Source organism: Larkinella punicea (genome assembly GCF_003334855.1).
In the GTDB taxonomy this organism is placed as follows: Bacteria; Bacteroidota; Bacteroidia; order Cytophagales; family Spirosomataceae; genus Larkinella; species Larkinella punicea.
Genome location: NZ_QOWE01000007.1, coordinates 173,015 through 230,685, shown reverse-complemented (window position 1 = coordinate 230,685; position 57,671 = coordinate 173,015). Strand labels below are relative to the sequence as shown.

Here is a 57,671-nt window from a genome sequence, read left to right as displayed (position 1 = left end):
TGCCGGAATCGTTTTCAGAAGCGGTATCATCCGACGGGCCGGGAAGGAAGCCAGTACGGCCTGACCGCGGCCGAATACAAGGCCAGTCTGGGCCGTTCGGACACCGAATGGTTGTGGGTAGCCGAAGTGCCGTTTAATTCATACCCGCTGTATTTGTTCAACGAGCTGGCGCTGGAAGCCAAACTTCCGGATGCTCACAGCATCAATTTCTCGTCGTCGCTGGCACCCAACGAATTGCTGGTTCAGTCCAAGAAAGAATACTACTCGGAAAAAGTGAACGGAAAACCGGCCACCAGTACCTTGAAACTTATCTTTTTCGGCCCTGCCAACCACTCCTTTGATGCAACGGGGTATAAGTTCAAATAAGGAATTGAGAGAAATTGATACCTTCTGACTGTCAGATCTGCAAAAAGCCGACACTTGTGTCGGCTTTTTGCATGATAAGGGGTCTTCTGTTGTTGCTCTTACGACAAGGCTGGCAGATCAGGCGTCGGCAGCGGTTTGGTTTGTTCCGGTTTGCTGTCGGTACCAATCTCCTCTTCCACTACTTCGCTGTTGTTCTTGTAAGCCTGGTAGGTCGTTTCTTTCTGGAAAGGACGTTTGCCCAGAATCCGGACGAGGTCTTTCTGGAACAGAATCTCTTTCTCCAGTAGCTCTTTCGCTACGGCTTCCAGACCGGCCCGGTTTTCAGCCAGCAAGGCCTTGGTCCGGACATAAGCCTGGTCGATGATCTTGCGAACTTCGTCGTCGATGGCTTCGGCCGTCGCTTCTGAATACGGTTTGTTGAACTGGTATTCGCTCTGTTTCGAATCGTAAAACGAAACGTTACCAATTTTGTCATTCATTCCGTACATGGTCACCATGCTGTAGGCCAGCTTCGTAATCCGTTCAAGATCACTGAGGGCACCGGTCGAAATCTTCCCGAAGACGTTATCTTCCGCAGCCCGACCACCGAGCGTCATACACATCTCATCGATGAGCTGTTCCGTGCGGTATAGATACTGTTCTCGGGGCAGATACTGCGCGTAACCCAATGCAGCAACGCCACGTGGTACAATCGTGACTTTCACCAGCGGATCGGCGTGTTCCAGAAACCAGCCTGTAACGGCGTGACCCGCTTCGTGGTAGGCAACAATCTCCTTCTCCTCCGGTGCAATGAGTTTGTTTTTCTTCTCTAAACCGCCAATGACGCGATCCATCGCATACTGGAAGTCCTGCATATCGACCGATTCTTTGTTCCGGCGGGCGGCAATCAGCGCAGCTTCGTTACAAACGTTGGCAATATCGGCCCCCGCAAAACCCGGGGTTTGAGCCGCCAGCTCCCGCGGATCGACGTCGGTATCCAGTTTAATGGGCTTCAAGTGGACTTTGAAAATCGCTTCCCGGCCAACAATGTCCGGTTTGTCAATGCTGATTTGGCGGTCGAACCGGCCGGGACGCAGCAGTGCCGAATCCAGTACATCGGGGCGGTTGGTTGCAGCCAGAATAATGATTCCGGAGTCGGTGGCAAAACCGTCCATCTCAACCAGCAGGGAGTTCAGCGTATTTTCGCGCTCGTCGTTCGCACCAGGCATCGAACCCCGTCCACGAGACCGGCCAACGGCGTCAATTTCGTCGATGAAGATAATACAGGGTGCTTTTTCTTTGGCTTGTTTAAACAAGTCACGTACCCGGGCCGCCCCGACACCGACAAACATTTCGACAAAGTCGGAACCCGACAGCGAGAAGAAAGGCACACCGGCTTCACCCGCTACGGCTTTGGCCAGCAGGGTTTTACCTGTACCCGGAGGGCCAACCAGCAACGCACCTTTCGGAATTTTAGCCCCGAGTTTGGTAAACTTGGTAGGGTTTTTCAGGTAATCGACAATCTCCTTGATTTCTTCTTTGGCTTCGTCCAGACCTGCCACGTCGTTAAACGTGATTTTTACCCGGTTTTCAGCGTCGAACAAAGCGGCTTTTGATTTTCCAATGTTGAAAATCTGACCGCCCGGCCCGGCTCCGCCCGACATCCGGCCCAGCAGAAAATACATGGCCAGGATCATGACGATGAAGAAACCCCAGGTTTGCAGAAAACCGCTCCAGTCGCTTCGCTGTTCGATTTTATAGTCGATCTTTTCGTTATCGGGAATACCTTCCTGAATTCGGTCCAGGTCTTTTTTGAACGACTCGGCCGACGATACCCGGAAACTGAAATGAGGTCCGGATTCGGAGTTAAAATACGATTTGTCCTGAAATTGCGTCCGGTATTTTTGTTGCAGTGCCTGTTGAGTCAGGGTAATTTCTACAACCTCATTGTTCACAATGACTACCTTGTCAACTTCCTTATTCTTAACCATCTTTTCAAATCCGCGGATGGTCGTCTCCCGGACGGCACTGCTGCGGTTGAAAAAGGTTATCCCGAGGATCGCTGCAATCAGGATCGCTACAATCCAGCCCTGGAAGTTTGGCCGACGGGGAGTTCTGGGTGAAAGTGGATTTCTATTATTATCAGGCATTTTTGCAACAGAATTACGGCTAAATACACAAAAAAGGAAACACCATTTGATAATGGATTGTTTCTACTGGGTTTGGGATTCGATAAACGGGGAGTAGCCGGGGTAGATGGTCGTATGAGCGGATAAACACTCGTTCTGTTACCTGTTTCCGGTTCAGACCGTTTGGTTCAGGCAAAGGTTTCTTCCACGAGGTGGATTTCAGCGTCACCCCAAAGTTGCTCGAGGTCATAGAACACCCGGCGTTCTTTTTTGAAAACATGAACGACAACATCCACGTAATCGAGCAGAATCCATTCCCGATTCATTTTGCCTTCCTCATGCCAGGGATTGATTTTACTGGCTTTGAATACTTCTTCTTCAACGGAATCGGCGATGGCGTCAATCTGCGTGTCGGACGTTCCGGAGCAGATGACGAAGTAGTCAGAAATGGCATTTTTAACGTCGCGAAGATCCATGACAACAATGTCAACGGCCTTCTTTTCCTGCATCCCCTTCACGACGAGTTTGCACAATTCTTCGGATGATAAGTCCTTCGGTTTATTTATTCTCATGCTACTGGTTTAAATTGCAAAGACCGAAACCAGCGGGTACGTTTACTGTAAACAAGAATTAGTACCATAATTTCGGTATTCATCCAACTAAATGTATTAAAAATTTGTACAAGTTTCGACCCAAAACTCTTTTTATTGGACAAAAAATTAATTATCTGCCAACTTGTCAGTCTACGAACGATGTTGCAGCCGAATTAATCACGTCCGAAACCGCTTTGGATGGAACCGTCGTCATAACCGGCAACCAAACCGCCGGACGAGGGCAGCGCGGGAATCAGTGGGAAGCCCAACCCAACCAAAACCTGACCTTTTCGGTTCTTCTACAGCCCACATTTCTGCAGGCCTCAGAACAGTTCTGGCTGAACATTGCCGTTTCACTGGGAATCAGCGACTGGCTGAGCACCTACGTGGGCGACCGACTGAAAATCAAGTGGCCCAACGATCTCTACGTTCTACAGCGTAAAATTGGTGGAATATTAATTGAAAACACGCTGTATGGCTATACAATTGCGTGGTCGGTGGTTGGAATTGGGTTAAACATCAACCAAACCCGCTTTCAAACGCCAACTGCGACCTCCCTTAGCAATGAAACACCAAACGACCTGGATTTCGTTCTGCCAGAACTGTTTCCGGCTTTACTGGAGTCGCTCGAACGCCGTTATCTGGCCTTACGGGCCGGTCAACGCGATGTATTGAAAACGAATTACCTCCAGCGATTATTCCGCTATCAGGAAGAAAGCATCTTTAAAGCCGATGGCGAACATTTCCGGGGGATCATCGTCGGCGTTGAAGAAACCGGTCGGCTGGCCATTCAGGTGGGTGAAAAGCTTCGGAGTTTTGCTTTTAAGGAAGTGGAGTTTGTGATTGATGGAGATTGAATAAAGAATATCGAACATCGAATAACGAAGTGCAGGGAGCAGGTTAGGTGGTTTTGCGGGAACCCTTGATGAGGGCTGCGATGCCCAGGATGATCACAGCACCCACGAAAGCGGTCAAAACCCGGTCGAGAACACCACCGGCTCCCGTTGCAAAGGTGTTGCCGAAAATCCAGCCACCGACGAAGGCACCGGCAATGCCTAACAGAATCTCGGTGAATAAGGAAAACGAGAAGCGTTTAAAAAGAAGATCGGCCAGCCAACCGGCAATGGCTCCAACCAGAATGGTCATCAATAGTCCCATGGCTTTCAAAGCGTTTAGTTTGTAGGCAATAGAACTCAGGCTGAGTCGGTTTGTTTTACAAACTTCGCCGGAACCAGCGGTTATTCTGCCGGACGGAAACCAATCACCGCCACCATGCGCCCCGTATTGCCCTTTTCAATCCGGTAGGAAAAGAAATCCCGGTTGTGGGTGACCGTCGAATAGGGAGAAACGCCAACCTGGCTGGCCGGAATACCGGCGTTGACCAGTTGAGCCACATTGGCAGCTTTTAAGTCGATCAAAAACTTCTGACGTTCAACATCAAACGCCTTGTGGGCTTCGTCAAATTGTTCGGCGACCTCATCTCCAACCTCAAATGAATCCTGGTCGATGCACGTGCCGACGTAGGCGAAACACGCAGCGGGCTGAGAGCCAAACTGGTCGTTCATGGCCTGAACGGTTTTCTCAACAATTCGGGCCACCGTGCCGCGCCACCCGGCGTGGATAGCCGCCACGGCTTGCTGTCCGGCATCGTAAATCAAGATGGGCGTACAGTCGGCCACCGTAACCGTCAGAAAATGATGAGGCTGGTTGGTTATTAACGCATCGTAACCCTCAAACCGCCCCGCTTGCTGAACAGTCAGAATCCGGTCGCCATGAACCTGGTGCGAAGACGCCACCTGCTCCGGACTAATGCCCAGACTGGAAAAAAAGCGACGGCGGTTTTCCTCAACGTGTTCGGGCAAGTCGGTGGTATTCAAACCGACATTGAGGGAGGAAAAGGGAAAAGGGCTGATGCCGCCGTGGCGGGTGCTTTCGGCGGCAATAACCGATTGAAAAGGCTGAAATACCGCTGGAATTTGATGAAGTGATTCTAACACAATCATTCGACGTATTCGGTTAAAACAAATTCTGCACTATTGATTTTTGGGTTATGAAAATTTTGAAATTACCCGCTGAATTACCCGCATTTATTCTTGCAAACAGGCATAATTCAAAATTAAATCAATTTGTAACTAATTGATAATCTGAATGTTATCTATATTTTTTATCGGTTACCGTTCGATCGTTCATCCAGAAAACAAACCGTTCGTCGGGGCGCATCAACCGCTGGCGTACTATCTGTCGGTTGGTACGACCGGGAGCCGCTATATTTGAATCGTCAAACAGACATAAACAACAACTAAGAACAACTTTAAGCACACCATGAAAACGTTCATTTCTTCCGTACTCGTCGCGCTGGCCGTAAGCGCATCAACCGTAACTTTTGCAAACTCTGACAACGAAAAAGTGGCTGGCACCTACCAGGTGGGCTTGTACCCCTCCGCTCAAAATGCCAAGGTCAACGTAATGGTTGCCAAAGAAAAAGGATCTTCACTGAACGTACAACTGCTGGATGGCAGCGGTGCGGTTCTGGCTACCCAGCAACTGGACAAGAACGAAACGACCACCCGCACCCGGTTTGACCTGAGTCAACTGGAAGACGGAAAATATAAAGTGGTCGTAACGGACGGGACTTCTAAAATTGTGAAAGAAGTTAACCTCCAAACCAAAACACCGGTTCAACCTGAGCGCTCTGTTTCTCTGCGCTGATAATCCGGCATTTCCACACCAAAAAAGAGCCCCAATCGCAGGATGGGGGCTCTTTTTGGTTTATTTCGATTTGCTGTAGGCACTTCGAAAGTATTTCACACTTTCGGCAATTTCGGGGCCGTTGTTTTCCCAGTGGTATTCATATTCGACGGAGATCGGGCCTTTGAACTTTTGGCGTTTGAGTTCCGCAATCACGGCATCCACCTTGCAATCGCCGGTTCCCCAGACCACATCGTGGTATTTGCCGTCGGGTGTATCTTTCTTCACGTCTTTGAAGTGCATGCCCAGAATGTGGCCCTGCAATTTTTTCAGACAATCGACGGGATCCAGACCCGAACGCACCCAGTGGCCGATGTCGGCGCAGGAACCCACGTATTTGCTCGTGCCAATCACCGCCAGAACCGAGTCGGGATGCCAGTAGTGCGACGGTTTGGGGTGGTTGTGGAGGGCCACATTAATTTTATACTCGTCGGCCAGCCGACCAATGTACGGCATCTGCTCCACTTTGGGTTCGGTATTGATGTTCAGAACACCCATGTCTTTGGCAAATTCGAACAGCGATTTCCAATCGGCCTCCGTCGGCGCATTGACTACACCAAAGGCAACAATGGTTAATCCTTTGTCTTTCACCAGTTTTTTAACGGCCTGACGCGTAGCCGCATCCATTTTGTAATCCATTTTGCCTTCGATGCCGCCCCCAATGGTCTGGCCCGGAAAAGCCTCTACGTATTTCAAACCGCAGCTATCGATCTTGCGGATGGCTTCGGCAAAGGTGAACAAACGGAACGAATACGACTGGGAGCCAAGCTTCCAGCCGGCTTTGTCTTCAGGATTGCGTTGAGCAAACGAGGTGAGGGTACTGAGAGCCAGAAAGCCGACTGCCAGCATACAATGTTTCATGCGGTTCATTCGATACGGATTTAGTAGATCGGAGCAAAAGTAAAAAAAAACGGTGGTTGGATGGTTATAGATGGTTAAATGGTTGGATGGTTGGAGATGGTTGGATGGTTGAAAATGGTTGAATGGTTAGAGATGGTTAGAATTTTTGACAAACCATTCAACCATTTTCAACCATCCAACCATCTATTTTACTCATTTTTCCCCATTCCTGTCGTTCGGCTTCACTCCACAGATCGGGATAAAAGATGCGTTTCTGCTCCCGGGGAGGGAGGTACTTCTGCCAGTTCGTACCGCCGGTGGCTTTAATATCGTCGGGATTCTGGTGCAAATACCGCATCGCCGAACGCAGGTGCATGGATTTCCAGCGAACGTTGAGCCGGTGATCGTATTCGCGCAGTTGCTGAATCAGTTCGTCCGTGGGTTCGTTCTGACTTTGCAAGGTAAGAAACCGCTGCCACAGATTGCAGCGACGGTATTCAGTTGCAAGTCGGATCAGCCGGTCGGAATAGTGGCTTTCAAACTGCCGGAGTGTCAGGGTTTTTTGCTGAGTGGCCAGTTCAGTAGCGCCCTGTTTCCAGTACAGAAAAGGGTAGAGGCTTTCCAGCGACAGAGTGGGGGTGAAATCGGTCGGAAAATCACCGGAAAGCAGGTTGACAAAATCCGTGGAAACGATTTCAATTTCCCGAAACTGCACCGATTGAAAACCGCTCGAAGGCAGCAGCGCCATCCGGAATTTCAGAAATTGTTCCTTTTCCATCCCGTCGACCATCACCGAATACGAACGCTCCAGAATGTCAAAATACCGGTTGATGCGCTGCATACGTTCGGTGAAAAACCGGGCGGTCAGGGCAGCATGTTGGGCAATCTGGCTGATTTCGTGCAGAATAAGCTTGAAATACAGTTCCGTACTTTGGTGATAGGTAATGAAAATCAGTTCGTCGGGATACGCCGTTCGCGGATTCTGAAGCGACAACAGCGTTTCCAGATGAATGTAATCCCAATACGTCAGGTAGTCGGCCTGTAGCAAGCCTTCCAGGTGCGAAGCAACATCCTGCCCCATGGCCGCGTATTTTTCAGCAAGTTGGCGGAGTTTGTCGGAGAGATCGGAGGGAAGTGGCTCATTCATGCAGTCTACATCAAAACGCCCTGAAAAACTTCGTCCAGTTTGCTGACGGGTTTGATTTTGATTTTGTAACTGTCAAAATCCAGCCCCTTTATGTTGTATTTCGAAATGAAAATCTGCTTGAAACCCAGTTTTTCGGCTTCCGAAATCCGGGATTCGACGCGGTGAACGGCGCGCACTTCGCCCCCCAGACCCACTTCGGCCGCAAACGCCACCGACGATGGGATGGCAATATCCTCATAACTCGAAACGATGGCGGCACAAACCGACAGATCAATCGCCGGATCTTCCACTTTGAGTCCGCCGGCCACATTCAGAAAAACGTCCTGCTGGCCCAGGCGAAAACCGCCCCGTTTTTCGAGAACCGCCAGCAGCATCTGCAAACGTTTGTTGTCGAAACCGGTGCTGCTCCGTTGGGGTGTTCCGTAGTTGGCGATGCTCACCAGGGCCTGAATTTCAATCAGTAACGGGCGGTTGCCTTCCACCATCGAACCGATGGCAATGCCGCTGAGGGCTTCGTCGCGCTGTGAAATCAGAATTTCGGAGGGATTGGTAACCTGCCGCAGACCCGTTCCCTGCATTTCGTAGATGCCCAGTTCGGAAGTACTGCCAAAGCGGTTTTTGGTCGTCCGCAGAAGTCGGTAGGTCGTATGCCGGTCGCCTTCAAAGGTCAAAACCGTATCCACCATGTGTTCCAGCACTTTGGGGCCGGCCAGCGAACCGTCTTTGGTGATGTGACCCACCAGAAACACCGGTGTGCCGCTTTCCTTGGCGTATTTCATGAATTCGGCGGTGCACTCGCGGACCTGCGAAACACTGCCCGCTCCTGATTCGACCAGCGACGAGTGCATGGTCTGGATGGAGTCGATAATGAGCACTTCGGGCTCAAAGTGTTCGACGGTTCGGAAAATATTCTGCGTGGAGGTTTCGGTCATGATGTAGCAATCGCTGACCGGAACCGGCAGTCGCTCGGCGCGCATTTTGATCTGCTGCTCGCTTTCTTCGCCCGATACGTATAAGACCCGCGTGTCGTTCAAACCGAGCGCGATCTGTAAAAGCAGGGTCGATTTGCCGATGCCCGGTTCGCCACCAATCAGCACCAGCGATCCCGGAACAATACCGCCCCCGAGCACCCGGTTTAGCTCGTCATCGGGCGTCAGCGTCCGCTCCTGTTCTTCGTAGTTGATCGCGTGGATGGCTTTCGGTTTGGCGGCTGTTTTCGGCGCTGCGGACGGTCGCCAGTTGCCGGCCACGGGTTCTTCCTTCGTAATCACCTCTTCCACAAAGGTGTTCCACTCGCCACAAGCCGGGCAGCGACCCAGCCATTTGGGTGCCTGGGTGCCGCAATTCTGACAGAAAAAAGTTGTTTTTGTTTTTGCCATTAAACCTTTGGTTACAATTGCACTTCTAAGCAGGGTGCTGTGACAGAATAGGGGGAAAAAGCCTGTTACGTGTCCTGTTTAAAATTCGCTTCTGCAAAGAACGCGATGCGCTCGTTCAGTAACAATATACTAAAAAAAACTGGTTTGGCATAGCACATTTGCCATCGTTCTCGTTATTCACTCAAACATCTCTTCAAATGAAAAAAATCCTGTTTTTGGGACTGGTTATGATCCTGCCCTCCCTGACGTTTGCCCAATTCAGTATTGGTATCAAGGGCGGGGTAAACCTGTCCCAGTTCACCATGGGCGACTTTGTGACCACGCGCCTGAATGCCAACGGCACCCCCCAGGTGAATGTCAGCGGTCAGGTCATTCGCGATAATTTGAAAGAAAGTTTCGACAGCAAAACCGGCTGGGCTTACGGAATCTATACCCGGTTTGGGAAAAACATTTACATCCAGCCCGAACTGCTGGTGTCGTCAAAAGGCGGCTCATTCGACATTGTTCGCGACATCAACGGCCAGCCGACTACAGAGACGGTTTCGATCAAAACGACCAATTTTGACGTGCCGATTTTGCTGGGCTTAAAAGGCGGTCCGATCCGGGTTGTGGCGGGTCCGATCGTATCGTTCCGCATCAGCGATGATCAGAAATTGCGTGACGCACTGGAAGATTACACGTCGGGCAGTCTGAACAATGCGCTGGCCAAAGCGACATACGGTTATCAGGTTGGGCTTGGCCTGGATCTGGGCCGGTTTGGGATCGACGTCCGGCGGGAAGGTAGCCTGTCCGATGTGGCCTCCGTGAATCTGGGGGGGGATGCCAATTCGGCTCAATTCAGCCAGCGACTGAAATCGTGGCAGGTAACCCTGGCGATGCGGCTTTTCTAAATTCAGTTCTATCAGATTATTTTACGGCGTAGTGGTCTTTTTAGAAGAACCGCTGCGCTTTTTTATTGACTGGTTGGTGGGGGCGGGCTCAATGCTGATGTCGAGGATCATTTCGGGGGCAAAAAACCGGAAGGGGGCAAAAAAACATGCCGTTGTCCCGTCCCGAAGGAGCCGACAACGGCTGTTCTGCTCAACTAACCCAAAATAAACCGTAATATTATTGTCTGTATGGAAAGCAATCAGTTGAATAACGATTGCATGAAACCGTTCAACCGCTGGCTGATTTCCTTCATCCGGCGCCGGGAGATGGCTACTTCCTGGCCATCGGTCAACCGAACGATGCGCTCGGTGGCGAAAACGCTGAACTGAACGTAGGCCAGGTTGATGATGGTCGATTTGTGAATCCGCAGAAACATCGACTGATCGAGCATATGTTCGAACGCTTTCAGGGTTTTGGAAACCAGATACCGCTTTTTGTCGCGCGTCGTGATGAACGTATAATTACCTTCTCCGTGCAGACTAACAATGTCATCCACCGAGATCATGATATTGCGATTCAGGTAAGGCAGCGCAATGCGGGTAGCGTTACGCTGATACATCCGGGGAAACAACGGTTGCAGTGTCGTGGAGGAGGGATATGCGAGCGATTCCATAGCGATTGACGATTAGAGTTTTGTTTATGTTTTTTGTTGTTACTGACATGACAAAACTAGCTCAAATTGCCGTTCACTAAAAAGGAAGGCTTGACATTTAGCGACTTGCCTTCATAGGTAAGTGGTTAATTGTCAAGCCTTTATCTTGTAAAATGGGCGGTTACATTCCGTATATCCCCTTGACCGATTACGTATTTCTACGTAGTGACGGTTTGCGTATACTACACATAACCTGCGGGAATTTAGCGGTCTGAATTACCGTACAATACCCGGTGAAAAATTGCGGATTCGATCCATGAAGTTCTGAGCCCGGCGCCGGGAAATTTTTACCTGTTGTCCGTCATTCAATTCCAGTTCGCCTTCTTTTTTGACGTAGAAACGGCGAACATAACAGAGGTTTACGATACAGGATTTATGAACCCGTACAAACGCTTCGCCATCCAGAAGGTCTTCGTATTCTTTTAAGGTCCGCGATACCAACATGCGGGTACCATCTTTTAGGAAGAAATTCGTGTAATTACCGGAACCCTCCAGACGGACAATTTCTTCGAGTGAGATGGTCCGTTTACGATCGTAAAAAGGAATGAGAAGTTTTTGGGCGACTGAGGGGGTGGACTTTTTTTCCACACTTTTGGGGAATTTTGTGGACACTTGGTCGAAAAGATTTTCCTTCAGGATGGATTCCATAATTGATCGAGTAAGATTGTGTAACAAAGGATTTGTATTGATTTTGAACAGGTTATCTCTGATTGTGCGGTATTTTTAATGATGTACCTCATTCGCCTGTTGTCAATACACCGCCCAACAACCGTACCGCGACATGTGATGAACGGTCAAGATCTATTTTTAACGGTGCCCGGAAAATGGTTATCTTTGCCACAACCCGGATAGAATACAAAGCGCATGCTGGATAAAGTCAAAGAAATTTATCAGGAGATTGAACTCGTTCAAATTCAATCCAAGGATCAGTTGGAACAATTTCGTCTTCGGTATATCGGGCGGAAAGGTGTCGTAACGGATCTGTTTGAGAAACTGAAGCAGGTGCCGCAGGAAGACCGGCGGGCCGTTGGTCAGGAATTAAATTCGCTGAAAGATTTTGCCCAGCAGCGGTTTAAAGAGTTCAGCACATCGCTGGAAAATAGCCAGACCGACGACGTAACCGGCCCCGCCGACCTGAGCCTTCCGGTGGTTCCGAATCAGTATGGTGCGCAGCACCCGCTCATGATTGTACGTCAGCAAATCATCCGCATTTTTGGCCGGATCGGTTTCAGCGTGGCAGATGGCCCCGAGATCGAAACCGACTGGTATAATTTCGGCGCGCTGAATTTTCCGGATAATCACCCGGCCCGCGACATGCAGGACACGTTTTTCGTGGAAAAAAAGAGCAGTGGCGCCCCCGCCGACTTGCTGTTGCGGACGCATACGTCGAACGTACAGATCCGGTTGATGGAACACCAGAAATACAATACGACTTTCCAGCCCATCCGCGCCATCATGCCGGGGCGCGTATATCGAAACGAGGCCATTTCGGCGCGGGCGCACTGCATGTTTCACCAGGTCGAAGGTTTATACGTCGATAAGAACGTCGGATTCAAGGATCTGAAAGATACGCTCTACCATTTTGTGAAGGAGATGTTTGCCAAAGACGTAAAGATTCGGTTCCGGCCTTCGTATTTTCCATTCACCGAACCCAGCGCAGAAATCGACATTTCGTGCCAGATCTGCCACGGAAAAGGCTGCAACATTTGCAAACACAGTGGCTGGGTCGAAATTGCCGGTTCGGGCATGGTCGATCCGAACGTACTTCTGAATTGTGGCATCGATCCGGAAGAATATACCGGGTATGCGTTCGGGATGGGCGTTGAGCGCATTACGCAACTTCGCTACGGGGTGAACGACCTGCGGCTGTATACCGAAAACGATGTCCGGTTTCTCCGGCAGTTTCAGGGGGCCTGAACGGGTGGGAGGATACTGTAAAAGAAAAGAGGGATAAAGGGTTTGACGGTTTCTGACTTCAAATTTCTTTTCTCCTATTTATTACCTCTTTTCTCTTACTTCGATCCTCTCACTTCTTTTTTTTGTCTAAAATGCGAACCGGATTTTCACTTCCCGCTTCTGACTCCTTTTTTTTGTCTAACTTTATCCTTCATATTGTATTCGTCAGCCTCGTGTATGCGGATGTGGTCTTTGTGTTGATGTGTTAGTTCCCATGCAATATCGTCTTTATGAATTTATTAGTCGAACTGAAAGAAAACCTGTCTGATTCGGTTGTTTCCCGGGCGGCCTATTACGTTGATGAAAATCCGGAAAAAACCCGGGTCGCCCTGGAAGGGCTGCTTCATACCGTAGTAGCGGGCCTGATGAAACGGACAACGACCGAAATCGGGGTTAATCAATTATATAATGCCATTCAAAAAGGAAAGTTCGACGCCAATCTCGTCGCTACCTTTCCCGAACTCCTCCGCGATCCCGAACAAATTAACCGGTTGGCCGACCAGGGCAGCAACAGCATCAGCCACCTGCTGCCCGCGATGAAAAGTGCCATTGGGTTGGCCATTTCCGGCTACGCCAACATCAAGAATTCGGCGGCTATCACCCTGCTGGGGCTGGTGACACCCCTGGTGTTGGGAACGCTGAATAAACTGGTGGTGGAAAAAAAGCTGGACGCGGATAGCCTGGCGGCCCTGCTCGCCGATCAGCGCGATCACCTGATTGAATTGACACCCGAACGGCTGCTCGACCGGATTGCCGAAGGATTGAATATCCAGCAACTGCTGGCAGTGGGTGTTACGCCCGCCAAACGAACCGGTCTGACCGAACGTTCTCCCGTTCAGGAGCGTCAGCGGTTTGTGCCCGAACCCGAGGAAGAAGGCAACGGCTCGCTCGTGAAATGGGGTGTTGGGGCGTTGGCACTGCTGGCGCTGGCCGGTGCCGCGTACTACATCTGGAACAACACGCAGTCGTATTCATCGGCCAACGAAGAAGAAGCAACCTCCACCGAATTCGTGGATTCGGCCGCCGTTGCACCGGTCGACTCCGCCAAAATCCGCCCGGCTCTGGCCGTCCGAACCGATTCGACAACCCTGCCCGGTTCCGGAACCGCCACCAGTCCCATTATGACCGCCATGGCGAATTACCTGACCAATCCGCAGGCACCGGCGGGGCGGAGTTTTAGAGTGCCGGCCCTGGATTTCGAACCGGGGACCGATCAGCTAAAACCGGCCGGAATCGCCACCGTCGGCGAATTGTCGACCTTGTTGAAAAACAATCCGGTTGTGCAAATCCGGCTGGTGGGCTATGCCAACGACGCCATTCCGCCGATGGGCAACAAAGCCCTGTCTGTTACGCGGGTGTTGAACATCAAGAACCAACTGATCAAATCGGGCATCAACTACATCCGAATCGATGCCATTGGCCTCGGAACCGGCGTCAAACCGGGTGATTCCACCGCCATCGGCAAACCGCGCCTGAAGCAGATTGATGTGAAGGTGGTTATTAAATAAGCGGAAAATTTTCCAACATCTCCCGTTTCTGATTGTTAGCAAACCAGAGGCTGGTTTCTGACTGAATAGCGTCAGCGATCGGCTGTGCTACGGTTTAACAGTCAGACTGTATGAAAAAAAAATCATTATTAGGGCGTCTGGGAACCGCCGTTCTGGTGGTTGGCAGCATTATCTACACGGCAACCGCCAACCGACCGGCAACATCGGCAACCAAAAGAAAAGACGACGAGGAACCCGGTGCGGTTTTGCCCGAATACCGGCAGGTTTTTGATGCCAACCCGATTATTCCCGATGGATGGACGTTCGGCGTCGTCTGGTCGGCCATCTACGCCGGAACAACCGCCTATGCTGTCCATCAGGCCTTGCCTTCCCAGCTACACAACCGCCGGTACCGGAATGCGGCTCCCTGGCTGGCCATCAGTTATGTTCTGAATGCGGTTTTCGGGCGATTATTTTCCGATCCGCGTATGGAAAGCATGATTGGCTCCGATCTGGTTACCAAAGCCAGTTTGCCGGTGGCCTTAGCCCTCCACCACCAACTCGAAATTGGCAAAACCCAAGTCAAAAGCCCGGAAAAGTACCTGCGAATTCCGTTTAGCCTGTATGCGGGCTGGCTCACCACGGCCTCGGTCGTTGGCACACCGAATCTGTTATTGAACCTAAAAGTCTGGAAACCAAACCCCCGTCGCGATACGCCCGTGTTTATCGGTGTGCTGGGAGCCACCACCGGTGTGGCGTATACTGTCGCCCGGAAGCTCAATGATCCCTGGTATCTGCTGCCCTTTGTGGCGGGATTAGCCGGTATTGCCACGAAACAGTACGGAAAAAATAACGCCATTGCGTTGTCAGCCGCAGCGTTTTCAATGGTTCTCACGGGTGTTCTGGTCAAGTGGTTGCCACGCGGAAAGTTCGAACCCCTGAAACGCAGGATGGAAGACATCGATGTCGTTCGGGAGTCGGAAGTATTGTGGTTAGACGATGAGGATCCAAACGAAGAAGCCGAATCGTATTCGTATACGTCAATTTAGTTTACGGTTTACAGTATTCGGTTTACGGTGGCTGACGCGTGCTTCATGCGTCAGCCACCGTAAACCGAATACTGTAAACTATTCTTTCGGCCACTTCTCCAGAGCCTGAACCTTTGAACCGGCGGTTTTGACGGCTTTTTCGGGGATGAGCAAAACCGTCAGGGCGGTTTTTGAACTGGCGGGAACCTGCACTTCGAAACCGACCCGAATGGTACCGGGGTTGGCTGCGTCGTAGTCGTGGGTTGGCTCAGTCGACCAGGTTTTCAACACCACTTTTGCCGGTTCGCGCACTTCCAGAATCAGTTTTTTTCCGTCTTTGGTCAGTTCGGCCTTGTTCTTTCCGAGCAGTTTAACGTCGGCCGGCGTCAGCATCGTCCAGCGAACGGTCGTTTCGGCAGCCGGGGTTTCGAGTTCATCCCGAACCACGACGTAGGCTTTGTTGACCAGCGCAACTCCGCGTGTGGCTTTGGACAAACCGCCTTTGTAGAGGTCTTTCAGATCCATTACCGCATTCATGAACAGGGGCGTTTTGGAGAGCGATGTGATGGGCGCTTTCTCAAAAACGCGTTGCATTTCGTTGTTGACCGTCAGCGTATTGTGCACGAAGTTATTATAGCGGAACACCTGCCAGCGTTGCGAGTCCTGGGCCCGGTTCCACAAATCCACGCCTTTCGACTCCAGCGATTCGTAATCCTGCATCCCGAAATCCATGGCCCAGCGCACCCCGTCTGCTTCCATGATGAACGAGCCGACATCCATGTGCGCGTGGCTGTTGGAAGGGCTGCCGCCTTTGACACCGACATAGATCGCTGCGGGGTCGCTCCACGACGTCCGCATCATGGCCACCGGATTTTTCCCGTTTCCGCTCCACATCAGTTCTTTGGGCTCGGCCATAGAAGAAATCTTGATACCGCCACTCCAGAGCATGGTGGCAGGCAGCAAACGATCCCTGACCAGCTTTTTCGGGTCGCCGTTCATCAGATTCGTTCGTTCAACCCACAGCAGCGAAGGGTCTTTCAGGCGGTTGGCAAACCAGAACATCGCCGGTTCCAGTCCCCCGCCCAGCCCTGAATCGGAATAATTATAAGCATTCCCGGACGGCCCCGTCATGTTTTGCAGATAAGCTGCCGTTTTTAGAAAACCGGGTTGAGCGACCAACCCGAAATCTTTGCCGAACGCTTTTTCCAATGCGCTGATCAGCATAACGTTAAAGCTCGTTCCGTAGCCCCAGTAGCTGTAGCCTTCGGGATAGGCCCCATCCGGAATGTAGTCGGCCATGGGCAACACCACCGCATCGACAGCCCGGTTGACGATGCTCTTGGCCAGTTCCGGCTGTTCTTCAAAAATAGCAAGCGCGCCATACACCATGCCGGCGTTGCAAACCTGGTTCCAGTTGTTGCTCGATTTGAGCCAGCTATTGTATTTGGGATTCAAGGACGGCTCAATGCCCTTTTTTAAGATCGCGTCTTTGATGCGGGCGCGGGATTGTTCGGACAGACCATAGTACAGCCAATCGTAGCCAATGGCCACCGCCATCGTCATTTCACCGACATCCAGAAAGTGCGACGGATTCCAGTCGCTGAAAGCCGAAATGGCGAGCAATTCTTTTTCGGCCCGTCGCAGGTAATTTTCCTGCTGGGTCATCCGCCAGGCGTAGGAAAGATAAAAAATCCGGCGCAATCCTTCCCGCGATTTACCGAGCAACCGACGGCCAATCTGAATCCGTTCGATGGGGGCTTCGTTTAGTAGCGCGTCACATTCGGCCAGGATGACGGTGTGCATTTTCTCCCAGGTTTTGTCGGACTCAATGGTGCGTTTGATCGGCTCTTCTTCGCCCTTCAGCAGCAGAATCCGCGGGTGATTGGGCAGGGAAGCCTGCGTCCCAATGTGGTCGGTTTGAGCCATTGCTGAGGTGGAGATCAGCAGCAAGACAGCAAGGAAAGCGGTTTTCATGGGCTGGATTCGAATTAGATTTCGTTTGCAATCCAATAAGCGTCAGGTAAGGGCGAGTTTACCCATCCGGATGCCATCCAATCAAAAATTACTTTTTCTAATATAATTTAGTAGCTTTCCAAAGTTTTAAACTTTGTGTAAAAAGTACATATTCACCGAATCTAACAACCCCGGCGATAACCGTCCGAAACCTTCAAGTAAATGGATCTTTTTAACATCAATCGACGTCGTTTTCTGCAGGGCGCCACGGCGTCGCTCGCTCTTTCTACGCTGGGTGCTTATGGGATGGATGTGCTCCATCAGGGAAAAACCTGGCGTGTTGCCCTGATCGGAACCGGCTGGTACGGTAAAAGTGATTTGTTCCGGTTGATTCAGGTCGCTCCCGTGGAAGTCATTGCGCTTTGCGATGTCGACAAAAACCAACTGGCAGCCGCGGGAAAACTGGTCAGCCAGCGGCAGAAATCCGGCAAAACGCCCAAATTATACGGTGATTACCGGAAATTACTGGCTGAAAACGAACTGGATATTGTTCTGGTCGGAACACCGGATCATTGGCACTCGCTACAAATGATCGATGCCGTGAAAGCCGGGGCGCACGTCTACGTGCAAAAACCGATCAGCGTGGATGTCATGGAAGGCGAGGCAATGGTGGCAGCCGCCCGGAAATACAAAAAAGTGGTACAGGTCGGAACGCAGCGCAAAAGCACTCCGCACCTGATCGAAGCCAAGAAGAACATTGTCGATGCCGGCCTGCTCGGTAAAATATCACACGTTGAAATGACCTGCCATCTGCATATGCGGGCCAACGGCAATCCACCGGTGACGGCGGTTCCTGATTTTCTGGATTACGAAATGTGGACGGGACCGGCTCCCCTGCGCCCCTACGACGGGTTGCCCCACATCCGGTGGTGGCGGACCTTCAAAGAATACGGCAACGGCATCATGGGCGATATGTGCATTCACATGTTCGATACCGTTCGCTGGATGTTGAAACTCGGCTGGCCGACCCGCATCAGTTCGCAAGGCGGAATTTATGTGCAGAAAGAAGGAAAATCCAATATCCCCGATACCCAATCGGCGGTTTTTGAATATCCGGAACTGAACTGCGTCTGGTCGCAACGGAGCTGGGGAACGGCCACCAACCCGGATTATCCGTGGTCATTTACGCTATACGGCGAAAAAGGAACCTTGTGGGCCAGCACCATGCAGTACGATTTTATCCCGCAGGAGAAAGGCGGACAAAAAATCCACAAGGACGTTATCTACGAAAAAGAGAAATATCCCGAAGATCTAACCGAAGAACGCATTGAGCTGAATGCTGCCCCGGCCACCCGTCTGCACATGATCGATTTTCTGGCCGCTATCGAAAAAAGCGGACGTCCGGTTGCCGACATCGAAGAAGGACACATTTCGACCGCGAGTTGTATTCTGGCCAACATTTCGATGCAAACCGGTCGCCCCATTGTCTACGATCCAGTGAAACGGGAGGTGGTCGGCGACCGCGAAGCGACGGGGCTGCTGACGCGTCCGTACCGGAAACCGTGGATTCACCCCGATCCTAAAAAAGTATAGATGGATCGACGAACATTCGTACGCATGGGAACGGCCTCGGTTTGCAGTCTGTCTGCATTGACTACGGCCACTTTTGCCCGTTCCTATGCTGCTGCGCCCGACACCAAACCGTCGTGGCTGCTTGAGGTCATTAAAGCCAATGACCAGCAAATCGGCCAGATTCGGGCCCATCGCGACAAGGAATCTGCTAATCCGGCTTTCGGGGGCATAAAAGATGGGGAGGACATTCCGAATCCGCAATCTACCGCCGATTTTGTTCGGCGCAATGCCTGCGCCATTTCCTGTCCGGAATCGACGTTTTACCGTTCGAAAGAACTCCTGGCCGAAACCGGTCAGGCGGTGCAGTATCTGCTGAAAATCCAGCATTCGGACGGAACCATCGACTTGCCCGCGACCAACTTTCATTCCACGCCCGATACCGGTTTTATTGTCAAACGACTTACCACGGCCTATACCTTGTTGAACCGGTCCGGAACGCCGGGGCTGGAGACGGTTTTGCCGTCGCTGAAAGCGTTCCTGCAAAAAGCGGGCGAAGCGTTGACGGTGGGCGGTATTCACACACCGAATCACCGCTGGGTGGTGTCGGCGGCTTTGACCAAACTGAACGCGCTCTGGCCCGATGCCCGCTACGTAAACCGCATCGAGCAATGGCTGGCCGAACACATCGACATGGATGAGGACGGACAGTTTAACGAGCGAAGCACGCTGATTTATTCGCCCCTGACCGACCGTTTGCTGATCACGATTGCTAAGGGAATGAACAAGCCGGAACTGCTCGACTATGTGCGGAGAAACCTGGCGATGACACTTTACTACATTCACCCGAACGGCGAAGTGGTTTCGGATGCGTCGGGTCGGCAGGACAAAGCACTCGTCGGCACGCTGGAAGGTTATTACTACCCGGCCCGGTTTATGGCGTTGCGGGACAAAAACGGTGAACTGGCGGCCTTATGCCGTCAAATCGAGAAAACCGTACTGCTCAAAGGGGTTTATTTTCTGGATTATTACCTGGAAGATCCAACGTTCTGGAGCGAATTGCCCGCCAGCAAACCGATGCCGACCAACTACGTAAAAGCCTTTCCTCATTCGGGTTTGGTTCGCATCCGGCGCGGGAATTGGGACAGCACGATTTTGAAAACCAGCCCGGTTTTTCTGACTTTTTCGAAAGGTGAAGCCGTGTTGCAGGGGCTTCGGGTGTCGGCTTCCTTTTTTGGAAAAGGGCAGTTTCAATCGGAGAAAATCGAGAAGCAGGGCGATAGCTGGGTGTTGAGCCAATCGCTGGAAGGCCCGTATTATCAACCGATTGCCAGGGAAAAAATTGATCCGGCTGGCGATTGGGTAAAAATGCCGCAGGCCAGCCGCCAGAAAACCGAAGTTCAGCACTATGAAGCGAAAGTAACCATTCGGGAAACCGGCAATGGGATGGAAGCGGATATTCAGATTATCGGAACCGAAAATGTCCCGGTTTCGGTCGAGTTGATCTTTCGGTCGGGTGGCACCTTGTCGGGTATTACCAAGCACCCAACCCGACCCAACGCGCATCTTCTGTCGGCCGACTCGGGTTCGTATACTGTTCAGAATGATACGATTACGTTTGGACCGGGCAAGGCGTTGCACAAGGGTGTGGTGCTGCGGGGCGCTCTGCCGCCGATGGATGCTCCCACGGTTTACCTGACTGGTTTCACGCCGTTTCAGCATACCATCAAATTTTCATAAGGGTTTCGCGGTTCCGGCTCTTCCGAAAGTTGTTCCACCCTGTCAATGTTCCTGTCATCCTTCCTTTGTTTGAATTGCTCAAGCAGGGGAAGGATTTTTTTACGGTTTGTACGGGATAAAGCGTCTTAATACCAGACGGATATTAATAGATAAATTGTATTTTATAAAAAAATATAAAATAAGTGTGTCTTAAATTTAATGCTGGAAAAAGTAGAAAAATAAGGGATGTAATGGTATGAAATATGCCAAATTCTGATCGATGCACTTGGTATATAGAAGGAGATAGGTTGCTAAAAAGTGCCCCTTTTTTTTGGTATGCCAAATAAGAAGGGAAGTGATAAAATAATAGATAATTTATTATATGGCAGGTAAAGTCATATGTTTCTGGAAATATGTCATGAGTTACAGAAAATGAAAGTAAAATTAGAACCGAATACTAAAATAATAACGGTTGGAATGTCCCCGGAATGAGACCTGGGAAACTGCTTTGGATAAGCTGGTAATGAGAGGTACAATATTCAGGTTGAATTTGAAATGCCTGCCAAGGCTATAGTCAATGTCCACTATAGAGCACCCATTGCTGCATTTGGGCATTTTTGACTGGTTTGAGGTCTTGTCTGATAATTTTCGGATTAAACTTGAATCAAGTGAAAATGCCCGTACATGAACAAAAAGCATGGATAAAACAGAAGAATAGAAGAATTTCATTGTAAAAAACCGTTAAAATTTATACTTATTCCGGCATGTTATTTGCTAATTGTGTTTAAGGTAATTATCAGACTCTGATACCTATCTTAAACTTCTTCTGGCCTCATGAAAAACTGTACTCTTCCCGTCAGTGTGAATGCACCGTGTACTAGTTGTAGATCGCTATTGATCCGGTTTTCGCACCAGTACCGAATTTAAGCTTCCAGACACATACGGATGACTTTCAGCATATTCCTTATTCTGAAAGTTATCTGTATGCTCCTTTTCCACTGATATACTGAGCTATTTTTCTGCCAGCAGGATCTGTAAGAATCCTGTGATGATAGCCTATTGCTTTTTTTAGACGATTTAAGTCCTTCTCCTTTGCTTGCTTAACTTTCTATTTTACCCTTAAACCGCTCGATCTATGGATGGAAAAAATCAGTCAAAAAAAGTATGATGATTTTTACAGTCAAATCTCAATTCTATGAATGCATTTCGACTTATTAGTGCACTCCTGTGTTTGATTTTATCAGACATAGCGATGGCTTCCTCTAAACCCGGAAAGCCATCAGCCGCCATGGGCTCTCCGGGGTTTTCCATTGCGCATTATAAAAAGGGCGGACCGCCCCCCGTTGCTGATCCAACTTTTGGCGTTGGGGGCTCAGGATTCACTATTCTGGGCAATACGCCGGTTTATATCGACGGACTGACGCTGCAACCCCAGTCGGATCTAACGCTGACCTCAACCACCATTGCGTTGAGTAACACCCCGGTTGCGGCCGCTGGAGGAAACAGCATCGGGCGGGTCTACAGCATAACGCCGGCGCTTTCCTTCAGTGGCACCATCGGCATCTACTACCAGCCGGGCGAATTGAACGGTAATTTGGCCGCTTCGCTGGTGCTGGCGTATGACGAGGGAGGGGGATTTGTGGCTTTTCCGACCAGCACAACGGCAACCAACTACGTGTCGAAGGTGGTGTCCAGTGCTACAACTTTTGCGAAGCTGACCGCACTGACGCCGACCGAACCCCCCAGTGTTACGCTCACCAACAATGGACCATTGAGCTGTTCGGCAACGGTTACCTTGACCGCCAGTACGACTTCGACGGTGGATAGCTACACGTTTACCGGTCCGGGTGGGCTGGTGGCGAGTGTGGGAAATTCGGCCACCGTCACCCAGGGAGGAACGTATACTGTTGTCGTTAGCAACGCCGGAGGCACTGGTTTTGCCACGACCGTTGTCGATCCGGGTGATGGAGCATCGACACCGGTGCTGACGACCAATGTAAACCCCGGGTTTCAGATTATCCAGAATACGCCCGGAGTCGTTCTGAGCATCAGTGGTTGTTCGGGCGGGACCCTGAACTGGAGCGGACCCAACTCGACCACCGGCACCTCAGCCAGTATCAACGTGCCGACAGACGCCGTTGCATCACTGGCGTATTCGGCGACCTGTACCATCGGGTCCTGTGTGAGTTCGCCCGGAACGGCCACGGTGGAGGTCATTGTGCCACTGGCCGGGGGTAGCCTGGACGGTTATATTTACGGAGCCGACTGCGCAACCTTCCGGGGCTGGGCCTGGGACCGAAACAAGCCCAATACCGCCATTTCAGTGGAAATTCTGGATGGTCCCAACGTGATCGCAACACTAGTGGCGGGTGATTTGCGGCAGGATCTGGTTACGGCCGGCAAGGGAAATGGCAGACACGCGTTTAGCTTTCCCATTCCGGATGAGTTGAAAGATGGTCTTTCTCACAGCCTTTCGGCGCGGGTTGCAGGCAGCAGTTTTATCCTGAAAAACTCTCCTAAAGCGCTTATTTGTACGGGAACCAACCCGCCCCCCAACAAGCCGCCGATGCCCCCCAGCCCAACGGTGCTTATCAGTGCCTTGACGGCTCAGGTGGGAGTTCCTTTTTCCGGAACGCTGGTGGCTTTCACCGACCCCGAAGGCGGCACGCTGACCTATGGGCTCAGTGCATTGCCCCCTGGACTGAATTTTGGTGTTGAAAACCGCATTATCAGTGGCACTCCGACCGAAGCCGGGGCCTTCGTGATGACCTATACCGCCACCGATCCGCTGGGAGCCAACAACAGCGTGAGCTTCCCGCTGACGGTGAATCCGACTTCGACGACCGGCGTAACGGGGGATTTTGAAGGATTCCTGGATAAAGTGGAATGTGCCAGCCTGCGGGGTTGGGTATGGGATCGGAAGAAACCGAATACGCCCTTGACCGTCGAATTTTATACGGAAACCAGTCCGGGAAATTTCACGGTCTGGGGAAGTACGGTTGCTAACATTTACCGGGTGGATCTGAAAAATGCCGGTAAAGGCAATGGCGTTCATGCCTACAATTTTGAGGTTCCGGATGCGCTGAAGACGGGCTACAACCTGATTAGCGCGCGGGTGCAGGGCAGTACCTACGTGCTGAAGAACTCCGGTCGATTGCTGCCGCTACCGTGTCCGGCACCGGGGCGATTGTCGGCCGAAACCGCTGGAAGTCTTCAGGTTGTGGTTTTGGGTAACCCGGTTTCGGATCGCTTGGAGGTCGAAGTGCGGGGCGCCGAAGGACAACGCGTAACGTTCGACTTGCTGGACACCCAGGGCCGGAAAGTCATGGAGCGGTTCGTGGAGCGGGCCGGGGCCGTCGAAAGGCAGGCCTTCAGTCTGTCGGACCAGGCTTCGGGGCTGTTGGTCCTGAGGGTTCGTACGGCTGGTCAGAGCCAGATCCTGAAAGTGATCAAGCCGTAACGACTGCCCATTGCCGTTTACCTTATCATTTCTTTTCCCAATCATTAAAAGATGAATTATGAAAAAGCACCTTACACTTGGTTTTATACTTGTATTGTTTCTGACTGCCGTGCGCAGTTTCGGACAGGTCGGTATCGGTGTTTCGACGCCGGATGCCAGCGCTCAACTGGAAGTTAAATCGACCGACAAAGGCGTGTTGCTTAGCCGCGTTGTTTCCACGAGCCTGGTAAGTTCGCCAGCCGAAGGGCTGATTGTTTACCAGACGGGAGGAACCGCCGGTTTGTACATCTACAAAAGCGGAAGCTGGACGCGGCTCGCTACGGAAACTGATGTGTCGTCGGTGACTGGAGCAACGGGCGCGCCGGGGCCGGGCGCCATTATTCCGTATGCTTCGGGACTTCCGATTGATATGACAACCATCGCCGGTGGTTTGGTTGGAACGTCCAGCCTGATTGGTTTTGGTAGTTCCGTTTCGGGTATATCCACTACAGGGGGAACCATTGATCTAACGGGTGCAGCGGGAACTCTTAACAATTTTGCCTTTTCAATTCCCCGTGATGGTACCATAACCTCCATTTCGGCTTATTTTAGCAATACCTTAGCTTTGGCTTTAGTTGGGAGTACGCTCACCATTACGGCTCAACTGTATTCGTCTACAACTCCTGACAATACATTCACCCCGATTCCGGGGGCGGTCGTAACCCTGGCTCCGGCACTGACAGGTATTGTTGCTTTAGGAACCACCAGCAACGGGATTACAACCGGTTTGAGCATCCCTGTAACGGCGAAGACCCGCTTATTGATGGTCTATTCCGCAACGGCCACTGGTATTACGCTGGTCAATATGGTTTCCGGTTACGCCAGTGGAGGAGTTACGATCAATTAAAAAAGTGGCTTAAAAACGCCCCGGCACACAGGACCTTATGCGCGGTGTGCCGGGGCGTTTTTATTGGGTTGGTCAGCGTAATTCCTCCAGAAAAAGATCTTTGAAATGCACCTCTGCTTTGCCACCGCCGTGGATTTGTAAACCGATCAGCCCTTCCTGCGGAATGGTTCGGTCCGGTTCCGTATAGTCTACCGTTTGTTTTCCGTTCAGGTACAGCCGGATCCGGCGGTTTTCGGCCCGGATTTCGTAGTCGTTCCAGTCATTGGGTTTCAGGATTTTCTTAACCAGCATCGAATCCGGCGCAATCAGCGTTTTGTTCCGGCGCGATTCGTCATACAAACTGGCCCAGTAGCCTTTTCCCAGATCGGCCTGATAGCCCGTCATTTCGTAGGCAGGATTGGTGAGTCGTTTGCTGCGAAACTGTACGCCGGTGTTGATGAAACCGTCCGTTCCGAGCAGTTTGAATTTTACCCGCAGAATAAAGTTGGCGTACGGGCGCGTGGTGCATAAAAAATCGTTGTGCGGCACGGTTTCGGTGAGCGAACCACCCACCAGGGCACCGTCCCGGATGCGCCAGGTTTTAAGCGTGTCGCCTTCCCAGCCCCGGAACGTCTTGCCATCGAAAAGCCGGACGGCCTTCTGGGGGGATCGCGCTATGAACCCAGCCACAAGGGCACAACCGATGAGTGTAAAGAAAAGAGAAACTTTCATGGAATCAACAGAGTAAAGGTTTAGAAACACAGATTCAGAAATGTACAGCGAATACCAGCAGGAAGAAATCCGTTTAAAACACCCGGCGTAGCAGGCCAAAGCCATCGGTTGAAGGTGTTTAGCCGTAAACGGATCGTTTTAATGCGGACATTGATTCAGCCCCATTTCTTCTTTGGAAGGCGTTGCGGAGGGAACACCCCCGGTGGGGACGTCCACTTTAGCGACCCAGGCAATGGCATTTAGCACCAGTTTACGAAAATTATCATCGGCCCAGACCCGGTGGTAATGCCCCCCGGTGATTCCGAAACCCCGGCCGCCGTTGGGGCGTTCGCGGCACCAGGCGGTGTGTTGGGGTTGGCCCGCTTCGGCCCGTACCGCCGGATTGTTCTCGTGCGGGCCGTCTTTCCGGTCCAGCGTCGAAGCGGGCGGCACCGTCGTGAGCAGGGGCGTTACACCGTCCAGATTCGGGCGAAACCGCATGTGATAATACCACTCATCGTTGATCGTAAACGGTTTTACGCCCGTCGTAATGGCGTGCTTGGGTAGGCTTTTATAGTCGGCGGTCCAAACCGGGTTCACCGACCAGAACGTTTCGAAATAGCCCCCGATCCAATCCAGAAAATAGGTGCCAGCGGGGCCTTTGGGCACTTCCACGGCGTAGTGAATGCAGGCCAGCCCAACGCCTTTTTTCATCAGGGTATTCACCGATTCCAGGTGTTGGTTGATCAGGTGCCCCTCTCCACCGTCGCCGTAAATGACAATCGCAGCCGCGTTGGTAAACGCCGACGAATCGGAGGGCCAGCCGTCTGAATAAACGACAGCGTCGACAGTGGGCATCGTTGCGTTCAGTCGTTGGGCCAGCAGCAGGCACCCGGCTTTGTGTTCGTGTTCGCCGGCTCCGTGGCTACAGGCACCCGCAATGAACACGATCCGTTTTTTGGCGGGGGCGGAAACGGTTGTCAGACTGTTGGAGGGACGAAGAGAAGCTGGTAAGAAAGGGTCATCCGAAAACAAAACCGACAACAGATTTCCCAGACTGGATGCACTAAAAAATAAAACGATTAAAAAAGCGCGCATAGCATTTTCCGGATGGGTTTATGGACAAAAGGAATATACGTCATTTCCCTACTGAAAACCCGGTTTGATTGGCACAGATTTGGAGGACCGGGCGGATTTCAGGCCTAATACCGCAAACAAACTTTCTTGAACATTGGTCTGGTATTTGCCTGATAAAAGGAACGCAGGTAATCGTTGCCCAAATACGGTTTATAGAACGTGTTCGTATTCCCATCTTTGTCGAATGAAGAAGTCGGTATTGGTAGTTGAAGACCAATCTTCTCAACGAAAACTCATGGTAGATGCCCTGCAACGGGCGGGATATGCTACTTTTCAGGCCGGCGACATTCAGCAGGCTACTCAAATTATGCACCAGCATAAACTGGATGTGGTGGTGGCCGACATGCATTTGCCGTCCGGCGATGGGAGTGATGTGATCCGGGAAGTCCGGAAACTCCCGGCTTCGACCACGGCGGTTGTGGCGGTTTCGATTGATCTGGCGATCCTAAACCAAAATATCACCTCCCTGTTTCCGGCCGATGCCTACCTGTCTAAACCGTTTCATCCCCGGGAACTTCTGAAGATCGTGGAGGAACTGGTGGGCGTTTCACTTTGATTCGCTGGAATCCGAGGTTGATCAATTGTTTCCCTACATCGTCCGAAACCACCCAGTACTGACGTTCGTCGTTGGTAATAACCCAGAGGTTATCTTTCTCAAGACCATTGAGTTGTATCCAGGTTTGGGCCTGTTCCGGATTGTCAAATATAACAAGAGGGGTATCGATGGCTGTGGGTAAGGCTTGCAATACGGTAAATAAGGTATCTTCATTCATAAGGGTGGGCACGGAAAAATCAGAATGGTGATGAAGGTGGGTACGCTATCGAAAAAATTCATAGGACATCCATCCCAGCAAAATCGCTCCAAATCCAAAAGCCAGCGCTGCCAGCAAACGCCTGCGAACTTTATCAGGGGATTTGGAGGAGTTGTGAATTGCCGAGTAGGCGTAATAGCCAGCGATCAAACTGTACAGGAACACTGAAACGCCAATCGGGTAGATGGATTTCATGGGAAAAGAAAACCGTTAAGTGAACGTTGAATAACCAATGGACTAAACTGACGGGTAGGTTATATCAAAAGACATGCCATTCCGGTTCGCATCCGCTTTCGTACCTTTACGGGATTAACCCCTGACCCCATGACTTTTTCCCGTATTTTCGTTCTGCTGCTGCTTGGCACCCGGACGGTTTTTGCCCAGTGGCAACCCGCGCCCTGGCCCGTGTTGAAACACTACGACCCACATCACCTCTACAACATTGCGCTGCCCCTGGGCGGCATCGGCACCGGAACCGTTTCGCTGGGTGGTCGGGGCGAGTTGCGTGATTGGGAAATTATGAACAAACCCGCCAAGGGCTTCAGTACGGTTACGGTGGGAAACAATGCGCCTTTTTTTGCCATCAACGTGTTGCCCGCGGGCGGAAAGCCGATGACCAAAGCCCTGATCGGCCCCCTCGACCCCGCCGAATACCTGCACTACGAAGGCCGACCGGTCAATCAGCACGGTTTTCCCCGGTTTTCAGAAGCGTCATTCGACGCGGCTTATCCCTTTGGACAGGTTCATTTGTCGGACGCAAAAATGCCGGTGAAGGTGACGGTCAAAGGGTTCAATCCGTTTGTTCCGGGCAACGCCGACGCGAGTGGCATTCCCATTGCCGTGCTGGCCTACGAAGTGACCAACACCAGCAAAGAACCGCTGACGGTGTCAGTTTGTGGTTCGATGCGCAATTTTGTCGGAAAAGACGGTAGTCAATCTCACAAAGACTGGAAAGGCGATGTGGTGCCAACTGGCGCAAAGAAGAATACCAATGTCTACAAAACCGGTGCGGGTTTTCAGGGAATATATTTGTTTTCAGACGGCGTCAGTCGGCAGGACCCGGCCTGGGGAACCATCGCGCTGACGACCAACAGCCCGGCGGGGGTGAGCTACCGCACCTCGTCGCGCTCGAACGACTGGGAAAATGCTATGCTTGATTTCTGGGATGATTTCAGCGCGGACGGGCAACTGACGGAAAAGGCAAAGCTGGTGGACGACGACCCGCTGGCGTCGCTGGCGGTGCAGAAAACCATCGCGCCGGGCCAAACGCAGACCTACACGTTTTTCATTACCTGGAACTTTCCGAACCGACAGGCCTGGTCGTCGTTTTCGTCAAAGGCGGGGCAGGATGCCATCGGCAATTATTATTCGACGCAATATGCCGACGCCTGGGATGTCATGACGAAGACGTTGCCGCGTCTGCCGGTTCTGGAACAGAAAACGCTTCAGTTTGTAAAGGCTTTTTTGTCCAGTTCATACCCCGATGTGATCAAGGAAGCGGCCCTTTTCAACCTGGCTACGTTGCGTTCCCAAACCGTGTTCCGGATTCCGAGCGGGCATATGATGGGTTGGGAGGGTGTTTTTGACGAATTTGGTTCCTGTTTTGGCTCGTGTACGCACGTCTGGAATTACGAGCAGGCGACGGCTTTTCTATTTGCCGATCTGTCGCAGTCGATGCGGGATATTGAATTTAACTACGCGACCAATCCGGAAGGCAAAATGAGTTTCCGGGTGATGTTACCGCTGTCGAAAGCCCAGGAGTGGAAAAATGTGGCCGCCGATGGCCAAATGGGCACCATTTTGAAGTTTTACCGCGACTGGCAACTGTCGGGAAACCCTGAATTTTTGCGGAAAAACTGGGAGCAGGTCAAAAAAGTGATGAGCTACGCCTGGATTCAGGGCGGTTGGGATGGCAACCAGGACGGCGTCATGGAAGGTCGGCAGCACAACACGATGGACGTGGATTATTTTGGCCCCAATCCGCAGATGGGTTTCTGGTATCTGGGGGCCTTGAAAGCCACCTCCGAAATGGCAACGGCCATGAAAGACCCGGTGCTGGCTCAAAAGTGTGCGGATTTATACCGGAAAGGCAGTGCCTGGATGGACCATAATCTGTTCAACGGCGAGTATTACGAACACAAAATCACCGACCCGAAAACGTTTGCCTTTCTGAATTGGGAGGGTAACCCGGACGTCCCGGTTCCGGATTACCAGTTGGGAAAAGGTTGTCTGGTCGATCAGTTGGTGGGGCAGATGATGGCGCATATGCTGGGGCTGGGCTACCTGGCCAAACCGGAACATATTCAGAAATCGCTGCAAAGCATCATGAAATACAATTACCTGGACAACTTTTCCGACCATTTCAACAACATGCGGTCGTATGTTCTGGGCGACGAATCGGGGCTGCTGATGGCCAGTTGGCCCAAAGGCCGACTGAAAGTGCCCTTTCCGTATTTTGCCGAATCCATGACCGGTTTTGAGTACACTGCCGCCGTAGGAATGCTGTACGAAGGCCAAACGGACAATGCATTGAAATGTCTCAAAAGCATCCGCGACCGGTTCGATGGCCGCAAACGCAACCCGTTCAACGAGCCGGAATGCGGTCATCACTACGCCCGTTCGATGACCAGTTGGAATGCGATTCTGGCCTGGAGCGGTTTTTTGTATTCCGGCGTGACCGAAACGATGACCTTCACCGCCAAACCCGGGACGTATTTCTGGTCGAATGGATCGGCCTGGGGAACCTGCACGATCCGTTCGGAAGGGGCAGAAAACCGGGTGAGCCTGGCGGTGTTGGACGGCAAAATCCGGCTTCGGCAGTTTGCCCTGCAAGGGGGCGGGAAACAGGTTTTCAAGCAGCGCCAGGAGGTGACGGAAGGGAAACCGCTGGCGTTTACGATCAAGTAATGCGGTGTAGCCCTGTCAGCGGTCGAAGACCCTGACAGCGGCTGCGTAGTTAGCGATCAAAGACCCTGACAGCGGCTGCGTAGTTAGCGATCAAAGACCCTGACAAGACCGCGTATTGGGGCCGCTGTCAGGGTCTTCGACCGCTGACAGGGCTGCGTATATGCAGAATCCCGAGTCCGATCTCTCAGTTTTCATTGTTCATTAGTCATTTATCCCCTAACTTGCCGCCAAACGGTACCAATTAAGAAAACACTTGATTATTGAAACTCGCGCCTACGCCCGCGCCGGGCTGTTAGGCAACCCATCCGACGGTTTTTTTGGCAAAACGATCTCGATTTCCGTACGAAACTTCGGCGCGTCAGTGTCGCTCTATGAGTCACCGGAACTGAACATCGAGCCCCAGGAACAGGACACCAACTCGTTTCGGAGTATTTACCACCTGCGTGACGCCGTTGCCTCGTTGGGCTACCACGGCGGGGTTCCGCTCATCAAAGCAGCCCTCAAGCGGTTTTGTGAATACTGCGATCAGCACGGTCTTCGGCTTCCCAACAAAAACTTCACCATTCGCTACAGCACGTCGATTCCGCGTCAGGTGGGGCTTTCGGGCTCCAGTGCCATCATTGTGGCGACGTTTCGGGCGCTGATGAAATTCTATCAGGTCGAAATTCCGCTGCCGCATTTGCCAACCCTGGTGTTGAAAACCGAATCGGAAGAACTGGGCATCACCGCCGGACTTCAGGACCGCGTTATTCAGTGTTACGAAGGTTGCGTTTACATGAATTTTGACCGGGAACTGCTGGAAAAAACCGGCCACGGTGATTATGAACCCATCGAACCCCGGTTGTTGCCCAAACTGTACATTGCCTACAAAACGTCGCTCGGTAAGCAGTCGGGCCGGATTCACAACGATGTTCGGTCGCGTTGGGACAAGGGAGAAGAGCTGGTGGTCAAGACGTTGCAGGACATCGCCGACGTCGCTCGTCAGGGTCGGGAGGCTATTCTGAACAACGAAATCAGTCAACTGCATGACCTGGTCAATCAAAATTTCGACCTGCGCCGACGCATCTATACCATCAGCGAAAGCAACCTGGAAATGATTTCGGCCGCCCGCCGGATCGGAGCCTCGGCCTCGTTTGCCGGTTCGGGGGGAGCCATTGTCGGTATTTACAAGGACGACGACATGCTGAACCGCCTGTTTGTCGAGATGAAACACCTGAACGCCCGCGTCATCAAACCTTATGTAGTTTAATTTCGAATGATAGAATGAGTGAATAGCTGCGGCCATTTTTTATTCACTCATTCACTCATTCACTCATTCAAAATTATGATCAAGAAAGCCGTAATTCCTGCTGCCGGATTGGGAACCCGATTTTTGCCGGCCACCAAAGCACAACCGAAAGAAATGCTGCCGATTATCGACACGCCCACGATTCAGTACGTCGTGCAGGAAGCCGTCGATTCGGGCATTGAAGATATTCTGATCATTACCGGAAAAGGCAAACGGTCCATCGAAGACCATTTCGACCGGAATTACGAGCTGGAAACCCGGCTGGAAGAGAAAGAAGACGAAGCGTTGTTGCTGGAAATGCGCCGGTTGTCGGACATGGCGGACATTCACTTTGTTCGGCAAAAAGAACTGAACGGGTTGGGCGACGCCATTTATTACGCCCGTCACCACGTTGGCAATGAGCCGTTTGCGGTGTTGCTGGGTGATACGATCATGGATTCGGTGATTCCGGTGACCCAGCAGTTGATCGATACGTATGACCAGTACCGCGGAACCGTCATCGCCGTGGAAGAAGTGCCGGCCGACAAGGTAAACCGTTACGGAATTGTGGGCGGAACCGCCCTGAGTGACAGCATTATGGAGTTGAATACGCTGATCGAAAAACCGTCCATCAAAGCCGCCCCGTCGAATCTGGCCATCGCGGGCCGGTACATCCTGACGCCCGACATTTTTGCCGCCATCGAGCAAACCGCCAAAGGAAAAAACAACGAAATCCAGTTGACGGATGCGATGCTGTTATTGCTCAAACGCGAAAACATCTACTCGCACCGCATCGAGGGCAAACGCCACGACATTGGCAACAAACTGGATTTTCTGAAAACCACCGTTGAATTTGCGCTGAAACGCAAGGAATTCTCCGCGCCGTTTCTGGCCTTTTTAAAGGAAATCGTAGCCGCCCATTCCTGAGTGCCCACAGGCGGTTTGCAGGTACATTACGGCATATTAAAGACCAGCGCGAGTTGCCGATCCAGTTCGGTGCCGTGTAGTCCTTTCCGAAGCACATATCCATTCTTATCGATCAGCAGATTGATGGGAATGGAATTTGTGCCATATTGAGGGCCAATGATGTTTCGGGAGCCTACCCGATCGGTGAGTTGCATCCAGGGCAATTCCGCTTTTTGAAGGGCTTTTCGCCAGGCTTTCGGATTTTTATCGATGGAAATACTGACGATCTGAAGTCCCCGGTCTTTGTATTGATCATAAAGTGCTTTCAGTCGAACGTGTTCCTGACGGCAATGATCGCACCAGCTTGCCCAGAAATCAACCAAAACCACATTGCCTTTGTAAGAAAGAAGCCGAACCGGTTTGTTCTGTTTATCGGACAAAACCAGATCAGGGGCTTGTTGTCCGGATTCAAGTTTGCCTTCAAATTCACGGGCAGGTTGTGCCTGACCGAATGCGGTGTTGGCAGACAAAAGCGAGAAAATAAGGAAGAGCCGGTTCATAAGGGTCTCAGTTAGAATCCGGTAGTAAGTTCAAAAAAATCCTTCAGTAATGCAACTATTTTTGTAGGAGAAATGGCAGTCTGGTTTTTAACGCAAAAAACGACAAAATTACCGGTTCATGGGGTATTCGTTGATCCAGTGAAACCCCCGGTTTACCAACAGAAACTGCCCGATGTCCTGTTTTTTCAGCCGCACATAAATAGAATCGATTTGGTTGAACCCTGCCATCATGAGTGAGTTCGTATCCGGTTGCTGGTAGGTCAGCCGGTATTTGTGAGCGGTGTCGGAACGGGCATACAGTACGGCTTGCCGTTTGGCGGTATCCAGCTCGAAGGCATAGTTTCGCAACGAATCATTCATATACCGAATCGTCAGATTCGGATAGCTTTTATACCCTCCAACCATTACCTGCCGCCAGCGCGCCGTGTCTGTCAGCATCGGTGCCAGGGTGTCGCCATTCAGCGCGAAGGTTTCGACCTGATACAGACCGTAAAGTGGAGGCTTGGGAGCCTGGTCGCCGTATTGCTTCGCAGTAATAAAACCGCTGTAAATCTGCCCATACAGCACAAAGCTGATTGCCAGCGTCTTGAAAACGATTCGGCCGATCCGCCACCGGCGGGAGGTTCGGAAAGGCGTCAGGTCGAGAGCGGGTGCCGGGCGGTTTACCAAAAGGACATTGATCAGTCGAAGGCCGTCGGTGGTCAGGATAAACAGCGCCATTAAAAGTAGATTCGAAGAATACAGCTTCACCGGTATATCAAAGCAGAAGTTGATAGCGACGATGTTGCCGATGACCGCCACCAGAATGATGGCTCCCAAAGCGGTTGTTTTTCGGAAAAAAAGCAGGGCACCCCCGATGATCTCGCCCAGACCGGTAAACCAGTTGTAGGCCGTCGAATACCCCATGAACGTCCAGGCCAGTCCCATCGGCGACGATTGGCCGTACGGTTCCATCAGCCGCGTGATACTGGGAAACGGAAATTGGGTCTTGAAAACTTTGGCAAAACCGTACGTAAACATCGTAATAGCCAGATAATACCGCAGCAACACCAGTAGCCCGTACAACAACGTGTTGTAGTTGGCCCGCTTTCGGTCGAGCACCGACCACACCAGGGCAGCCGCAAACGCCAGTACGACAAAACAAAAAAGCTGAACGTAGTTGAACGTCGTATCACCACTTCCGTTCGGGAAAACCGTGATTTCGTAGGGGAGATGTAGAAGTGTCCGGCCAACCCACGGCACCAGCGCATGCCAGACCTCGTTGTAGGAACTGGTCAGAAAGTAGGAGCCGGGTACATTGGAGAGCGGAAACGGAAAAACATAAAGCAGAAAATAGGCAAAGAAAAACCGGAAGGTCAGCTTTTGCGCCGGGTGCCACTGCAAAGGATACGAAATGAACTGGGGCATGACAGGTTGTGACGGGGAGGAATCGGTCACAAAATACAAAAACCTCAGCAGGACGCAAACGCCTGACCAACCCGCCAGACCTCTTCAAAGGTGTTGTACAAGGGTGTTGGTGCCAGTCGAATGCAGTCCGGCTCGCGCCAGTCGCCAATGACGCCCTGTTCGGTGAGTCGGTTGAAGACGGTTTTTCCGTCGTGATCAATCAATAACGACAATTGGCAACCGCGTTCGGCCGCGTTGATTGGGGTAATGATCTGTAAACCCGCCGTTTCACGGAGAACGAATTCCAGAAAACCGGTCAGCAGTTCGCTTTTTCGGCGCAACGCGTCCAGACCCGCTTCGGCGGTGAGCTGCAAAGCCGCGTGGTGAACCGCCATCGCCAGAACCGTCGGGGTGCTGAGCTGCCAGCCGTCGGCCCCCGGCATCGGCACAAATCCTTTGGTCATTTCAAACCGCCGGGCTTCGTCGTATCCCCACCAGCCGGCCAGCCGGGGCAAGGCAGCCGCGTGGTGGTTTTCGTGAACAAAAATCCCGGAAACCCCGCCCGGCCCGGAATTAAGGTATTTATAGGAACACCAGAATGCAAAATCAACGCCCCAGTCGTGAAGCTTGAGGGGAATGTTCCCAACGGCATGGGCCAGATCGAATCCGATGGGTACGCCGATTTGACGGGCTTTTTGCGCAATAGCCGCCATGTCGAACACCTGCCCGGTATAGTAGTGCAACCCGCTCATCAGCACGAGTGCCAGCGAATCCCGGTACTGTTCGACGGCATCCAGAATGTCCGCCGTTTGCCAGGTATGTTCGTGGGTGCGGGGAAAAACTTCAACCAAAGTGTCTGCCGGATTCAGACCCCGCGTTTGGATGTGCGTTTCGAGTGCGTATTGATCCGACGGGAAATCACCGCCGATGGTCAGAATTTTCGTACGATTTCCGGTGGGTTGGTAAAAAGACGTCAGCAGCAGGTGCAGGTTGACCGTCAGGTTATTCATTGGACACACTTCCGACGGATTGGCTCCAACGATTTGCGCCAGCGGTTCCTTGCAGCGTTGATGGATCGTCAGCCAGGGATTTTCGCCTTCAAACCAGCCTTCCACGCCATGCTGTTGCCAGATCGCTAGTTCGCAATCCAGTGCCTGCCGGGCGGTTTTGGGTTGCAAACCCAGCGAATTACCGCAGAAATAGATCAGCGGTTTTCCGTTGCGTTCGGGAATATAAAACCGGTCGCGGTAGGAGCGGAGCGGGTCGGCCTGATCGAGTTGCCGGGCAAAGGCCAGAGAATTTTCAAAAAGCATTTTCATAGATGAGTTAAAAGTAGGACTTTCGCTTTTGCCCCTAAATCCCCTAAAGGGGACTTTTAGCATCTGAGTTAAGCTGGGTCCAAGTCCCCTTTAGGGGATTTAGGGGCAAAAGCGAAAGTATAAAGAATTATCAGACGTAAGTCCTAAAAAGTTAAGAGTTAAAAATTAAAAGTATTGATATGTCCACGGTTAACGCGTCAGCCTACTTTTAATTTTTAACTTTTAACTCTTAACTCTTAACTCACTGGTGCTTCATGCCGCCTTTTTTGCAGCAGGAAGGTAATTTAGCGTAGCCTTTTTCATCTGCCGTCACCTCATCGGCGTCGTAGCCGGATTTCGAGATGTTGGCTTTGATCTTGTTGACGTCAGTTTTCTTCGGATTGTATTTCACCGTGACGACTTTATCTTTCAGATCCAGGTTGGATTCCTTGATGCCTTTTTCGAAAGCCAGGTTGCGTTCAATGCGTTCCTTACACATTTCGCAAATGGCCGAGGTCTTGATTTTAACTTCTTTTTCTTTATCGTCAGCGGCCTTTGCAGTGATGCCGAAGGCCAGAAACAGAATGGTCAGGAGTCCAATTAAGTGCTTTTTCATGGTGAAGAGAGTTTACAGTTTGAAGCTACGTCAGGTTAATTAATGGTGGTTCATGGATTTTCCCGGCATGGATTTGCCCGGCATCATCATGGGCATCAGCGATGGGGTAATTCGTAAATAAAGCTGCCCTGATAACGGATTTTTGCCATAAATCGGTTCCAAATCCCGATCCGGGAACGAACCCGTCAGTTGGGCACCAACGACCAGATCGGTTTGGGCCAATTGCAACAGACGGTAATTCAGGCCGAGTGTTAAACTGTTGATGTTCACCAGCTTCGTTGCATCGCTCGGGGCAGTGAAAAAATAATCTCTCAGCCCCAGTTCGTCAACGGACTTTGTGATGTTCTCGTATCGTCCGAACAAGGCGGTTTTGCCCAGTTGCAGACTGCTTTCGGCCAGATACGCGTTTTCGTTGACGCCATCGTGGGAGTTCAGCCCCCAAACCAGCGCCGAGGAAACGTAGCGACCGGGTTGCCCCAACGGTTTGCTGTGCAAAAGCGATGCCGTTGTTCGGGTAACGTTATGATCGGCCTCCAGGGCTTCCGGACTCTTGATAAACCCCTGCGAAAACTGCAACGCCAGCGTCGGAGACGGGTTTACCGAAAGCCGGTACGAGTAACTGTCGAAACGCGGGCGATCGAAGCCATAGCGGTTTTCGTTTGGTTCGCGACCCGTAAAATTCGACACTTCCAATTTAGCAATTTTATACCGAAAACCGGCGGTTGCCACCCCAAAGGTAATGTGAGTGGCGTCGGTCCAGTGGTGGCCCAAAGGCGAATCCGGGTTGTTGAACGACGACAGCCGGTGCATAAACGCCGGTGGCCCCAGCGCCGGTTCGCCCGGATACCCGACGTAGCCGAACACATCCGCATTCGGCGACAGCGCGTAGGAATACCCGACCGAAAGTTCCGAAAACAGATCGTGCTGGTGCTGGCGGTCGATCAGCCGCTGGCCTTGGTAGGTCTCACCCGACTGAAACAGAAGTGGATAGCCATTCTTTCCCACCGTCAGCGGATCGAGCGAAATCATGGCCTTGAACGCCAGCAAGCCCCGTTGTCCGATCTGCCGTTGTGCCATGCCCATGATGTAGTTGGGGGCATCGAACTGCGTTGCGCGGCCCCGTTTGCCCGGATTGTTGAAATTCTGGTTGGTATGCCGCAGGAAAACGCTGTAGTGCAACATCGTCATCCACTGGTTTCCTGTCGACTGCGACGGATGAAACATATACATGTACATGGGCGTCTGGTCGGGGTGCCAGGCCGTTCCGGAGGCATTCCGGTTCATGGGCAGGTTCCGCGAATACAGGTGCGACATCATGGCCATGCCCTGCTGCATCTGCATCATGTCGTGCATTGCATGACCCATCGCAGCGTGGTCCATGCTGTCCTGTTTCATCATTTTTTTGGCTGGTGGCATTCTGGTTTTCCGGCTGGTGTCAACCGGAAAACCATCTGCCCAGGCGATTCCCGTAGTACTGATAAAAAGAACAACGAGAACCCATTTTTGTATTGAAATCATAGAATTTGATCTTTGTCTGCCACGGATTTACCGGATGCTACTGCGTTTGTGCCTCATTTTGGTGGCCCCACTTTGTCGATTTCGGTTCGGTAAGCCAGGCCGGTGCGTTTAAAATCACCCGGGGTCAGGCCCACCACCTGTTTAAACTGGTTCGACAGGTGCTGGGTGCTGCTGTAGCCCAGCCGCCAGGCAATCTCACTCAGGGTTAACTCCCCGTAGAGCAAATATTCCTTCACTTTTTCAATTTTCTGAGCGATGACGTATTTTTCGATGGTAATTCCCTCAATGGCCGAGAATAAATGACTGAGGTAGGAGTAATCATACCCGATTTTCTGGGTCAGAAAGTCCGACAGATTCTGATGCTCCGGCCGTTCGCGCCGGTCGTGGTGTACCTCGTTGACGATGAGCGTTTTGATCTGTTCAACCACCACCGCTTTCCGGTCTTCCAGCAGTTCAAAATCATTATCGGCCAGCACCTGCCGGATTTGCTCCATCGAAACCGTCGTCGGCAGTTCGCCCGTTTCCACCTCGCCCAGTTCCACCCGCAGCACCTCAATGCCGAGCTCTTCCAGAATATCCCGAACGACGCGCTTGCATCGTCCGCAAACCATGTGTTTGATGTAAAGGATCATGGCTTAGATTTTAAGTTTATACCGAAAACCGCCGTAAATCATCCGCCCCGTGATAGGCCCCCACACCCGCGCGGCCGCGTCGAAATCCCGGCCATAAGGGTCGCTGGCACCCACAATCGGATTGGCTTGCCGGAAATTGCCGAGGTTTTCGCCCCCCAGATACACATCCCACGTCCGGAACGACTTGGTAATCTGCGCGTTGATGTTGTAAAAACCGGGGGCATTTTCCCGCGGCATGTTCTGGTAACTGGTGTGTTCGTAGCCTTCGCGCAGGTACGGAATCCGTTTTGGGCCGTTCCATTGCACCGTGAAATCAAACTTCCATTTGTCGAACGGCAACGCATACCCCGCATTGAACAGAACCCGGTCGCGACTCACCATCATGCGCGGCAACAGGAGACTTTCCCCGAAGGCCATGCCCATCGTCTGGCGAACGTCGAAAAGCCGGTAGGCCAGTTTGACCTCCATGCGCCGGATGGGCTGGTAGTTCAGTTCGGCCTGAAAACTGTTGGAAAACGAACGTGCTTTCAAACCGGGTGTCGACCGACTCGACAGGTAATAGAAATGGAGTTCGCGCGGGTGTTCCAGATCGGCGATCAACTGATTCTGAAAATTTGTGCGGTAATAATCCAGCACGAGCGACGCCTTTTTGCCGAACAGATTAAACTCCTGCGTCAGGCTGGTTCCGTAATTCCAGGAGATTTCCGGCTGGAGTTCAGCATCGAAATACACCGTCCGCGAACTCACCAGATACCCGTAGTTTTCGGCCAGCGCATTCGGCGTCCGGAAACCACGCCCCGCCGAGGCCCGCAGGATCAGGTTGTCGGTCAGGTCGTATTTGGCGTGAAAACGGGGCGTAAACTGCGTACCGAACAGGTTATGAAAATCCAGCCGCGCACCCGCCACCAGCGTGAGTTTATCCAGGTACTTGTAGGTGTATTCCCCAAAAACACCCGGAACGGATTCGGTTCGGGTCAGGAGCGAGTCACGGTATTTTTCGCGGTAATCGTCGAGCAGATAACTTACGCCGGCCTTGAACGAATGGTTGGTATTGTCGATAATCGACTGGTAAATCAGGTTGCCGTAGAGCGTTTTCTGCTGACCGTTGTAGGGAATAAAACCGAAAAAGGAGTTCTGTTCGTGGTTGACGGCGTTCAGGATCAGCCCCAGCCCCCGGTACGGTTTTTCCGGATAAAGCCGGGCGGTTTTGGAAAACACTTCAAACCGTTTGGTGGTGTTCGTAAACTGGTAAGTCGGGCTGCCGCTGCGGGTTGCCGCCACCTGTCCGCCGGTCCGGTCTTCGTAGAGTGACTTGATGCCAAACTGGGTCATAAACCGCTCCGTTCCGTATTTGGCGCGAACAATCCCGTTATATTGCGTATACAGGGGCAAATCCAGAAAGTTATCGCCGTTCTGATCGATCCGGTTTTGTAGCGTGCTGGCGTGTCCCAGAAAACCGACGCTCCATGTTGGAGTCAGCGGTTTCGACAGGTTCAGGTTGCCTTCGACCCGTCCGAAACTGTTGACGTAGGCGTTGGCAAAAATCCGCTCCCGGGCGTCCGGTTTTTGCAATTCGACGTTCATCGCACCCGACATGCCCTCGTAGCCGTTGACGACCGAACCGGCTCCTTTGCCGATGTCGATGGACGAAATCCAGGTACCCGGCACATAATTCAGACCGAACGTAGACGCCAGACCGCGGATGGTGGGGATGTTTTCAACGTTGGTTTGCACGTAATTTCCACTCAATCCCAGCATCTGAATCTGCTTGGCTCCGGTGACGGCATCGCTGTAGGACACATTGACGGAGGCATTGGTTTCAAACGATTCGGACAGGTTACAGCAGGCGGCTTTGGCCAGCGTTCGCGTGGTCAGAATTTCGTTTTGGATGGGCGAAAACCGATCCGTTTGCGACGACGCCCCCTGAACCGTCACTTCCTGGAGCGTATTCTGGCTGGTGAGAATGACGGTCAGACTGGTTTGGTCAGAAACCGTAATTGTATCGGTTTTAAAGCCCACATAGCTGAAAACAAGCCGGTTGAGCGAGTCTGGTTTGTTGATGGTGAAAAAGCCGGAGTCGGTTGAGGTGGAGGAAACCGAGGTGCCTGCCCAATAGATGGTGACGCCGACCAGCGGCACGGTTTTGGTGTTGACACGCTCCGAAACCGTGCCGGTCAGGATTTGCGCGGGAGCGTAAACAACGCTGAGGAGAGCCAGCCATAGGGTGGTCAATACTGTTTTATAGGTGGAATGTGGACGCATAAAGAGTCGTAATGTGGTTGAAATAAAAAGGAACCGATGCTTTTTCAGCATGGACTTCATTTTAGCACAAGACGACTTCCTATAGCAAAAAGCTTTGAACAAACGAGAGCAGACTGCGCCCGTACTGGAGAGGGGGAGAATCAAAATCCGCCAGCGTCGACGCGGTATCGGCTACAGCCAGACTGGTGAACAACCAGGTCACGAGCGCTGTTACCCCGGCCAGTACCGTGTCAGCCATCGACTTGACGAACTTGGCGACGAGTTGCGTGATGGACGACGAAAAATCGACGTTTTCATACCGCTGCGCTTCCTGGCAGCAATCCGTTCGTTTGAAAACGGGAGATGAGGTGGCGTGTTCCGACGGAGAAACCGCTTTCTGGCGGTGAATCGGGCAGCTTCTGTTCGCGTTGGCCGACTGGGTCATTGCTAACGACACTTTCTTCCCGCGCATCCGGCACGTGTGTTCAATCAGACCAAAACCGGTACTGCTCAGCAGTACGATGCAGGTCATCAGGAGGTTGAACAGTTGGAAGATCGTGCGTTTCATGACGGATCAAAAGTAGAGGATGCCCACTATAAAAGCAAGTACATCATTTTGGGAATAGGGTGCAGGATTTTGTCATTTGGCTTCGACCCCTACCAAACAGATGAGGTGGGACCGTTGGCCCCACCTCATCATAAAAGGAAATAAACGGTATTGGTTCCGGCCGAAAATTAATAACCGGGATTTTGTTTCAATATGGCCGTTCCCTGCAAGTCGATCTGCGTTTGGGGCAGCGGCATGTATTCGTTTTTGTTGGGCGTAAACTTGGCACCACCCAGACCGTTCGTCAGTTTGGCACCTTCGTAGGTCAGGTAAGCATTCAGCACCGGACCCGCAATTCCCCAACGCACCAGGTCAAAGAAGCGGTGACCTTCGCCCGACAGTTCCAGCTTGCGTTCAAACTGAACGGCGGTGCGGGCGGCAGCTTTGTCGGTCCAGGGGGCCGTGTAGTTGCTAATGACATATTTGGCCGCCGGTGCCGTTCCTTTCATCACGTAACCCGCCGGATTTGCCGCCCGGGTCCGGATCTGGTTGACCAACGCGCGGGCGCGCTCCAGGCTTCCTACTTCAACTTCACATTCTGCCGCCATCAACAACACATCGGCATAGCGGATCAGGATCACGTTAATACCGGTCCAGCCTTTGGTCCAGTTCGAAACGTCAGCAATGCGGGCTTCCTGGGCCTTGGTATAGATGTATTTTTTCGGAGCATAAGGACCGCCGAAAGCCTGGTCGCGAATCCAGTCCTGGCCCGGAAAATCCTGCCAGTCCAGATACGGGATGCCACGACGACCGATGGAGTGATCGAGACGGGGGTCCACATTGCCAGCATCGGGCGTAAAGGTCGCTGACGAAGCGATCCCCTGATCCGTTTTAAGCTGGTTAGTGCCGGTATTATACGAACCGTCCAGCAGAGGCAGTCCGGTAGCATCCGTACGGAACGAATTCCCTAACTCGAAGCTGGGCTGAAAGAAACCGCAGCAACCTACCGGACCCGCCGGGCCGGTGTTATAAGGCCAGTTCAGGTTCAGGTCACCCGAAGCGGCATCGGAGCTACCAGCGTTGGCTACGTTTTGTGTGGCGAAAACGATCTCGTCGTTTTTCTCATTGTCGGCGCTAAACACCAGGCCATACTGCGGATAGAGGCTGTATTTGTTGCCCGAAGACGTTTTGCCACTCGCGATCACCAGATCGAAGAGGGTTTTTGCTTCGGCATACTTCTTCTGGTACAGATAGGTTTTGGCCAGATAGGTGGCGGCAGCCCATTTGTTGGCGCGCCCGGCTGCGCTCTGTATTTCCGGCAATACATCGTAAGCGGCTTTGAAGTCGGCTTCGATTTTTGGCCAGATGTCCGTGTTGTTCGCAATTTCTGTAATTCCGGCGGCATAATCGACGGTTTCGTCAACATACGGCACCATGTTGAACGTCCGTTTCAGCTCAAAATAGTAGTGAGCGCGCAGAAACTTGGCTTCGGCACCAATGCGGGCCACATCATCGGCACTTACCGTTGCATCCGCCGTTTTCAGTTGCCGCAGGACGGAATTAGCCCGGCTAATGCCTTCGTACATCAGGTTCCAGCGGGCATTGAGTTCGCCACTGGCTGCCAGCATTTCGAAGCGCTGAAACGGCGTGATGGCGTTGAAGTCACCAGCGTTGGAGCCTTTGTTGGCTTCTCCCCCCATGATACTTCCATACATCCAGTTGGTCGAACTGGCGGTTTGGCTGAACCCCCGGCCATTCAGCTCGGTGTAGGCACTGATCAGCAAACCTTCCAGACCATTTTTCGTGCTCAACTGCGCACTGGTCAGTGTACCGGTTGGCTGCACCACTAAAAAGCTATCCTTACAGGCCAGCGTGCTAAACGTTAAAGCGAGCGCCAGCAGGGTTCCTTTTGTGACTATATCTTTCATTGTCTAAATTTCTTAATCGGTTGGTTCAAATTAGAAGGTAACGCTCAGGCCGGCATTGTAGCTACGGGTCAGCGGATAGTTTCCGACGTCGATCCCGAAGTTCTGGTCAGCCGCTCCACCGACACCAGGGTCCAGACCCTCATACTTCGTGATGGTGAAGATGTTGTTGGCTGATGCGGAAATCCGTACGCGGCCTAACTTGAGTTTGCTCAACAGGGCCGAAGGCAGCGTATACCCGAGGGTAATGTTCTGCATCCGCAGGTATGAACCATCTTCCACATAGAAGGAATTCGGCTGGGTGTTGGTGCTGAAGTTGGAAACATCTTCGAAAATCGGCTGGCTCGTGCCCGTATTCGTCGGCGACCACGAATCTTTTACCCGCTCGCTAACAGCCGCTCCGGGGAACGACGGATAGAAATCGGTATACCATTTCGACAGGTTGAAGATTTTGTTGCCCAGCGAGGTGTACAAATACGTTGCCGCATCGAATCCCCTGTAGTTGATCTGGAAGTTGATCCCTCCCGTAAATTTCGGTACCGGGCTACCAATGAACGTCCGGTCGGTGTTGTCGATTTTACCATCCCCGTTGATGTCGGCAAAACGGAAACGACCCACACCGGCACCCGTTTGGGTAGGAGCGGCTCTAACTTCTTCCTGATTCTGGAACAGGCCCACAACCTGAAAACCGTAAAAAGAGGCAATCGACTGACCGGGCTGGTTCCGGGTAGCGGGCAAGCCCAGGCGGTTGGAAGCCGGTGAAACGTCGAAATACGGAACGCCCGGAGCTAGTTGCTGAATCCGGTTTTTGAGAACGCTACCCGTCAGGTTGATTTCATACGAAACATCGCTGCTCAGTTTTCCGCGGGTGCCGATCAACAGGTCGATCCCTTCGTTCCGCATCCCGGCGATGTTGACCGAAGGAGCCGTAGCCCGAACCCCGACAACGCCGGCAATCGGCACTTGATACAGCAGGTCTTTGGTGTCTTTCCGCCAGATATCGAAAACGACATCCAGTTTACCATTCAGGAACGTAGCATCGATCCCTAAGTTGGTGGTCGTACTGGTTTCCCATTTGGCATTCGGGTTACCGATCCGGCTCCGGAAGAAACCGGGGCTCAGCGTGCTGTTGGTGGCACCAATGTCGTAGGAGTTGGCCACGTTGGTGGCAAACAGACTATACTGGTTGTTGGGGTCTACGTTGTTGGAGTTCCCCATTTGGCCCCAGCCCCCCCGAATCTTCAGGTCGGTAATGAACGTCGCATCTTTCATGAAGTTCTCACCGGAAATCCGCCAGGCTGCCGAGAAGGCCGGGAAAACCCCAAACCGATTGGCCGCTCCAAACCGCGATGAACCGTCGCGACGAATCACCCCCGTTACGATATATTTGTCGTTGTAGATGTAGTTCAGCCGTCCGAATACGGAATAGAAGTTAACCCCGTTCTGGATGTTGCTGTTCACCACGCGCCCCACCGAAGAGGTGGTGGTCAGGGTGACATAGTTGACATCGGTACTGAACGGGTTGGAACCGGTTCCGCTGATGTTCCGGCCACGACCGTCGTTCAGGGCTTCGATACCGGCCAGAACATCGACGCTGTGCAGTCCAAATTTCTGTTTGAATTGCGCGGTGTTCGTAAACGTCCAGGCCAGGAAGTACCCACCGCCTTCGCTGATGGACAGGCCGCGACCGTTTCCTTCGGCATTCCAGTAGGTATTCTGCGAAGTCGTTTTGTTGTAGAAATTGAAGAACTGACCGCCAAGGCTGCTGCGCAGGGTCAGAGCCGGAATCGGATCGTATTCCAGATACACATTTCCGAATAAACCAACGCCAAAGTTATTGTTGTTCTTGGCACCATCCCGGCTCGCCACCGGGTTCGCCGGGTTGTTGAACCCTTTGGCCGATGTGCCGGCCCAGCCACCGAACTCGTCGTAAATCGGGATGATGGGAGCCATCCGGAAAGCACTCAGAATTTCGCTTTCTTCCTGCGACAGGTTTTGTCCGGCATTGCCACCCACCTGACCGGAGGTGTTAGCGTAGGTCAACTGGATATTTTCACCAAACCGCAGGTTTTTGACGATATCAAACTCCGTGTTGGCCCGCAGGTCATACCGCGCAAAGTTGTTGTGGTTCAGAATACCGTTCTGGTTTTGCTGGCCCAGGCTGAAGAAATACCGGCTGCTTTCAGTCCCGCCCGAAAAGCCCAGCGTCTGGCGCAGAATGGGAGCCGTCCGCGTAATGGCATCATACCAGTCCGTACCGGCTTTGTTGGCCCGAACGACCTGATAAACGGCTCCGGCGTCGGTATTGATGTTGTATTTGGGGCGTTCTGCCGCCAGATCAACCGAACCGATCACCCCATACCGGGTTCCTACCATCAGATAATCCGGCAAAACCGGTGTTGATCCAGTGCCGTATTGACCGTTGGCAATCCCCGTAAAATCATCGGGAAGCCCCAGAGAAGCCTGGCGGTTGCGAACCGCATTCCAGGTCCAGTTGGCTTGCTCCTGCGGATTCAGAATGGCCTGCGATTTACCGGGATCGGTAAAACCGTACAGACCATCATACGTAACGGTCAGTTTTTGCGCCCGGCGGTTTCCTTTTTTCGTCGTATAAACGATAACCCCGTTGGCGGCCCGTGCTCCGTATATGGAAGCGGCTGCGGCATCTTTCAGAACCGTGGTGGTTTCAATATCATCCGGGTTCAGGAAGTTGGTTGTCCCGATGGGTACCCCATCCACAACATACAAGGGCTGGTTCCCGCCAAAGGCCCCGAAGCCCCGCACCCGAACGGTGTTGTTGGCACCCGGCTGACCACTGGCAATAACCGTAACCCCGGCAACGCGACCCTGCAACTGGGTTTCGACGTTGGCCGAAGGTGTTACCTTTAAGTCGCGGGATTTTACGGTTGAAATAGCCCCGGCATTGTCGCGCTTGCTGTCCGTCGTATACCCGGTTACAACGACCTCCGTCAAGGCCGTAACGTCATCTTCCACCGAAACATCGACGGTCGAACGATTGCCAACTGCTACTTCCTGTGATTTGAAACCGATGGCCGAAATGACCAGCACCGGATTGGCGCCCCGAATGTTCAGGGTGTAATTCCCCTCGGCATCCGAAGAAGTCCCGGTCGTAGTGCCTTTGAGAACGATGTTCGCGCCCGGAACCGGCCCGTCTTTCCCTGTTACTTTTCCGCTAACCCGGCGATCCTGGGCCATGACACTACTGCTCACAAAAAGCAGAAATGCACCCAAAATCGCAGATTGGAACAATCTGTAGAATTGTGCTTTCATGATAGGTTTTGTAATAATTGGTTTTATTTTCGTACTAAATTAAGAGTACTTTAAACATACTTCAAAATTTTATAAAAAATATTATAAATATTCCCGTTACTACCTCTCATGATAAGTTGGTAATGTTTTGTTGTAGTCTATTGATTGTGAATAATTTAACCTTGAAATAATCCTCCCGCGATTCGGGTGATTTTTTTTTGATACGATTTGATTACTAACCCGATAGCGGTTTTCTATGGGTGATTTTACGTACTTTGTCCGGTAATGGGAACGTTTTCATCAGCGCAAATCCAGACGAAAATAAAGGGTTGAGTCTGTAAATTGGTTCTAATAGAGGAATGTGATTTTTTTGTACTTTAGTAATTTGGTTTATTATTCTTTAGTCATGTTTCTACAATCGTTTCGTTGTTTAGTACTACTTCTTTTGGGTGGGTCGATCAGTTCCTGTCAGTTCTCCAATCAATCACTCTTCAGCTTGATGCCCGCTGACGAAACCGGTATTGCGTTTTCGAACCAGATGACCGAAAGTGACACGCTGAGTATTCTGAATGTCGATTATTTTTACAACGGTGGGGGAGCCGCCATCGGCGATTTCAACAATGATGGGTTACAGGACGTCTTTTTCACCGGAAATCTGGTGGCCAACAAACTGTATCTGAACCAGGGAGGCTTCAAATTTACGGACGTTACGGGGCCAGCCGGGGTCGGTGGAAACGGCAAATGGTGCTCGGGCGTGGCGCTGGTCGATATCAACAACGATGGTCTGATGGATATTTACGTGACCGCAACCATCCGAAAATCCGCCCGTGACCGGGAGAATCTGCTGTATGTAAACCAGGGAGTTGGCGCGAAAGACGGCATCCCGGTTTTTAAGGAAATGGCCCAAGAATACGGAATCAATGACGACAGCTACACGACCAATGCGGCCTTTTTCGATTATGACAACGATGGCGATCTGGATCTGTTTGTGCTGACCAACATGGCGGAACGGTTTCCAAACGCCTATCACCAGAAGCTGGTGGATGGCTCGTCGCCCACAACCGACCGGCTCTACCGCAACGATTTTGACGCCAAACGCGGGCATCCGGTTTTTACGGACGTCTCCAAAGAAGCCGGTATTCAACTGGAAGGCTACGGGCTGGGGTTGAACATCTGTGACATCAACCGCGACGGCTGGAAAGACATTTACATCACCAACGACTTTCTGTCGGAAGATCATTTCTTTATCAACAACCAGAAAGGCGGTTTTGGAAAACCGGCGTTTACGGACCAGGCCGGGACGTTTTTCAAGCACACCAGCCAGACGGCGATGGGCAACGATGTAACCGACCTGAACAACGACGGCTGGATGGACATTGTCGCGCTGGACATGCTGCCGAATGACAATTTCCGCAAGAAAATGTTCATTCCGCCCAACAACTACCAGACCTATCTGAACAACGAAGAATTCAAGTTTTCCTATCAGTATATGCGGAACACCCTGCAACTCAACCAGGGATTTCGCCCCGGCACGCGGGAGCCGGTTTTCAGTGAAATCAGCCTGCTGTCCGGCATTGCCGCCACCGACTGGAGCTGGACACCGCTGGTGGTCGACTTCGATCACGACGGCTACCGCGACATTGTTGTGACCAACGGCTTTCCCAAAGACGTGACCGACCGGGATTTTATGCAATATTATGCCGATAATTCGTCGGTGGCCACCCGCGATTTCATGCTTGGCCAGATTCCCGTTATCAAAATCAACAACTATGCCTTCAAAAACAACGGCGCCGACCTGACGTTTGCGGACGTTTCGGGCAACTGGGGGCTGACCACCCCGGCTTTTTCGGGCGGAGCCGCTTACGGTGATCTGGACAATGACGGCGATCTGGACATGGTGATCAACAACATCGACGACCCGGCCTTCGTCTACCGCAACAACCTGGTGGAGCAAAAACCGGAGCAGGCGAATTACCTCCGGGTCAAGTTCAAAGGGAGTGATCAAAATCGCATGGGCCTGGGCGCTTTCGTGGAATTGCGCTACGGAAAAGGCCAGCAACAGATTTACGAGCATACGATTTACCGTGGCTATCTGTCAACGATGGAAAACGCGGCTCACTTTGGGCTGGGTGCTGCTAAAACCATTGATGAGGTGCGCATCACCTGGCCAGCACAAAACGGAAACCCCGGAAAAACCCAGACGCTGCGGAATGTAAACGCCAATCAGGTGCTGACGGTGGATGTGAAAAATGCGACGGAAACCGCCGTTTTGCCGCCAACGGCTCCCGCCGGAAGGCTGTTTCGGGATGTTACCGATTCGCTGAAAATCCAGTTCGTGCATCAGGAACCGGAATACATTGATTACAACCAGCAGAAATTGTTGCCGCATAAACTGTCCCAATACGGCCCGGCCCTTTCGGCGGGGGATGTCAACGGTGATGGGCTGGACGACCTGTTCATCGGTGGTTCGCGGACCCAAAAAGGATCGTTTTTGTTACAAACCGCTGCTGGAAAACTGGTTCCGCAGGATTTGTTGCCCGGAACGGCGGGGGCCGGAAAACCGGAAGAAGACATGGGAACGCTACTTTTCGATGCCGACGGCGATGGCGACCTGGATCTGTATGTAGCCAGCGGAGGCTTCGAGGAGGACGCCAACACGGCTTCGTATCAGGACCGGTTTTATGTGAACGACGGGAAAGGGCGGTTTACACTGACACCGCAGGCACTGCCGCAGAACCGGATCAGCAAATCGTGCGTGAAAGCCGCTGATTTTGACCGCGATGGCGATCTGGATTTGTTCGTAGGCGGCCGTGTTGTCCCCAATCAATATCCCCGACCGGTTTCCAGTTTTATTCTTCGAAACGATTCCAAACCCGGTTTGCCAAAGTTTACTGACGTGACAAAAACCGTGGCTCCGGAACTTCAGAACATCGGTCTGGTGTGCGATGCGCTGTGGACCGACACCGACAATGACGGCTGGCCCGACCTGATGCTGGCGGGCGAGTGGATGCCACTGACTATCCTGAAAAATGTGCAGGGGAAAAAACTGAGCACCACGTCAGGCACACAACCGCTCAATCACGCCATCGCTCAGTCGAAAGGCTGGTGGAATTCCCTCGTGGCGGCTGATTTCGACCGGGATGGCGACATGGACTACATCGCCGGCAATTTGGGGTTGAACACGCTGGCGCAGGCGAGTCCGGAAGAACCGTGGCGGGTGTATGCCAAGGATTTTGACAACAACGGTTTTTACGACGCCATTCCGACGGTATTTTTTGCCGATGAGAACGGCGAGCGCCGGGAGTTTCCGTTCAATAGCCGGGAAGATCTCATCAAGCAAATCATTTCGATGCGGGCGCGGTTTCCGCTGCACAAGGATTTTGCCGTGGCTTCCATCGACAAAGTCTTCAAGGAAGAAGAACTGAAAGGCGCGATTGTGCTGGAAGCCAACTACATGAAGTCGGCGTACGTGGAGAACAAAGGCGACGGAACGTTCGAGTTGCACCCGTTGCCGATTCAGGCGCAAACGGCCCCGCTGTTCGGCATGGTCGCCGATGACTTCGATCAGGACGGTTTTCCGGACGTGTTGCTGGTTGGGAATGATTTTAGCAACGAATTGCTCGTCGGGCGTCTCGATGCGCTGAATGGCATGCTGCTGAAAGGCGACGGAAAAGGCGGTTTTACGGCCCTGAATCCCGGAGCCAGCGGTTTTTACGTTCCCGGAAATGCCAAAGGACTGGTTCGTTTATCGGGTGCCGGTCGCAACGGAGAACCGGGGAAATCGCTGATCGTAGCAACGCAAAACCGGGGTCCACTGAAAGTTTTCCACGCCGAACAACCCACGCAAACCGTTCCGTTAAAACCGACGGACGTGAGCGCTAACCTGGTGTATGCAGGAGGAAAAAAACAGAAGGTGGAGTTTTATTACGGCCAATCCTTCCTATCACAGTCGGCGCGGGAACTGACCATCGGCAAGGGCATAAAATCCCTGGAGATCATCGATTCCAGAGGCAACAAGCGACTGGTACCGTTGCAGACGCTGGCAGGGAAGTAAGTTTACGGTTTTCAGTATTCGGTTTACGGTGACTGACCCCTACATAAGTGCGCGTCAGTCAGCATGCGACAGCTACCGTAAACCGAATACCGTAAACCGGTTTATTCTTCCTGCCCCACCACTTCGCTTAGCGGGCGCAGGTTTGACGGGATGCGTTCTTCTTCGATGTAGGGGTAAATGTCCAGGATCTTGGTGGTGTTGACGTCGGTAGTCTCGAACGGAATGAGCATTGAATGCAGACTGATCTCGATTCGTTCGTAGGCCTGCTTAACGTTTTCGGCGTTGACAAGCATTTGATTCACAATGCGTTTCTCCCGGCCTTTGTCGTCTTCCGTGATGTACACCACCTTGCATTTGTACCAGGTTTCACCGCTTTCTTCAAAGTGAAATAAGTCGGCCAGGCGCATGCGCGTGATGGCGGTGACCGAAAAGTCGGGGGTGTTGGCGGCTGCTTCCTTATACAGCCGGGCTTCGGCATCGGTATACGAAACGGCGTCGATGAGGTACGCTTCGTTAATGGTTTTGGTTTTCCCGGTCGGGTCCTGGAGTTGATAGCGAATTTTTCCCTGATACCAGCTTGGCATAACTCGTTGAATTATAGTTTTTAAGAGGGTTATTTCGCGGAGTTGAGCGGAGAAAGAGGAGTTAAGCAGAGGAATTTTAAAAAGAAACTCCGCTCAACTCCCTTTTCCTCCGCTCAACTCCGCGAAATAACCCACGTTCAAAAGTACAGAAAAAGGCTATCTTTCGGTAGGTTCGACGGCTCATCCAGCTTTTTGGTTGGTTCGTCGGCGGGCGGTTGTGGGGCCACAGCAGCCCATCCATCTTTGTCTTAAAAACAAGCGTCATTGGAAATGAGTGACTTAACTACCTTTCTGTTGCTGGCGGATGCGCTACCCGTGGAGCCCGTAAAAAATTATTTACAGCTCACTTTATTATCCGTGGGTCTGCTCGCGCTGGTGACGACGATCTGGTGGCAAACCGATAAAGAATCGTACGAGGAAGTAACCGAAGATTTGCCCATCACGGCCTTCGAAAAACTGGAAATATGGGGCATGATGAACGTGCTGGTCACCGATGGCCCCACATATTCGCTGACGGCCCGCGGTTCGCGCCGGGCCATTGCCAACGTGAAAGTGCGGCTGCGCGGGAAATGGCTTAAGATCGGTTCCAGTTTTTTCTTCTGGCACCGTCAGTACGATCTATTGCTGACCATCACAACGCCTACCCTGAGCAAACTGGATGTGTCGGGCGCGTGTACCGTTCAACTGACTGGCTTCAAGGAATTACACGGGTTGGACATCGACATCACCGGCGCTTCGAATGTGTCGCTGGAAGGGGAGGTGCAAACGCTGAACATCGACATCACCGGCGCATCCCGCCTGACGCTGGTGGGTCGGGGGCATAATCTGACGGCCGACATCACCGGCGCATCGGCACTTCATGCCTTGAAGTACCCGGTCGAAGACGCCACGGTGGAGGTTACGGGGGCCTGTACGGCCCAGATCTTCGCCACGCGGGTGTTGAAAGCCGAAGCGACCGGCGCCAGCAAAGTGGAATACCAGGGCGAGCCCAGTGTGGATTTTGAAAGCGCCGGGGCCAGTTACATCAAAAAAGTATAAAACCGTCAGGTTAGTTGAAGCATCACCATGAGAAACAAAATCAGGCTTTGCATCTTACTGAGTTTACTGATCCTGCTGATTTATACGCTGTTGGTCACGGAAGAAGCGATTCCGATTGAAATCAAACTCACCATCATCACCATCATCATCGGCAGCGGTTTGTTCATTTACATGGCTTTATCGTGGTTTATTCCGTACCTGCTCAATCGTTCCGCCGAGCAGTTGTCGCCCCAGAAACTGGTTTCGCTGACCGTCACCTCAAGTGGTATTCTGGCCGCTCTGACGGGTTTCATGGCGACCTGGGGCATCAGTTTTTTCTGGCATATCGACTTCAGGCTGGTGGATTACTGCTCGATCTGCGGCCTGTTTGCCATCATCACGGCGGGAATCACGGCGGTGTATTCGCTGAAATCGTTCGTTCAACGCTGGAAAGCCCTGTTGCTGATGGAAGAAGGCCTGAAACAGGCGGTTTTGAAAGCGGAGTTCGAATCCCTGAAAAACCAGGTGAACCCGCATTTTCTGTTCAACTCGCTCAACATCCTGAGTGCGCTGATTCCCGAAGATACCGGCAAATCGGTGCAGTTTGTCGAGCGGCTTTCGAAGGTGTTCCGTTACAGTTTGCAGCATTCCGAACAGAATACCATCGAACTGGCCACCGAACTCAAAATTGCGGAATCCTATCTGTTTATCAACCAGATGCGGTTTGGCGAGAGTTTTCGCTACTCGGTGGATTTGTCGGAAGAAGACCGCAGCAAGCAGATCGTTACGCAGGGCCTGCTGACGTTGCTGGAAAACGTGGTAAAACACAACGAATGTTCACTGGAAAAACCGCTTTGCATTCGGATTTTTACCGAAAAGGATTGCCTCGTCGTTGCCAACGTCTTTCAGCTAAAAAGCCGTTTGCGAACCGATTCGACCGGTATTGGACTGAAAAATCTGCAAAATCGCTACGCCCAGCTAGCTGCCGATCGCCCGGTGGTGATTCAGCAAACCGAGCAGGAGTTTATTGTTAAATTACCATTACTGTAATGGATTACCCGAATTAAATCGCAAGGTTGGAAATTGCTTACCGGAATGAAAATACTAATTGTGGAAGACGAGCCACTGGCCGTCAAACGAATGGAAGGGTTGATTCGGGAAGTAGCCCCCGATGCCGAAATCGTGGGAAAGATCGACACCGTGCGGGCGTTTGTCCGCTGGTGGCAGACCAATCCCGCGCCTGATTTGTTGCTGATGGATATTCAACTCGCCGACGGGCTGAGTTTCGAGATTTTTCAGCAGGTGGAGGTCAAAACGCCGGTTATTTTTACGACGGCCTACGACGAATATGCGCTGCGGGCCTTCAAAGTCAACAGCGTCGATTATTTGCTGAAACCCATCGAACAGGAAGAACTGGTCAAAGCAATCCAGAAATTCCGGCACCAGCGGCAATCGGCCGACAGCCAGCCGGGGGCCTCAGAAAATCTCGTGAAAATGCTGGAAGAGTTTGGCATTAAGCCGGTTACCTACAAAAGCCGCTTCCTGATCAAACAGGGCGGGCGGTTCGATGTGGTTGAAACCTCCGATATTCTGTACCTCTATGCCGACGACAAAGTCGTGTTTCTGATCACGAATCAAAACCGCAAATACATCGTCGACGAAACGCTCGACGAACTGGAGGCCAAGCTGGACCCCCGGCATTTCTTCCGGATTAACCGCAAGTACATCACCCATCTGTCGGCCATCGAACGCATCGAACCGTATTTCAACGGTCGGCTGCGGATCTGGCTGAAACACCGGCCCTCGGAAGAAGAAGTTTCGGTAAGCCGCGAGCGGGCAGACTCGTTCAAGGGGTGGTTGAATACGTGAGAAAGGTAATTTCAAATGTAAAATGATGAATATTAAATGTAAAAGTGATTGCTCATTTTAACTTTTACATTTAATATTCATCATTTTACATTTATCATTCAAGACCGGTCTTTTATGCCTTATAAAACACCCACTTCACAAGCTCCTTGTACGACGGTTTTTTGCCGTACATCAGAATCCCGACGCGATAGATGCGCGCTGCCAGCCAGGCGGTTCCCACAAAACCGCCCATCAGTAAGGTCAGTGACAGGACGATTTCCCAGGCCGGAACACCGAACGGAATGCGAACCATCATGATGATGGGCGACGTAAACGGAATCATCGACATCCAGAAAGCCACCGCGCCATCCGGTTCGCGGATCACAAACTGCGCCATGATGAATGATAAAACCAGTGGAATCGTGATGGGGAACATGAACTGCTGAACGTCGGTGTCGCTATCGACCGCCGAACCCACGGCGGCAAACAACGCACTGTAAATCAGGTAGCCGCCGATGAAGTATAGCAGGAAACAGCCAATAATCAGTGGAATATTCAGGGTGCTGACGGCTTTCAGCACCGTGGTCATGGGGCTGCTTTTCTGTTCCGTTTTTGGTTTTTCGACGGTGGGTGCCTGCGACACGCCCGGCTGCTGTGCCATCATCTCGACGCGTTTCTGGGGTCCTACGCTTTCGCCCAGAAAACTCGACATGACGGACGAGATGCCGAAGGTGAGCAGAATCCAGAGCAGAAACTGCGTCAGACCCACCAGCGCAACACCGGTAATTTTTCCCGCCATGAGCTGGAACGGTTTGACCGACGAAATGATCACTTCCACAATGCGGTTGGTTTTTTCTTCCATCACACCCCGCATCACCTGCACCCCATAAATGAAAATGGCGATGTAAATGATGAACGCGCAGAGGTAGCCAATGCCGGTGGCCGCCCCCGAACTGCTGTCTTTCTCACCTTCGTCGCTCAGGCTGTAGGTGTCCGACGACACGTCCACCTTCGTGCTTTCGAGTACTTTGCGGTCAATCCCGGCATCGAGCAACCGAATATTCTCAATTTCCTGCTCGATGGCTTTTTCAATCCCGCTTTTTACATCCAGACTGACATTCTTCTCCGCGTAAATCTTCAGACTTTTCGGATTCTCCAGAATGGAAACCGGGATGTGTACCAGGGCATCGTAACCACTTTTGCCGAAGTCTTTCTTGGCTTGTTCAACCGGCGTTTTGACGGTCTGGAAAACCAGTTCTTTGGTGTTTTTGAACGTGTTTTCAAACTTGCCGGTTTCGTCGATGACTTCGATTTTTTTCTGGTCGATGCCGCGCATGGCGAAAAAGATCGGAATGAGCCAGATGCAGGAAACCAGCAGGGGCGTCACCAGGGTCATAATCAGAAAAGACTTTTTCTTGACCCGGACCAGGTATTCGCGTTTCAGAATGAGGAAAATTATTTTCATGACTGTCAGTGTATCAATGAGTGAATGATAGAATGAGTGAATGATAGAATAACTTCGCTACTATTGCTTCCTGCGGAGCTTATTCATTCACCGCGCGGGCGGCCCCGTCTATCATTCACTCATTCACAATTTAGTTAAGTTGTGGGAACTTCGCCGACGGCTTTGATGAAGATGTCGTTCATCGTGGGGATGTTTTCGCCAAAGGCGCGCACGTTTACGTGGTCGATGAGGTCGCGAACCAGTTCGTTGACGGCTGCGTCGCGCGGAATCCGGATGTTGGCCCGCAGAAAACCGTCTTCCAATGGTTTTTTATCCAAAACCGTATACGCCGGATTGAGGTCATTCAAAACGCCCTGGTATTCAACGTGGTAGGTATGGGTTTTGAATTGTTCCTTGATGGCTTTCTTCGGGCCGTCGAGGACTTTTTTCGAGCGGTTAATCAGCGCAATGTGGTCGCAGAGTTCCTCGACGGATTCCATGCGGTGGGTCGAGAAAATGATGGTGCTGCCTTTTTCGCGCAGTTCCAGAATTTCGTCTTTGATGAGGTTGGCATTGATCGGGTCGAAGCCGGAGAAGGGTTCGTCGAGAATAATCAGATCCGGTTCGTGCAGCACCGTGGCCACAAACTGAATTTTCTGCTGCATCCCTTTCGACAGGTCCTCCACGTTTTTGGTCCACCAGGTCTTGATGTCGAATTTGATGAACCAGGCTTTTAGTTTTTCCATCGCCTGCCGTTCGCTAAGTCCCTTGAGTTGAGCCAGATACAGCAGTTGTTCGCCGACCTTCATTTTTTTGTACAGGCCACGTTCTTCGGGCAGATAGCCGATTCGGCTGATGTGTTCGGGACCGAGCGGTTTTCCATCGAAAAAGACTTCCCCTTCGTCGGGGCCGGTGATCTGGTTGATAATCCGGATGAGGGAGGTTTTTCCGGCCCCGTTGGGTCCCAACAGACCGAAGATCTGTCCGCGCGGAATATCGATGCTGACGTCGTCTAAAGCCCGGTGTTGTGCGTATTGTTTGACAATGTGGCGGGTTTCAAGAATGTTCATAGATAGGTTAAAAAAAGCCCGGATGCGAAATGAATTCTGGGTACGAAGATAGAAGCCTCCGGTTGGCTTAACCCGGTTTTGGGACAAATGGCCGCAGAATGGGTTTGTCGGCCAGTTTTCCGGGCAATCTACTAAAAAATGCGGAATGACGACGGAACAGGCGAATGCATTTGTTCAGTAGTTATTGCGCATTAAAAAGCCGGGGCAGCGGTTTTCCAAACGTTGCCCCGGCTTTTTTTAGAATTGATCAGGCTTTGACAACGATGGTTTTTGCCCATTTGTCGCCAAACCGCTTCCGGTCGTCACCCAGCACCATGAAGGCATCGACAATTCCGAAAATGGGAATCATCAGGGATACCTGCCGGACGATGGCGGTGCCGTAGTCGCCCAGAATGCCCTGACCGGTATCCTCTTTGATGACTTTTATCTTCATTATTTTTTTGCCGACGCTTTGTCCGCCCAGAAAACCGCCTACTTCCGGCAAAGCATCTTTGGTGAGTTGATAGCCCAGCAGGAAAATCCAGCCGATCATGGCGAGCCGATAACTAACGACCGTAAGGATCAGAAAAGGAATGTAAGCCACAAAGCCGTCGATCAGGGCGGCAACAAATCGTTGACCGGGATCGGCTTTGACCTGGGTAGAAGGCGTATTGTACACGGGTTGCATAAAAAAGAGGTTAAGGAGTTGAAAAACAGACCTAACGTACGCAATGTCACGGAACAAATCCAAACATCTGCTTAAAATATTGTGCAGCAGTCTATTTGGTGAATTAATCAAAGAAAGTAGCAGGGTTTGTTTTGAAATTAAAAATGATGTAAGATACTTGCAGCAAAATAGATTCTACCGTAAAAACCGGCTATGCAGAACAATCGATCTTTACTCCTGATAACCTTGATTCCTTTTACCCTGGCGGCTGTGCTGACCGTTCTGACGGATCTGAACTGGATTGCGCTTCCGACAATGCTGCTGCTGGTGGTACGTTGGCTGGCGATCGTGGGGTTGATTTATTACGGTATTCGTAAGAAATCGCTGACGGCCTGGATTCTGATTTCGATGGTGGTGGGTGCGGAGATCGGCAACGACTTTCCGGAAGCCGCCGTCAATCTGCGGGTATTGAGCC

47 protein-coding genes (2 of these 47 running past the window's edge) are annotated in these 57,671 nt (G+C 51.9%); 20 read left to right on the top strand and 27 right to left on the bottom strand.

Translation table 11 applies throughout. The annotated features are described in order from the left end of the window. Positions 1–366, top strand: partial view of a hypothetical protein gene (locus tag DUE52_RS10510; protein WP_114405959.1) — the final stretch only. Its footprint begins 411 nt before the window's first position; the window shows 366 of its 777 coding nt (coding positions 412–777); its start codon lies beyond the left edge, outside the window; it ends in the stop codon at positions 364–366. 98 nt (positions 367–464) lie between these two features. On the opposite strand, the gene ftsH is transcribed toward DUE52_RS10510, so the two are convergent. Both ftsH and rsfS read right to left on the bottom strand, forming a co-directional pair. Next, positions 465–2,495 (bottom strand): ATP-dependent zinc metalloprotease FtsH, encoded by a 2,031-nt coding sequence (gene ftsH / locus DUE52_RS10505; RefSeq protein WP_114405958.1) that lies wholly within the window; start codon positions 2,493–2,495, stop codon positions 465–467. Positions 2,496–2,662: 167 nt separating this feature from the next. Next, positions 2,663–3,046 (bottom strand): ribosome silencing factor, encoded by a 384-nt coding sequence (gene rsfS / locus DUE52_RS10500; protein WP_114405957.1) that lies wholly within the window; start codon positions 3,044–3,046, stop codon positions 2,663–2,665. Positions 3,047–3,150: 104 nt separating this feature from the next. Between rsfS and DUE52_RS10495 the strand changes: the two genes are divergently transcribed. Then, entirely contained in the window at positions 3,151–3,924 is a 774-nt protein-coding gene (locus DUE52_RS10495; protein ID WP_114405956.1) for a biotin--[acetyl-CoA-carboxylase] ligase, read from the top strand. A gap of 43 nt (positions 3,925–3,967) precedes the next feature. Here the strand turns inward: DUE52_RS10495 and DUE52_RS10490 are convergent, their stop codons facing one another. Both DUE52_RS10490 and pgeF read right to left on the bottom strand, forming a co-directional pair. After that, positions 3,968–4,225, bottom strand: coding sequence for a GlsB/YeaQ/YmgE family stress response membrane protein (locus DUE52_RS10490; protein WP_114406033.1), 258 nt, complete (start codon positions 4,223–4,225; stop codon positions 3,968–3,970). Positions 4,226–4,305: 80 nt separating this feature from the next. Beyond that, positions 4,306–5,070 carry a peptidoglycan editing factor PgeF gene (gene pgeF / locus DUE52_RS10485; RefSeq protein WP_114405955.1) on the bottom strand — a complete coding sequence of 255 codons (765 nt, stop codon included), beginning with the start codon at positions 5,068–5,070 and terminating at the stop codon, positions 4,306–4,308. Between the two features lie 319 nt (positions 5,071–5,389). Between pgeF and DUE52_RS10480 the strand changes: the two genes are divergently transcribed. Continuing rightward, entirely contained in the window at positions 5,390–5,776 is a 387-nt protein-coding gene (locus DUE52_RS10480; RefSeq protein WP_114405954.1) for a T9SS type A sorting domain-containing protein, read from the top strand. 60 nt (positions 5,777–5,836) lie between these two features. Here DUE52_RS10480 and DUE52_RS10475 read toward each other — a convergent pair whose 3' ends face one another. From DUE52_RS10475 to radA, 3 genes are all read right to left on the bottom strand, one after another. Next, positions 5,837–6,685, bottom strand: a complete 849-nt coding sequence (locus DUE52_RS10475; RefSeq protein WP_114405953.1) for a sugar phosphate isomerase/epimerase family protein — start codon at positions 6,683–6,685, stop codon at positions 5,837–5,839. Between the two features lie 148 nt (positions 6,686–6,833). Further along, positions 6,834–7,802, bottom strand: coding sequence for a tryptophan 2,3-dioxygenase family protein (locus tag DUE52_RS10470; protein WP_229312131.1), 969 nt, complete (start codon positions 7,800–7,802; stop codon positions 6,834–6,836). A gap of 5 nt (positions 7,803–7,807) precedes the next feature. Further along, positions 7,808–9,181 (bottom strand): DNA repair protein RadA, encoded by a 1,374-nt coding sequence (radA, locus tag DUE52_RS10465; RefSeq protein WP_114405951.1) that lies wholly within the window; start codon positions 9,179–9,181, stop codon positions 7,808–7,810. Positions 9,182–9,378: 197 nt separating this feature from the next. Here radA and DUE52_RS10460 point away from each other — a divergent pair, with 197 nt between their 5' ends. Further along, positions 9,379–10,071, top strand: coding sequence for a porin family protein (locus tag DUE52_RS10460; protein ID WP_114405950.1), 693 nt, complete (start codon positions 9,379–9,381; stop codon positions 10,069–10,071). Positions 10,072–10,310: 239 nt separating this feature from the next. Here the strand turns inward: DUE52_RS10460 and DUE52_RS10455 are convergent, their stop codons facing one another. Both DUE52_RS10455 and DUE52_RS10450 read right to left on the bottom strand, forming a co-directional pair. Beyond that, positions 10,311–10,724 (bottom strand): LytR/AlgR family response regulator transcription factor, encoded by a 414-nt coding sequence (locus DUE52_RS10455; RefSeq protein WP_170315687.1) that lies wholly within the window; start codon positions 10,722–10,724, stop codon positions 10,311–10,313. 255 nt (positions 10,725–10,979) lie between these two features. After that, complete coding sequence (locus DUE52_RS10450) at positions 10,980–11,411, bottom strand: LytR/AlgR family response regulator transcription factor (protein ID WP_114405948.1); 432 nt, start codon at positions 11,409–11,411, stop codon at positions 10,980–10,982. Between the two features lie 216 nt (positions 11,412–11,627). On the opposite strand from DUE52_RS10450, the gene pheS reads away from it, so the two are divergent. The 3 genes from pheS to DUE52_RS10435 all read left to right on the top strand — a co-directional run bounded on the left by pheS (position 11,628) and on the right by DUE52_RS10435 (position 15,255). After that, positions 11,628–12,680, top strand: coding sequence for a phenylalanine--tRNA ligase subunit alpha (gene pheS / locus DUE52_RS10445; protein WP_114405947.1), 1,053 nt, complete (start codon positions 11,628–11,630; stop codon positions 12,678–12,680). A 269-nt stretch (positions 12,681–12,949) separates the two neighbouring features. Beyond that, positions 12,950–14,227, top strand: coding sequence for a DUF937 domain-containing protein (locus DUE52_RS10440; RefSeq protein ID WP_114405946.1), 1,278 nt, complete (start codon positions 12,950–12,952; stop codon positions 14,225–14,227). Positions 14,228–14,337: 110 nt separating this feature from the next. Next, entirely contained in the window at positions 14,338–15,255 is a 918-nt protein-coding gene (locus tag DUE52_RS10435; protein WP_114405945.1) for a TspO-related membrane protein, read from the top strand. A 78-nt stretch (positions 15,256–15,333) separates the two neighbouring features. Here DUE52_RS10435 and DUE52_RS10430 read toward each other — a convergent pair whose 3' ends face one another. Beyond that, the gene (locus DUE52_RS10430) at positions 15,334–17,208 is read right to left on the bottom strand and encodes a heparinase II/III domain-containing protein (protein WP_114405944.1); all 1,875 of its coding nucleotides are present in this window, start codon (positions 17,206–17,208) and stop codon (positions 15,334–15,336) included. 201 nt (positions 17,209–17,409) lie between these two features. Here DUE52_RS10430 and DUE52_RS10425 point away from each other — a divergent pair, with 201 nt between their 5' ends. The 4 genes from DUE52_RS10425 to DUE52_RS10410 all read left to right on the top strand — a co-directional run bounded on the left by DUE52_RS10425 (position 17,410) and on the right by DUE52_RS10410 (position 24,821). Beyond that, the gene (locus DUE52_RS10425) at positions 17,410–18,780 is read left to right on the top strand and encodes a Gfo/Idh/MocA family protein (RefSeq protein ID WP_114405943.1); all 1,371 of its coding nucleotides are present in this window, start codon (positions 17,410–17,412) and stop codon (positions 18,778–18,780) included. Further along, complete coding sequence (locus DUE52_RS10420) at positions 18,781–20,496, top strand: hypothetical protein (RefSeq protein WP_114405942.1); 1,716 nt, start codon at positions 18,781–18,783, stop codon at positions 20,494–20,496. Positions 20,497–21,727: 1,231 nt separating this feature from the next. Beyond that, positions 21,728–23,935 carry a putative Ig domain-containing protein gene (locus DUE52_RS10415; protein WP_133299807.1) on the top strand — a complete coding sequence of 736 codons (2,208 nt, stop codon included), beginning with the start codon at positions 21,728–21,730 and terminating at the stop codon, positions 23,933–23,935. A gap of 58 nt (positions 23,936–23,993) precedes the next feature. Beyond that, the gene (locus tag DUE52_RS10410; RefSeq protein WP_114405940.1) at positions 23,994–24,821 is read left to right on the top strand and encodes an exosporium glycoprotein BclB-related protein; all 828 of its coding nucleotides are present in this window, start codon (positions 23,994–23,996) and stop codon (positions 24,819–24,821) included. 72 nt (positions 24,822–24,893) lie between these two features. Here DUE52_RS10410 and DUE52_RS10405 read toward each other — a convergent pair whose 3' ends face one another. Continuing rightward, positions 24,894–25,532, bottom strand: coding sequence for a 3-keto-disaccharide hydrolase (locus DUE52_RS10405; RefSeq protein WP_114406032.1), 639 nt, complete (start codon positions 25,530–25,532; stop codon positions 24,894–24,896). A 138-nt stretch (positions 25,533–25,670) separates the two neighbouring features. Next, positions 25,671–26,609 carry a ThuA domain-containing protein gene (locus DUE52_RS10400; protein ID WP_114405939.1) on the bottom strand — a complete coding sequence of 313 codons (939 nt, stop codon included), beginning with the start codon at positions 26,607–26,609 and terminating at the stop codon, positions 25,671–25,673. Between the two features lie 223 nt (positions 26,610–26,832). On the opposite strand from DUE52_RS10400, the gene DUE52_RS10395 reads away from it, so the two are divergent. Then, positions 26,833–27,204 (top strand): response regulator transcription factor, encoded by a 372-nt coding sequence (locus DUE52_RS10395; RefSeq protein ID WP_114405938.1) that lies wholly within the window; start codon positions 26,833–26,835, stop codon positions 27,202–27,204. A 262-nt stretch (positions 27,205–27,466) separates the two neighbouring features. On the opposite strand, the gene DUE52_RS32080 is transcribed toward DUE52_RS10395, so the two are convergent. Then, positions 27,467–27,655 (bottom strand): hypothetical protein, encoded by a 189-nt coding sequence (locus DUE52_RS32080; protein ID WP_133299806.1) that lies wholly within the window; start codon positions 27,653–27,655, stop codon positions 27,467–27,469. Positions 27,656–27,784: 129 nt separating this feature from the next. Here DUE52_RS32080 and DUE52_RS10390 point away from each other — a divergent pair, with 129 nt between their 5' ends. The 3 genes from DUE52_RS10390 to galU all read left to right on the top strand — a co-directional run bounded on the left by DUE52_RS10390 (position 27,785) and on the right by galU (position 32,561). Then, the gene (locus tag DUE52_RS10390; RefSeq protein ID WP_114405937.1) at positions 27,785–30,367 is read left to right on the top strand and encodes a GH116 family glycosyl-hydrolase; all 2,583 of its coding nucleotides are present in this window, start codon (positions 27,785–27,787) and stop codon (positions 30,365–30,367) included. Positions 30,368–30,620: 253 nt separating this feature from the next. Beyond that, a complete protein-coding gene (locus DUE52_RS10385; protein ID WP_114405936.1) occupies positions 30,621–31,616 on the top strand; it encodes a mevalonate kinase family protein in 996 nt (331 codons plus the stop codon). Between the two features lie 75 nt (positions 31,617–31,691). Further along, positions 31,692–32,561, top strand: a complete 870-nt coding sequence (galU, locus tag DUE52_RS10380) for a UTP--glucose-1-phosphate uridylyltransferase GalU (protein WP_114405935.1) — start codon at positions 31,692–31,694, stop codon at positions 32,559–32,561. Between the two features lie 26 nt (positions 32,562–32,587). Here the strand turns inward: galU and DUE52_RS10375 are convergent, their stop codons facing one another. The 10 genes from DUE52_RS10375 to DUE52_RS10330 form a co-directional block, all read right to left on the bottom strand. Next, positions 32,588–33,100, bottom strand: coding sequence for a TlpA family protein disulfide reductase (locus DUE52_RS10375; RefSeq protein WP_114405934.1), 513 nt, complete (start codon positions 33,098–33,100; stop codon positions 32,588–32,590). A 108-nt stretch (positions 33,101–33,208) separates the two neighbouring features. Continuing rightward, entirely contained in the window at positions 33,209–34,507 is a 1,299-nt protein-coding gene (locus tag DUE52_RS10370; protein WP_114405933.1) for a DoxX family protein, read from the bottom strand. Positions 34,508–34,551: 44 nt separating this feature from the next. Continuing rightward, on the bottom strand, positions 34,552–35,799 hold the full coding sequence (gene kynU / locus DUE52_RS10365; RefSeq protein WP_114406031.1) for a kynureninase: 1,248 nt from the start codon (positions 35,797–35,799) through the stop codon (positions 34,552–34,554). 247 nt (positions 35,800–36,046) lie between these two features. Next, positions 36,047–36,400: a heavy-metal-associated domain-containing protein gene (locus DUE52_RS10360; protein ID WP_114405932.1), complete on the bottom strand. Its 354-nt coding sequence runs from the start codon at positions 36,398–36,400 to the stop codon at positions 36,047–36,049. 39 nt (positions 36,401–36,439) lie between these two features. Beyond that, complete coding sequence (locus DUE52_RS10355) at positions 36,440–37,816, bottom strand: hypothetical protein (RefSeq protein ID WP_374755894.1); 1,377 nt, start codon at positions 37,814–37,816, stop codon at positions 36,440–36,442. Between the two features lie 155 nt (positions 37,817–37,971). After that, a complete protein-coding gene (locus DUE52_RS10350) occupies positions 37,972–38,550 on the bottom strand; it encodes a helix-turn-helix domain-containing protein (RefSeq protein WP_114405931.1) in 579 nt (192 codons plus the stop codon). 3 nt (positions 38,551–38,553) lie between these two features. Further along, complete coding sequence (locus DUE52_RS10345; protein WP_114405930.1) at positions 38,554–40,812, bottom strand: TonB-dependent receptor; 2,259 nt, start codon at positions 40,810–40,812, stop codon at positions 38,554–38,556. A gap of 79 nt (positions 40,813–40,891) precedes the next feature. Beyond that, positions 40,892–41,359, bottom strand: a complete 468-nt coding sequence (locus tag DUE52_RS10340; RefSeq protein ID WP_114405929.1) for a hypothetical protein — start codon at positions 41,357–41,359, stop codon at positions 40,892–40,894. A gap of 167 nt (positions 41,360–41,526) precedes the next feature. Beyond that, positions 41,527–43,266: a RagB/SusD family nutrient uptake outer membrane protein gene (locus DUE52_RS10335; protein ID WP_114405928.1), complete on the bottom strand. Its 1,740-nt coding sequence runs from the start codon at positions 43,264–43,266 to the stop codon at positions 41,527–41,529. 30 nt (positions 43,267–43,296) lie between these two features. Continuing rightward, positions 43,297–46,554 (bottom strand): SusC/RagA family TonB-linked outer membrane protein, encoded by a 3,258-nt coding sequence (locus DUE52_RS10330; RefSeq protein WP_114405927.1) that lies wholly within the window; start codon positions 46,552–46,554, stop codon positions 43,297–43,299. Positions 46,555–47,032: 478 nt separating this feature from the next. Between DUE52_RS10330 and DUE52_RS10325 the strand changes: the two genes are divergently transcribed. After that, a complete protein-coding gene (locus DUE52_RS10325; RefSeq protein ID WP_229312130.1) occupies positions 47,033–50,587 on the top strand; it encodes a VCBS repeat-containing protein in 3,555 nt (1,184 codons plus the stop codon). Positions 50,588–50,688: 101 nt separating this feature from the next. Here the strand turns inward: DUE52_RS10325 and DUE52_RS10320 are convergent, their stop codons facing one another. After that, positions 50,689–51,171 (bottom strand): DUF4494 domain-containing protein, encoded by a 483-nt coding sequence (locus tag DUE52_RS10320; protein WP_114405926.1) that lies wholly within the window; start codon positions 51,169–51,171, stop codon positions 50,689–50,691. 270 nt (positions 51,172–51,441) lie between these two features. On the opposite strand from DUE52_RS10320, the gene DUE52_RS10315 reads away from it, so the two are divergent. Genes DUE52_RS10315 through DUE52_RS10305 form a run of 3 tightly spaced genes read left to right on the top strand, consistent with a single transcriptional unit; the run spans position 51,442 to position 54,057 of the window. Further along, a complete protein-coding gene (locus DUE52_RS10315; RefSeq protein ID WP_114405925.1) occupies positions 51,442–52,209 on the top strand; it encodes a GIN domain-containing protein in 768 nt (255 codons plus the stop codon). A gap of 27 nt (positions 52,210–52,236) precedes the next feature. After that, positions 52,237–53,238: a sensor histidine kinase gene (locus tag DUE52_RS10310; protein WP_114405924.1), complete on the top strand. Its 1,002-nt coding sequence runs from the start codon at positions 52,237–52,239 to the stop codon at positions 53,236–53,238. A 45-nt stretch (positions 53,239–53,283) separates the two neighbouring features. After that, a complete protein-coding gene (locus DUE52_RS10305; RefSeq protein WP_114405923.1) occupies positions 53,284–54,057 on the top strand; it encodes a LytR/AlgR family response regulator transcription factor in 774 nt (257 codons plus the stop codon). Between the two features lie 112 nt (positions 54,058–54,169). Here the strand turns inward: DUE52_RS10305 and DUE52_RS10300 are convergent, their stop codons facing one another. The 3 genes from DUE52_RS10300 to DUE52_RS10290 form a co-directional block, all read right to left on the bottom strand. Continuing rightward, positions 54,170–55,501: an ABC transporter permease gene (locus DUE52_RS10300; RefSeq protein ID WP_114405922.1), complete on the bottom strand. Its 1,332-nt coding sequence runs from the start codon at positions 55,499–55,501 to the stop codon at positions 54,170–54,172. A gap of 134 nt (positions 55,502–55,635) precedes the next feature. Beyond that, complete coding sequence (locus DUE52_RS10295) at positions 55,636–56,550, bottom strand: ABC transporter ATP-binding protein (protein WP_114405921.1); 915 nt, start codon at positions 56,548–56,550, stop codon at positions 55,636–55,638. A 247-nt stretch (positions 56,551–56,797) separates the two neighbouring features. Next, positions 56,798–57,217: an RDD family protein gene (locus DUE52_RS10290; RefSeq protein WP_114405920.1), complete on the bottom strand. Its 420-nt coding sequence runs from the start codon at positions 57,215–57,217 to the stop codon at positions 56,798–56,800. A gap of 225 nt (positions 57,218–57,442) precedes the next feature. On the opposite strand from DUE52_RS10290, the gene DUE52_RS10285 reads away from it, so the two are divergent. Continuing rightward, a protein-coding gene (locus tag DUE52_RS10285; protein ID WP_229312129.1) for a dicarboxylate/amino acid:cation symporter crosses the window boundary here: on the top strand, positions 57,443–57,671 show its 5' end (the start). 1,148 nt of this gene lie beyond the right edge of the window; only the first 229 of its 1,377 coding nucleotides appear in the window; the start codon lies at positions 57,443–57,445; its stop codon lies off the right edge, out of view.

Excerpts from the sequence above, each read along its gene's own strand:
- DUE52_RS10455 (WP_170315687.1), bottom strand. The coding sequence starts at position 10,724 with ATGGAATCGCTCGCATATCCCTCCTCCACGACACTGCAACCGTTGTTT.
- DUE52_RS10315 (WP_114405925.1), top strand. The coding sequence starts at position 51,442 with ATGAGTGACTTAACTACCTTTCTGTTGCTGGCGGATGCGCTACCCGTG.
- DUE52_RS10435 (WP_114405945.1), top strand. The coding sequence starts at position 14,338 with ATGAAAAAAAAATCATTATTAGGGCGTCTGGGAACCGCCGTTCTGGTG.
- ftsH (WP_114405958.1), bottom strand. The coding sequence starts at position 2,495 with ATGCCTGATAATAATAGAAATCCACTTTCACCCAGAACTCCCCGTCGG.
- DUE52_RS10355 (WP_374755894.1), bottom strand. The coding sequence starts at position 37,816 with ATGCCACCAGCCAAAAAAATGATGAAACAGGACAGCATGGACCACGCT.
- pgeF (WP_114405955.1), bottom strand. The coding sequence starts at position 5,070 with ATGATTGTGTTAGAATCACTTCATCAAATTCCAGCGGTATTTCAGCCT.
- kynU (WP_114406031.1), bottom strand. The coding sequence starts at position 35,799 with ATGCTTTTTGAAAATTCTCTGGCCTTTGCCCGGCAACTCGATCAGGCC.
- DUE52_RS10305 (WP_114405923.1), top strand. The coding sequence starts at position 53,284 with ATGAAAATACTAATTGTGGAAGACGAGCCACTGGCCGTCAAACGAATG.
- galU (WP_114405935.1), top strand. The coding sequence starts at position 31,692 with ATGATCAAGAAAGCCGTAATTCCTGCTGCCGGATTGGGAACCCGATTT.
- DUE52_RS10370 (WP_114405933.1), bottom strand. The coding sequence starts at position 34,507 with ATGCCCCAGTTCATTTCGTATCCTTTGCAGTGGCACCCGGCGCAAAAG.
- DUE52_RS32080 (WP_133299806.1), bottom strand. The coding sequence starts at position 27,655 with ATGAAATCCATCTACCCGATTGGCGTTTCAGTGTTCCTGTACAGTTTG.
- DUE52_RS10470 (WP_229312131.1), bottom strand. The coding sequence starts at position 7,802 with ATGAATGAGCCACTTCCCTCCGATCTCTCCGACAAACTCCGCCAACTT.
- rsfS (WP_114405957.1), bottom strand. The coding sequence starts at position 3,046 with ATGAGAATAAATAAACCGAAGGACTTATCATCCGAAGAATTGTGCAAA.
- DUE52_RS10395 (WP_114405938.1), top strand. The coding sequence starts at position 26,833 with ATGAAGAAGTCGGTATTGGTAGTTGAAGACCAATCTTCTCAACGAAAA.
- DUE52_RS10360 (WP_114405932.1), bottom strand. The coding sequence starts at position 36,400 with ATGAAAAAGCACTTAATTGGACTCCTGACCATTCTGTTTCTGGCCTTC.
- pheS (WP_114405947.1), top strand. The coding sequence starts at position 11,628 with ATGCTGGATAAAGTCAAAGAAATTTATCAGGAGATTGAACTCGTTCAA.
- DUE52_RS10420 (WP_114405942.1), top strand. The coding sequence starts at position 18,781 with ATGGATCGACGAACATTCGTACGCATGGGAACGGCCTCGGTTTGCAGT.
- DUE52_RS10290 (WP_114405920.1), bottom strand. The coding sequence starts at position 57,217 with ATGCAACCCGTGTACAATACGCCTTCTACCCAGGTCAAAGCCGATCCC.
- DUE52_RS10460 (WP_114405950.1), top strand. The coding sequence starts at position 9,379 with ATGAAAAAAATCCTGTTTTTGGGACTGGTTATGATCCTGCCCTCCCTG.
- DUE52_RS10320 (WP_114405926.1), bottom strand. The coding sequence starts at position 51,171 with ATGCCAAGCTGGTATCAGGGAAAAATTCGCTATCAACTCCAGGACCCG.
- DUE52_RS10295 (WP_114405921.1), bottom strand. The coding sequence starts at position 56,550 with ATGAACATTCTTGAAACCCGCCACATTGTCAAACAATACGCACAACAC.
- DUE52_RS10310 (WP_114405924.1), top strand. The coding sequence starts at position 52,237 with ATGAGAAACAAAATCAGGCTTTGCATCTTACTGAGTTTACTGATCCTG.
- DUE52_RS10345 (WP_114405930.1), bottom strand. The coding sequence starts at position 40,812 with ATGCGTCCACATTCCACCTATAAAACAGTATTGACCACCCTATGGCTG.
- DUE52_RS10450 (WP_114405948.1), bottom strand. The coding sequence starts at position 11,411 with ATGGAATCCATCCTGAAGGAAAATCTTTTCGACCAAGTGTCCACAAAA.
- DUE52_RS10490 (WP_114406033.1), bottom strand. The coding sequence starts at position 4,225 with ATGGGACTATTGATGACCATTCTGGTTGGAGCCATTGCCGGTTGGCTG.
- DUE52_RS10340 (WP_114405929.1), bottom strand. The coding sequence starts at position 41,359 with ATGAAACGCACGATCTTCCAACTGTTCAACCTCCTGATGACCTGCATC.
- DUE52_RS10475 (WP_114405953.1), bottom strand. The coding sequence starts at position 6,685 with ATGAACCGCATGAAACATTGTATGCTGGCAGTCGGCTTTCTGGCTCTC.
- DUE52_RS10430 (WP_114405944.1), bottom strand. The coding sequence starts at position 17,208 with ATGAAAACCGCTTTCCTTGCTGTCTTGCTGCTGATCTCCACCTCAGCA.
- radA (WP_114405951.1), bottom strand. The coding sequence starts at position 9,181 with ATGGCAAAAACAAAAACAACTTTTTTCTGTCAGAATTGCGGCACCCAG.
- DUE52_RS10330 (WP_114405927.1), bottom strand. The coding sequence starts at position 46,554 with ATGAAAGCACAATTCTACAGATTGTTCCAATCTGCGATTTTGGGTGCA.
- DUE52_RS10425 (WP_114405943.1), top strand. The coding sequence starts at position 17,410 with ATGGATCTTTTTAACATCAATCGACGTCGTTTTCTGCAGGGCGCCACG.
- DUE52_RS10335 (WP_114405928.1), bottom strand. The coding sequence starts at position 43,266 with ATGAAAGATATAGTCACAAAAGGAACCCTGCTGGCGCTCGCTTTAACG.
- DUE52_RS10405 (WP_114406032.1), bottom strand. The coding sequence starts at position 25,532 with ATGAAAGTTTCTCTTTTCTTTACACTCATCGGTTGTGCCCTTGTGGCT.
- DUE52_RS10400 (WP_114405939.1), bottom strand. The coding sequence starts at position 26,609 with ATGCGCGCTTTTTTAATCGTTTTATTTTTTAGTGCATCCAGTCTGGGA.
- DUE52_RS10480 (WP_114405954.1), top strand. The coding sequence starts at position 5,390 with ATGAAAACGTTCATTTCTTCCGTACTCGTCGCGCTGGCCGTAAGCGCA.
- DUE52_RS10375 (WP_114405934.1), bottom strand. The coding sequence starts at position 33,100 with ATGAACCGGCTCTTCCTTATTTTCTCGCTTTTGTCTGCCAACACCGCA.
- DUE52_RS10410 (WP_114405940.1), top strand. The coding sequence starts at position 23,994 with ATGAAAAAGCACCTTACACTTGGTTTTATACTTGTATTGTTTCTGACT.
- DUE52_RS10390 (WP_114405937.1), top strand. The coding sequence starts at position 27,785 with ATGACTTTTTCCCGTATTTTCGTTCTGCTGCTGCTTGGCACCCGGACG.
- DUE52_RS10415 (WP_133299807.1), top strand. The coding sequence starts at position 21,728 with ATGGCTTCCTCTAAACCCGGAAAGCCATCAGCCGCCATGGGCTCTCCG.
- DUE52_RS10300 (WP_114405922.1), bottom strand. The coding sequence starts at position 55,501 with ATGAAAATAATTTTCCTCATTCTGAAACGCGAATACCTGGTCCGGGTC.
- DUE52_RS10440 (WP_114405946.1), top strand. The coding sequence starts at position 12,950 with ATGAATTTATTAGTCGAACTGAAAGAAAACCTGTCTGATTCGGTTGTT.
- DUE52_RS10325 (WP_229312130.1), top strand. The coding sequence starts at position 47,033 with ATGCCCGCTGACGAAACCGGTATTGCGTTTTCGAACCAGATGACCGAA.
- DUE52_RS10350 (WP_114405931.1), bottom strand. The coding sequence starts at position 38,550 with ATGATCCTTTACATCAAACACATGGTTTGCGGACGATGCAAGCGCGTC.